The organism is Pseudomonas sp. ADAK7 (assembly GCF_012935675.1).
Lineage (GTDB): Bacteria > Pseudomonadota > Gammaproteobacteria > Pseudomonadales > Pseudomonadaceae > Aquipseudomonas.
Genome location: NZ_CP052861.1, coordinates 5,035,644 through 5,093,314, shown reverse-complemented (window position 1 = coordinate 5,093,314; position 57,671 = coordinate 5,035,644). Strand labels below are relative to the sequence as shown.

General features: G+C 60.4%; 47 protein-coding genes and 1 pseudogene (2 of these 48 cut by a window edge). 19 read left to right on the top strand and 29 right to left on the bottom strand.

Annotated elements, in window-relative coordinates; genetic code table 11:
* The 5 genes from HKK53_RS23345 to HKK53_RS23325 form a co-directional block, all read left to right on the top strand.
* Nucleotides 1-470 carry the 3' end of a FecR domain-containing protein gene (locus tag HKK53_RS23345; protein WP_169372773.1) on the top strand. Its footprint begins 502 nt before the window's first position, so only the last 470 of its 972 coding nucleotides appear in the window; its start codon lies beyond the left edge, outside the window; its stop codon occupies nt 468-470.
* A 221-nt stretch (nt 471-691) separates the two neighbouring features.
* Nucleotides 692-3,121: a TonB-dependent siderophore receptor gene (locus tag HKK53_RS23340; protein WP_169372772.1), complete on the top strand. Its 2,430-nt coding sequence runs from the start codon at nt 692-694 to the stop codon at nt 3,119-3,121.
* A gap of 73 nt (nt 3,122-3,194) precedes the next feature.
* Complete coding sequence (locus HKK53_RS23335; RefSeq protein ID WP_169372771.1) at nt 3,195-4,325, top strand: PepSY-associated TM helix domain-containing protein; 1,131 nt, start codon at nt 3,195-3,197, stop codon at nt 4,323-4,325.
* The gene (locus HKK53_RS23330; RefSeq protein ID WP_169372770.1) at nt 4,322-4,501 is read left to right on the top strand and encodes a hypothetical protein; all 180 of its coding nucleotides are present in this window, start codon (nt 4,322-4,324) and stop codon (nt 4,499-4,501) included. The genes HKK53_RS23335 and HKK53_RS23330 overlap by 4 nt, the downstream gene beginning before the upstream one ends.
* A gap of 72 nt (nt 4,502-4,573) precedes the next feature.
* On the top strand, nt 4,574-5,203 hold the full coding sequence (locus HKK53_RS23325; protein WP_169372769.1) for a glutathione S-transferase: 630 nt from the start codon (nt 4,574-4,576) through the stop codon (nt 5,201-5,203).
* Nucleotides 5,204-5,383: 180 nt separating this feature from the next.
* Here HKK53_RS23325 and creD read toward each other — a convergent pair whose 3' ends face one another.
* Nucleotides 5,384-6,754 (bottom strand): cell envelope integrity protein CreD, encoded by a 1,371-nt coding sequence (gene creD / locus HKK53_RS23320; RefSeq protein WP_169372768.1) that lies wholly within the window; start codon nt 6,752-6,754, stop codon nt 5,384-5,386.
* Between the two features lie 235 nt (nt 6,755-6,989).
* Between creD and HKK53_RS23315 the strand changes: the two genes are divergently transcribed.
* Nucleotides 6,990-8,000: an acyltransferase family protein gene (locus HKK53_RS23315; protein WP_169372767.1), complete on the top strand. Its 1,011-nt coding sequence runs from the start codon at nt 6,990-6,992 to the stop codon at nt 7,998-8,000.
* A gap of 5 nt (nt 8,001-8,005) precedes the next feature.
* Here HKK53_RS23315 and creC read toward each other — a convergent pair whose 3' ends face one another.
* Genes creC through rloA2 form a run of 3 tightly spaced genes read right to left on the bottom strand, consistent with a single transcriptional unit; the run spans nt 8,006 to nt 10,679 of the window.
* Nucleotides 8,006-9,433 (bottom strand): two-component system sensor histidine kinase CreC, encoded by a 1,428-nt coding sequence (gene creC, locus HKK53_RS23310; RefSeq protein ID WP_169372766.1) that lies wholly within the window; start codon nt 9,431-9,433, stop codon nt 8,006-8,008.
* Complete coding sequence (gene creB / locus HKK53_RS23305; protein ID WP_169372765.1) at nt 9,433-10,113, bottom strand: two-component system response regulator CreB; 681 nt, start codon at nt 10,111-10,113, stop codon at nt 9,433-9,435. The genes creC and creB overlap by 1 nt, the downstream gene beginning before the upstream one ends.
* 59 nt (nt 10,114-10,172) lie before the next feature.
* The gene (gene rloA2, locus HKK53_RS23300) at nt 10,173-10,679 is read right to left on the bottom strand and encodes a retropepsin-like aspartic peptidase RloA2 (RefSeq protein ID WP_169372764.1); all 507 of its coding nucleotides are present in this window, start codon (nt 10,677-10,679) and stop codon (nt 10,173-10,175) included.
* A gap of 286 nt (nt 10,680-10,965) precedes the next feature.
* Between rloA2 and HKK53_RS23295 the strand changes: the two genes are divergently transcribed.
* Nucleotides 10,966-11,853, top strand: a complete 888-nt coding sequence (locus HKK53_RS23295; RefSeq protein ID WP_169372763.1) for an acyltransferase — start codon at nt 10,966-10,968, stop codon at nt 11,851-11,853.
* A 1-nt stretch (nt 11,854) separates the two neighbouring features.
* On the opposite strand, the gene HKK53_RS23290 is transcribed toward HKK53_RS23295, so the two are convergent.
* The 9 genes from HKK53_RS23290 to HKK53_RS23250 all read right to left on the bottom strand — a co-directional run bounded on the left by HKK53_RS23290 (nt 11,855) and on the right by HKK53_RS23250 (nt 22,483).
* A complete protein-coding gene (locus tag HKK53_RS23290; protein ID WP_169372762.1) occupies nt 11,855-12,409 on the bottom strand; it encodes a DUF2780 domain-containing protein in 555 nt (184 codons plus the stop codon).
* Nucleotides 12,410-12,697: 288 nt separating this feature from the next.
* Nucleotides 12,698-13,897, bottom strand: coding sequence for a formaldehyde dehydrogenase, glutathione-independent (fdhA, locus tag HKK53_RS23285; protein WP_007947729.1), 1,200 nt, complete (start codon nt 13,895-13,897; stop codon nt 12,698-12,700).
* A 135-nt stretch (nt 13,898-14,032) separates the two neighbouring features.
* The gene (gene purU / locus HKK53_RS23280; protein ID WP_169372761.1) at nt 14,033-14,890 is read right to left on the bottom strand and encodes a formyltetrahydrofolate deformylase; all 858 of its coding nucleotides are present in this window, start codon (nt 14,888-14,890) and stop codon (nt 14,033-14,035) included.
* A 125-nt stretch (nt 14,891-15,015) separates the two neighbouring features.
* Nucleotides 15,016-15,648 carry a sarcosine oxidase subunit gamma gene (locus HKK53_RS23275; protein ID WP_169372760.1) on the bottom strand — a complete coding sequence of 211 codons (633 nt, stop codon included), beginning with the start codon at nt 15,646-15,648 and terminating at the stop codon, nt 15,016-15,018.
* 62 nt (nt 15,649-15,710) lie between these two features.
* On the bottom strand, nt 15,711-18,728 hold the full coding sequence (locus HKK53_RS23270; RefSeq protein ID WP_169372759.1) for a sarcosine oxidase subunit alpha: 3,018 nt from the start codon (nt 18,726-18,728) through the stop codon (nt 15,711-15,713).
* Nucleotides 18,725-19,054 carry a sarcosine oxidase subunit delta gene (locus HKK53_RS23265; protein WP_045059910.1) on the bottom strand — a complete coding sequence of 110 codons (330 nt, stop codon included), beginning with the start codon at nt 19,052-19,054 and terminating at the stop codon, nt 18,725-18,727. The genes HKK53_RS23270 and HKK53_RS23265 overlap by 4 nt, the downstream gene beginning before the upstream one ends.
* Before the next feature lie 14 nt (nt 19,055-19,068).
* Nucleotides 19,069-20,319, bottom strand: coding sequence for a sarcosine oxidase subunit beta (locus tag HKK53_RS23260; protein ID WP_123410388.1), 1,251 nt, complete (start codon nt 20,317-20,319; stop codon nt 19,069-19,071).
* A 23-nt stretch (nt 20,320-20,342) separates the two neighbouring features.
* Nucleotides 20,343-21,596: a serine hydroxymethyltransferase gene (gene glyA, locus HKK53_RS23255; protein ID WP_149659736.1), complete on the bottom strand. Its 1,254-nt coding sequence runs from the start codon at nt 21,594-21,596 to the stop codon at nt 20,343-20,345.
* Between the two features lie 170 nt (nt 21,597-21,766).
* Nucleotides 21,767-22,483: a TraX family protein gene (locus tag HKK53_RS23250; RefSeq protein ID WP_169372758.1), complete on the bottom strand. Its 717-nt coding sequence runs from the start codon at nt 22,481-22,483 to the stop codon at nt 21,767-21,769.
* A gap of 131 nt (nt 22,484-22,614) precedes the next feature.
* On the opposite strand from HKK53_RS23250, the gene HKK53_RS23245 reads away from it, so the two are divergent.
* Complete coding sequence (locus tag HKK53_RS23245) at nt 22,615-23,655, top strand: threonine aldolase family protein (protein ID WP_092277088.1); 1,041 nt, start codon at nt 22,615-22,617, stop codon at nt 23,653-23,655.
* A 168-nt stretch (nt 23,656-23,823) separates the two neighbouring features.
* Here HKK53_RS23245 and HKK53_RS23240 read toward each other — a convergent pair whose 3' ends face one another.
* Nucleotides 23,824-24,357, bottom strand: a complete 534-nt coding sequence (locus HKK53_RS23240) for an REP-associated tyrosine transposase (protein ID WP_169372757.1) — start codon at nt 24,355-24,357, stop codon at nt 23,824-23,826.
* 295 nt (nt 24,358-24,652) lie between these two features.
* On the opposite strand from HKK53_RS23240, the gene HKK53_RS23235 reads away from it, so the two are divergent.
* Nucleotides 24,653-25,477, top strand: coding sequence for an SDR family oxidoreductase (locus HKK53_RS23235; protein WP_169372756.1), 825 nt, complete (start codon nt 24,653-24,655; stop codon nt 25,475-25,477).
* Nucleotides 25,478-25,601: 124 nt separating this feature from the next.
* Here the strand turns inward: HKK53_RS23235 and gbcB are convergent, their stop codons facing one another.
* Nucleotides 25,602-26,702: a glycine-betaine demethylase subunit GbcB gene (gbcB, locus tag HKK53_RS23230; protein WP_169372755.1), complete on the bottom strand. Its 1,101-nt coding sequence runs from the start codon at nt 26,700-26,702 to the stop codon at nt 25,602-25,604.
* Between the two features lie 284 nt (nt 26,703-26,986).
* Between gbcB and gbcA the strand changes: the two genes are divergently transcribed.
* Nucleotides 26,987-28,282 carry a glycine-betaine demethylase subunit GbcA gene (gene gbcA / locus HKK53_RS23225; protein ID WP_169372754.1) on the top strand — a complete coding sequence of 432 codons (1,296 nt, stop codon included), beginning with the start codon at nt 26,987-26,989 and terminating at the stop codon, nt 28,280-28,282.
* 60 nt (nt 28,283-28,342) lie between these two features.
* On the opposite strand, the gene HKK53_RS23220 is transcribed toward gbcA, so the two are convergent.
* From HKK53_RS23220 to HKK53_RS23170, 11 genes are all read right to left on the bottom strand, one after another.
* A complete protein-coding gene (locus tag HKK53_RS23220) occupies nt 28,343-29,995 on the bottom strand; it encodes a hypothetical protein (RefSeq protein WP_169372753.1) in 1,653 nt (550 codons plus the stop codon).
* A gap of 167 nt (nt 29,996-30,162) precedes the next feature.
* On the bottom strand, nt 30,163-31,407 hold the full coding sequence (locus HKK53_RS23215; RefSeq protein WP_169372752.1) for a metallophosphoesterase family protein: 1,245 nt from the start codon (nt 31,405-31,407) through the stop codon (nt 30,163-30,165).
* Between the two features lie 27 nt (nt 31,408-31,434).
* Nucleotides 31,435-33,294 carry a hypothetical protein gene (locus HKK53_RS23210; RefSeq protein ID WP_169372751.1) on the bottom strand — a complete coding sequence of 620 codons (1,860 nt, stop codon included), beginning with the start codon at nt 33,292-33,294 and terminating at the stop codon, nt 31,435-31,437.
* Nucleotides 33,295-33,414: 120 nt separating this feature from the next.
* Entirely contained in the window at nt 33,415-36,870 is a 3,456-nt protein-coding gene (locus HKK53_RS23205) for a GMC family oxidoreductase N-terminal domain-containing protein (RefSeq protein ID WP_169372750.1), read from the bottom strand.
* A gap of 1,095 nt (nt 36,871-37,965) precedes the next feature.
* On the bottom strand, nt 37,966-38,532 hold the full coding sequence (locus tag HKK53_RS23200) for a GNAT family N-acetyltransferase (RefSeq protein ID WP_169372749.1): 567 nt from the start codon (nt 38,530-38,532) through the stop codon (nt 37,966-37,968).
* A gap of 110 nt (nt 38,533-38,642) precedes the next feature.
* Nucleotides 38,643-39,413 carry an electron transfer flavoprotein subunit beta gene (gene etfB, locus HKK53_RS23195; protein ID WP_054044216.1) on the bottom strand — a complete coding sequence of 257 codons (771 nt, stop codon included), beginning with the start codon at nt 39,411-39,413 and terminating at the stop codon, nt 38,643-38,645.
* A 15-nt stretch (nt 39,414-39,428) separates the two neighbouring features.
* Nucleotides 39,429-40,649 (bottom strand): electron transfer flavoprotein subunit alpha, encoded by a 1,221-nt coding sequence (gene etfA, locus HKK53_RS23190; protein ID WP_169372748.1) that lies wholly within the window; start codon nt 40,647-40,649, stop codon nt 39,429-39,431.
* The gene (dgcB, locus tag HKK53_RS23185) at nt 40,649-42,598 is read right to left on the bottom strand and encodes a dimethylglycine demethylation protein DgcB (protein ID WP_169372747.1); all 1,950 of its coding nucleotides are present in this window, start codon (nt 42,596-42,598) and stop codon (nt 40,649-40,651) included. The genes etfA and dgcB overlap by 1 nt, the downstream gene beginning before the upstream one ends.
* Nucleotides 42,599-42,742: 144 nt before the next feature.
* Entirely contained in the window at nt 42,743-44,803 is a 2,061-nt protein-coding gene (gene dgcA, locus HKK53_RS23180; protein ID WP_169372746.1) for a dimethylglycine demethylation protein DgcA, read from the bottom strand.
* Between the two features lie 15 nt (nt 44,804-44,818).
* Nucleotides 44,819-45,349: a DUF5943 domain-containing protein gene (locus HKK53_RS23175; protein ID WP_005792152.1), complete on the bottom strand. Its 531-nt coding sequence runs from the start codon at nt 45,347-45,349 to the stop codon at nt 44,819-44,821.
* Between the two features lie 163 nt (nt 45,350-45,512).
* Entirely contained in the window at nt 45,513-46,490 is a 978-nt protein-coding gene (locus tag HKK53_RS23170; protein WP_008033250.1) for a dipeptidase, read from the bottom strand.
* Nucleotides 46,491-46,721: 231 nt separating this feature from the next.
* Here HKK53_RS23170 and HKK53_RS23165 point away from each other — a divergent pair, with 231 nt between their 5' ends.
* The 3 genes and pseudogenes from HKK53_RS23165 to HKK53_RS23155 all read left to right on the top strand — a co-directional run bounded on the left by HKK53_RS23165 (nt 46,722) and on the right by HKK53_RS23155 (nt 47,811).
* Nucleotides 46,722-47,123, top strand: a complete 402-nt coding sequence (locus HKK53_RS23165) for a lysozyme inhibitor LprI family protein (RefSeq protein WP_169372745.1) — start codon at nt 46,722-46,724, stop codon at nt 47,121-47,123.
* Nucleotides 47,124-47,133: 10 nt separating this feature from the next.
* Nucleotides 47,134-47,361: pseudogene (locus tag HKK53_RS23160) on the top strand (helix-turn-helix domain-containing protein); the annotation flags it as partial.
* A gap of 33 nt (nt 47,362-47,394) precedes the next feature.
* Entirely contained in the window at nt 47,395-47,811 is a 417-nt protein-coding gene (locus HKK53_RS23155; RefSeq protein WP_169372743.1) for a DUF3010 family protein, read from the top strand.
* A gap of 121 nt (nt 47,812-47,932) precedes the next feature.
* Here the strand turns inward: HKK53_RS23155 and HKK53_RS23150 are convergent, their stop codons facing one another.
* Nucleotides 47,933-48,877: a GlxA family transcriptional regulator gene (locus HKK53_RS23150; RefSeq protein ID WP_169372742.1), complete on the bottom strand. Its 945-nt coding sequence runs from the start codon at nt 48,875-48,877 to the stop codon at nt 47,933-47,935.
* A gap of 210 nt (nt 48,878-49,087) precedes the next feature.
* Here HKK53_RS23150 and choX point away from each other — a divergent pair, with 210 nt between their 5' ends.
* The 6 genes from choX (at nt 49,088) to HKK53_RS23120 (ending at nt 54,526) form a co-directional block, all read left to right on the top strand.
* Nucleotides 49,088-50,032 carry a choline ABC transporter substrate-binding protein gene (choX, locus tag HKK53_RS23145; RefSeq protein ID WP_169372741.1) on the top strand — a complete coding sequence of 315 codons (945 nt, stop codon included), beginning with the start codon at nt 49,088-49,090 and terminating at the stop codon, nt 50,030-50,032.
* Nucleotides 50,033-50,107: 75 nt separating this feature from the next.
* Nucleotides 50,108-50,995, top strand: a complete 888-nt coding sequence (locus HKK53_RS23140) for a 3-keto-5-aminohexanoate cleavage protein (protein WP_169372740.1) — start codon at nt 50,108-50,110, stop codon at nt 50,993-50,995.
* Between the two features lie 140 nt (nt 50,996-51,135).
* Nucleotides 51,136-52,101: an L-carnitine dehydrogenase gene (locus HKK53_RS23135; RefSeq protein WP_133835668.1), complete on the top strand. Its 966-nt coding sequence runs from the start codon at nt 51,136-51,138 to the stop codon at nt 52,099-52,101.
* Between the two features lie 143 nt (nt 52,102-52,244).
* Entirely contained in the window at nt 52,245-52,721 is a 477-nt protein-coding gene (locus HKK53_RS23130) for a thioesterase family protein (protein ID WP_169372739.1), read from the top strand.
* A gap of 13 nt (nt 52,722-52,734) precedes the next feature.
* Nucleotides 52,735-53,898, top strand: coding sequence for a gamma-butyrobetaine dioxygenase (locus tag HKK53_RS23125; RefSeq protein WP_169372738.1), 1,164 nt, complete (start codon nt 52,735-52,737; stop codon nt 53,896-53,898).
* A gap of 370 nt (nt 53,899-54,268) precedes the next feature.
* Nucleotides 54,269-54,526: a hypothetical protein gene (locus tag HKK53_RS23120; protein ID WP_169372737.1), complete on the top strand. Its 258-nt coding sequence runs from the start codon at nt 54,269-54,271 to the stop codon at nt 54,524-54,526.
* Between the two features lie 143 nt (nt 54,527-54,669).
* Here the strand turns inward: HKK53_RS23120 and HKK53_RS23115 are convergent, their stop codons facing one another.
* Both HKK53_RS23115 and HKK53_RS23110 read right to left on the bottom strand, forming a co-directional pair.
* Nucleotides 54,670-55,773: a GlxA family transcriptional regulator gene (locus HKK53_RS23115; protein ID WP_123513212.1), complete on the bottom strand. Its 1,104-nt coding sequence runs from the start codon at nt 55,771-55,773 to the stop codon at nt 54,670-54,672.
* A gap of 615 nt (nt 55,774-56,388) precedes the next feature.
* Nucleotides 56,389-57,671, bottom strand: partial view of an L-serine ammonia-lyase gene (locus HKK53_RS23110; protein WP_133835664.1) — the 3' portion only. The gene runs 94 nt beyond the window's last position; the window shows 1,283 of its 1,377 coding nt (coding positions 95-1,377); the start codon falls outside the window, past its right edge; the stop codon is at nt 56,389-56,391.

The following is a 57,671-nucleotide window of genomic DNA, read 5'->3' as shown; positions in this document are numbered from 1 at the left end:
CCCGGCCGTTTATCGTCGAAACCCGCGAAGGCAGCATGCGTGCCTTGGGCACGCGGTTCCTGGTCAAGCGCGAAGAGGAAGGCACGCGCCTGAGCGTTTTGAAGTCGGCAGTGGCGGCCCATCCCGAGTCGAGCCCCGAAGAACAGATTTTGCGCGAAGGCCAGCAAGTGTTGATGCGCAGTAATGGCCTGGGCCCGATCGCCGCGCTCAACCTCGGCGCCGATGCCTGGACCCGCGGCATGCTGGTCGTCGACAACGCGCGCCTGGAAGACCTGGTGCATGAACTCGGTCGCTACCGCCGCGGGCATCTGGGCGTGGCGCCGGAGATTGCCGACCTGCGCATCACCGGCAGCTTCCCGTTGCACGACACCGACAAGGCCTTGAGCGCGCTGCTGCCGACACTTCCGGTGCAAATTGAACAGCACACGGCGTGGTGGGTGACGGTGGCGAAGGCTGACGTTAAACCCTGAAGTCACTGATCGTTCCCACGCTCTGCGTGGGAATGCCTCACTGGACGCTCCGCGTCCGCTTCGGCATGTGACGCGGAGCCGTCACGGGCTGCATTCCCACACGGAGCGCGGGAACGATCATCTGTTACTGAATCGAAATTATTTTCATCCAGCCCTATCACTTTTGCAGTCTCGTTCGGCACCTAGGCAATTGAGAAATATTTCCATTCAGGAGCCGCTGTATGTCCCGTTCGCTCGACACCTTGTTGCGCCCCAGTTTGCTGGCGGCCGCCATTGCCCTTTGTGCCCCCCTGGCCAGCAGCCAACTGATCGCCGCTGAACAGGCGTCCAGCGTTCGCGCCTACAACCTGCCGGCCGCGCCATTGGCCAGCACCCTGAACCAGATCGCCAGCCAGGCCGGCCTGGCGTTGTCGCTGAATCCATCGTTGGCAGCGGGCAAGACCTCGGCGCCGGTCAAAGGCCAGTTCGACGCGACCGCCGCCCTGCGTGAAGCCTTGCGCGGCACCGGTCTGCAACTGGAACAGAGCAGCACCGGCACCTACAGCCTGGTGGCCGTGCCCGAGGGCGTGATGGCCTTGCCTGAAACTTCCGTTATTGGTGTGGAGAATGCTGAAAGTGCCTGGGGCCCGGCGACCGGCTACCTCGCCACCCGCACCGCCGCTGGCACCAAGACCGACACCGCTCTGGTCGAAGCGCCGCGTTCGATTTCGGTCGCCACCCGCGAGCAAATGGACGACCGCAACGTACAGAACATCGATGATGCCGTGCGCTACATGCCCGGCATTGTCGCCAGCAGCTACGGCAGCGACACGCGTGCCGACTGGCTGCGGGTACGCGGTTTCGAGCCGACCCAATTCCTCGACGGCTTGCCGCTGCCAAATGGGGTGTACGCCAACCCGAAACAGGAAACCTGGAACCTCGATCGCCTGGCCCTGCTGCGTGGCCCAGCCTCGTCCGTGTATGGCCAGACCCCACCGGGCGGCCTGATCGATATGGTCAGTCGTCGCCCCAGCGCCGAAGCCAGCCACGAGATCGAACTGCAATACGGCAGCGATAACCATCGCCAGATCAACTTCGCCAGCACCGGCAAAATCGATGATGAAGGCCAGTTTCTCTATAGCGTCAGCGGCGTCGTACGCGACAGCGGCACGCAGGTCGATCACGTCGATAACAAGCGTTACAACATCGCGCCCAGCCTCACCTGGAACATCGACCCGGACACCAAGTTCACCCTGCTGACGCAATTCACCCGCGACGATACCGGCATCACCAGCCAGTTCCTGCCGGTGCAAGGCACCAAGATCCGTTCGCCGCTTGGCGACATTTCCCATCACAAAAACCTGGGCGACCCGGACTGGGAATACTACGACCGCACCTACTACGCACTGGGCTATGCCTTCGAACATCGCTTGAACGATGTCTGGCAGTTCAAGCAGAACCTGCGCTACACCAAGTCGGACCTGTCCTTCCAGGCCCTGACCCCGGGCGCGTATCCGTTCACCCAGGTCGACGCCGATGGCAATGTGGGTCGTTCGAGCACCAGTACCGACGAAGACATCAGCCAGTTCGCCGTAGACAACAACTTCCAGGGCGATTTCGCAACTGGCGACATTCGCCACACCCTGTTGATCGGCCTCGATCACCAGCGCACCAACACCAACTACACCTCGATCTTCGGCGACGGCCTGACCACCAACGTCAACAACCCGATCTACGGCCAGCCCATCGTGCGTCCAGCCCGCTCGACCGCGTTCTACGACTACGACCAGAAGACTTACCAGACCGGCATCTACGTTCAGGACCAGATGGCCCTCGACCAATGGCGCCTGACACTGGGCGGGCGCGAGGATTGGGTTCACACCGGCACCACGTTCTTCAACAAGGGCGATGCCACTAACACCGAACGGGACAAGAAATTCAGCGGCAACGCGGCGATCAGCTATGTGTTCGACTCGGGTTTCGTGCCCTACCTGTCCTATGCCGAGTCGTTCCAGCCCACCAGCAAAGCCACCGCCTCGCCGACCGAGTCGTTCAAACCGACGGAAGGCAAACAGTGGGAACTGGGCATCAAGTACCAGCCTCCAGGCAGCAGCACCCTGCTGACCGCCGCGGTCTACGACCTGACCCAGAAAAACGTCTCCGTCACCACGACCAACTCGGACAACGTGTCGATCACCAGCCAGACCGGTGAAGTGAAAGTCAAAGGCCTTGAGCTGGAAGCCGTTTCCGACGTGACCGACAACCTGAAAATCATCGCCGCGTACACCTTGGCCAAGTCCGAAGTGCAAAAAGGTAATTTCAAGGGTAATCGCCTGCAACTGATCCCTAACCAGCAAGCCTCGCTGTGGACCGATTACACCTGGCACGCCGGCGTGCTGGATGGCCTCGGCATCGGTGCCGGCGTTCGCTACACCGGCAACACCTACGGCGACCAGGCCAACACCTGGCTGGGCAAGGCGGACGCCTATACGGTGTTCGACGCCTCGGTTCATTATGATCTCGGCCGTTTGGACAATAGCCTCAAAGGTGTATCAGTCGCGGTCAAAGCCACCAACCTGTTCGACAAGGACTACATCTCCACCTGTGACAGTTTCTACTGCTACTACGGCGACCAACGCAGCGTCGTCGCCAGTGCTTCTTACAAGTGGTAATTGCCTGAGCTGATACGCTCCAAGACCCAAGCCGTCCTTCGAGGACGGCTTTGGTATTTCTGAAGGCCATGAAATGAAAAGTAAAACAATTCGCCGCTGGTCCTGCATCCACACCTGGACCAGCCTGATCTGCACGGTGTTCCTGCTGATGTTGGCACTGACCGGCCTGCCGCTGATCTTCCATCACGAGATCGACCATCTGCTGGGCGATGCCGCCGAGCTGAAAGTCATGCCGGCCGATACGCCACAGCTGAATTTGCAGCAGTTGGTGGCGGCGGCTGAAAAGCATCGGCCGGGCGAGGTCATGCAGTATTTCGGCTACGACGATGAAGACCCCAACGGCGTGATCGCGATCATGGCGAAAACTGCCGGCACCGAACCGAACTCGTCGCATACCTTCATGCTCGACGCCCGCACCGGCGAAGCGCTGGAGATGCCGTCGGCCAACGGCGGGTTGATGATGGTCATGTTGCGCCTGCACGTAGACATGTTCGCCGGGCTGCCGGGCAAATTGTTGCTGGCGTTCATGGGGATCATGTTCGTGGCGGCCATCGTGTCCGGCACGGTGCTGTACCTGCCGTTCATGCGTCGCCTGAAATTCGCCACCGTGCGCCAGAACAAATCCACCCGCCTGCGCTGGCTCGACCTGCACAACCTGATTGGCGTGGTGACCCTGACCTGGGCCTTGGTGGTTGGCGTGACCGGTGTAATCAGCGCTTGCGCCGACCTGCTGATCGCCGCGTGGCGTAATGACAGCCTGAGCGCGATGGTCGCGCCCTATCGCGATGCGCCGCCGCTGACCCGACTGGCACCGGCCACCCGGCTGCTCGACATTGCCCAGGAAGTCGCGCCGGGCATGCAACCGGACTTCATCGCCTTCCCCGGCACGCGCTTTTCCAGCGAACACCATTACGCGGTGTTCATGAAAGGCAGCACGCACCTGACTTCGCACCTGCTGACCCCGGTGCTGATCGACGCCAGCACCCTGCAAGTCACCGCCGTGGCCGAGCGTCCGTGGTACATGGACGCCATGGGCATGTCGCAGCCGCTGCACTTCGGTGATTACGGCGGCATGCCGATGAAAATCCTCTGGGCAACCCTGGATGTGCTGACCATCATCGTGCTCGGCAGCGGGGTGTATTTGTGGGTGGTGCGGCGCAAAGCGGCGAAACCGCTGCTCGACAAAGCGGAGCGCCCGGCATGAAGCCCAGACAGTCGAACTTCTGGAAAGTCTTCGCCACGCCGACAGTGATTGCATTGCTCAGCGCTGCCGGGTTGTTTTCCGCGCTGCTGGGGGATGGCGTATGGGATGCGTTGAGCTGGCTGGGGCTGGGCATTCCTGCGGCCCTGGCCCTGCGCGGATTGCTGAAACGGCACTAAAACCCTTGTCATCTTGAGCTATCGGAGTAACACGCTATGCTGCCCGGCACTGCCACCGATCGAGACGCTGCCATGTCCGCCCCGAGCATGACCCTGTTCCACAACCCCGCTTCGCCCTTCGTTCGCAAAGTCACGGTGCTGCTGCACGAGACTGGCCAGACCGACCGCGTGGCCTTGCAAGCCAGCCAACTGACGCCGGTCAGCCCGGACCTGGCGCTGTGCGAAGACAACCCGCTGGGCAAGATCCCGGCCCTGCGCCTGGCCGATGGCAACGTCATCCATGACAGCCGGGTAATCCTTGATTACCTCGATCACCAGCACGTCGGCAACCCATTGATTCCGCGTGACGGCCCGGCCCGCTGGCGGCGCCTGACCCTGGCCTCCCTGGCCGACGGGATCATGGACGCTGCGGTGATGATTCGCTACGAACAAGCGCTGCGAGCCCCGGAGAAACATTGGGACGAGTGGCTCGATGGCCAGCGCGAGAAGATTCGCCGCGCCTTGGCGTTGCTGGAAGCGGATGCGATTGCCGAGCTGACCAGTCATTTCGATGTGGCGGCGATCAGCGTGGCGTGTGCCTTGGGTTACCTCGACCTGCGCCATCCCGATCTGGAATGGCGCACGGCGAATCCGAAGCTGGCCGAGTGGTTTTTTCAGGTGAGCCAGCGGCCTTCGATGTTGGCGACGATGCCTAAGGCCTGATCTTTGCGGTGACTGATCTGCCGTCATCGCGGGCAAGCCTTGCTCCTACAGACCGCGTGTTCCTGTAGGAGCACGGCTTGCCCGCGATGGCATCACCTCGCTCTAACGGAAACAACCCGAAAATCAGCGTCGCCAACACTTCCCCTTCCCGCTGATCCTCCCGCAACCCCAACGACCGGCTCATTCCACCGCTCCCCTATCAAATTCCAACGGTTTGGCGGTCTTCGCGCCGATGCCGTACCAGTCCAGCTTGCGGGTCAGTACCATGAACACGCCCAGCAGCCCGAACAGCAACAGCGAGCCCATCAACAGCGCGTAATCCTCGGCACTCAACAAGCCATAAAGCAAACCGTACAACGCCGCCAGCCCTGCGGAAAAACTCAGGCCGTGGCGCACGCTGCGCAACACGTGGCAGACATAGAAGCCGATCAGCAACACGCAGCTACTGGCCGACAGCAGATACGCCAGGGCAAAGCCGATGTGCTCGGACAGCGACAGCAGCAACAGATAGAAGAACGCCAGGGCCACGCCGACCAGCGCGTATTGCACCGGGTGCACCGCCAGGCTTTTCAGCACTTCGAAGAGGAAGAAGCCGGCGAAGGTCAGGACGATAAACAACAGCGCATATTTGATCGCCCGGTCGCTTTTCAGGTACTGGTCCACCGGGTCGATAAAGCTCACGCCGAAGCTGCGACCGTTGAACGCTTCACAGCCTGCGCCGGATGCGCAACTGCTCAACGCTTCTTGCAGGTTGGTGGAGAAAAACGAGGTCTGCCAATTGGCGGTGAAGCCCTGGTCGCTGACTTCGCGCTGGGTCGGCAGGTAGTTGCCGATAAAGCTTGGATGCGGCCAGTTGGCGGCGAACGAAACTTTGCTGGTCTTGCCCACCGGCAGTACTTGCAACTGACCGGTGCCTTGCAGGCGCAGGTCGAAACCGAAGGCCAACTCCGTGGCCTGCTTCGCATCCAATATTGGAAGCATGACGTGCACGCCCTCCCCCAAAAAGCCCACCTGGCTGCCCGGGACGAAGTTCAGGCGCTGGCCATCGAGCTCCAGTTTCAGGGCATTCTCGATGCCACGAATGTCGCTGATACCGACGGCCAGGAATGGCTGTTCGAATTGGTAATCCGCAAAATCTTCCTTGATGCCCAGTTGTTCCGGGATCGAGAAATGCCCGCTGATGCGATTATCGGCGTGGAACAGTCGCGCTTCGTAAATACCGCGCGAGCGCAGTTCGGTTTGCACCTGGCCATCCAGTTCGAAGCGTTCCGGGAGAAAGTACAACCGCCCGCGCTCTTCACCGACTTCCTGATAACGCTCGTTGGTTTTTTCGTTGAGCTTCCAGCTACGTACCACTTTGCGATACGGCACCACCATCAGCGGCCCGCTCAATTGCTGACTGAAGCTGGAACTGCGGGCGATGTCTTCCAGTACACCGTCGCGCAATTGCTGACGGTCCTGGATCACGCCGTTGATCATCAGCAATGGGATCAGCAATAACAGAATCAGTAGGGCAATCGCCCCGAGTTTTATGGCCAGGTTGCGGTTCATGGGTTCTCTCCCTGTTCGAATGAGGGAGAGTCTGGGATCGATGTGTGGGGGTTTTGTGGGGGGAATGTGGAGAGTGTGTGGAAACACCTGTAAAAGCCGTTTCCACCTTGGCACACTGCCGGGCTTTAGGTCGACTCCAGGTATTTAAACCCTTTCTGGAATCATTGCCCGCCACATACAACTTGGAATGGTGGTCGCAGGTTTGTTCCAAACCAGGCCAGACAAGGAGCGCTGCATGCGAAACAATTCATTTGATCTGATCAGGCACCTTGCCGCCCTTATGGTCCTGGTCAGCCACCACTATGTGCTGGCCGGCATGAACGAGCCCGCCATCGAGGGTTACCACTCACTGGGCGGTATAGCGGTTCTTTGCTTTTTTGCGATTTCCGGGCTGCTGATCACGCTCAGTTACTTGAATGCCACCAGCGTTCAAAACTACCTGGTAAAACGCGTCGCACGGATCTTTCCTGCACTCATCGCTTGCTCATTCGTCATGACTTATGTGGCCGGGGCATTTTTTTCCAGCGACTATGTTTCGGGCAAAGGCGCCTTCATCGACTTTCTGCGGATTTCAGCATTCGGGCGAGCAACGATTGATGAAGTCACCCATGACTTCATATTCAGCGAATCCTTCAACGGAAGCCTCTGGACGCTGAAGATCGAATTTGCTTTTTATATTCTGCTGGCGCTTGCCCTCACCCTTTATCGCAGCGCCTTGATGCCTTGGGCACTGCTCTCGCTGTTTTGCGTGGCGACCTATGTCCTGGACAGCTTCCCCGTGCATGCACTGGCACAAAAGTTTCTTGTCTATTGCGCCACCGGTATCGCGTTCTTCGCCGGATCGTTGATCGCTTTTTACAAGCACCGCTTCAACAGTGCGCGCACCAAGATCGGCGTCTTGGTGGGTGCCTGTCTTCTGGTGTTTTCATCCCTGGGCACTTCGGCGGCCTGGGTCCTGGCGTCATTGGGCATAAGCCTGGCGACAATCAGCCTGGGTTTGCTGTACGTCGATAAAACCATCAGGGGACGATTCGATATCTCCTATGGCATCTACCTGTACGCCTTTCCCGTCCAGCAATTGATCATCAATAAGACGCAGCTGGCCTTTTTCCCTTCCATGGCCGTTTCAGCTGTCATCGTCATTGGCCTGGCAACACTGTCGTGGCTGATTATCGAACAGCCGGCGCTGGCCCTGGCCCACCGGAACACGCTTCGAAAATCGGCGCCTGTGCCGGTGGCACCCTGAGCCCATCAAGCACCTTGAGGCACGCTCACCCGTGCTTCAACGCCATCCTCCACATTGCCGACCCACAGCTGACCGCCATGCAACTTAACCACCTCTTCAACGAAGTTAAGCCCCAACCCGGTGCTTTTTCGCCCGCTGTCCGGTCGCGGTAGCGAGTAAAAACGCTCACTCAACCGCGGTAATGCGTAATCGGGAATCGCCTCAGCCTGGTTGAACAGCTTGAACGCTATCTGCTCGCCAACGCGCTCGGCGCTGAAGCGCAGCACGCCCTGAGCCGGTGTGAAGTCCAGAGCATTTTCCAGCAGATTACCCAACGCCTGACGCAACAGGAACGGCTCACCGACCAACGCCAGATCAGGGGCAATCGTCTGCTCAACGCGTAACTGTTTGCCCTCGATTCGCGCAGCCTGAGCGTCCAGCAATTCATCTATCAAAGCGGCCAATGGCACTTCAATCCGCTCCTCCAACCCTTGTCGCTGCTCAACCTGCGCCAGATTCAACAACCGTTCGATCAACTGCTGCATCCGCGCACTTTCGCTGTCGATGTTGCTGACGAAACGCTGCTGCTGGGCCAAAGGCATCTCGCCTTGCAGCAGTTCCGCCGCGCCGCGAATCGCCGCCAGCGGGCTTTTCAATTCATGGGTCAGGGTGTGCACGTAGCGCTCGACGTAAGCCTTGCCTTCCAGTTGCGTACGCATCTGCTCCACCGCCGTTGCCAGTTGCTCGAGTTCGCCGCCGCGGTAATGCGGCACCTCGACCCGTCGCCCTTCGCTGACGGCCTGCGCGTAAGCGGTCAACCGCCGCAGCGCCGCGCTCAACCACCAGGACAGCACGGCGCCAAACAGCAAGCCGAGGCCGATCAACCCGGCGCCATAGGCGAACAAGCGTCGCTCGGTCCGGTCAACGTAGGGCTGCAATGAGCTGTTGGGTTTGGCCACCGTGACCACGCCGATGATCTGGCCGTTGTCGCGGATCGGCGCGCCGACGTGCATCGCCGAGGTGCTGGCGTCATTGGGATCGCTGCGGGTCGAGCGGGCGCCGTACTCACCACGCAGGGTCAGGTAAACGTCGTTCCAGCGCGAGTAGTCCTGGCCCACGGCGGCGCCGCTGGAATCGAGCACCACGATGCCTTTGGCGTCAGTGACGTAGATGCGGTGGTTGACCTGATTCTTCGGCAGGCCCCAGATGCTCGCTTTCGGCTGCCGTTCGCCGTAGGCCTTGAGCAATTGCGGCCAGTGATTCTGGTTGAGGGTGCCGGCCTTGAAGTCATCGCGCAGGATTTCGGCCAGCAGGTTGGCGGTGTCCACCAGGGTTTCTTCGGTGGATTGGCGCACGCCGGGGCGGATTTCCTGCATCACGGTGTTGAGCACGAAATAACCGGTCAGGCCGATGAACAGCAAGTAGACCAGGAAAATCCGGATCGCCAGTGACATCAGCTGTGCCCCGGGCTGTAGCTGTAGCCGAGGCCGCGATGGGTCTGGATCGGTTCGGCGTCGGCCCGTACCAGGCGCAGTTTGGCGCGCACGCTCTTGATGTGGCTGTCGATGCTGCGCTCGTACCCGGCATCGGCGGACACGCCCAAGGCATCGAGCAGTTGTTCGCGACTGAAGACCCGTTCCGGTTGCTCCAGCAAGCATTGCAATAGACGAAATTCATGGCGGGTCAGGCTCAGGGACTGGCCGCGATAGCTGATCTGCACCCGTTCGCTGTCGATGCGAAACAACGTCGAGGCCACTTCGGCTGAAGCACGCGGGGCCATGCGCTTGAGGATCGCCCGGACCCGCGCCGCGACTTCCCGCGGGCTGAATGGCTTGACCACGTAATCGTCGGCACCGATCTCCAGGCCCACTACGCGGTCGATTTCCGCATCACGGGCGCTCAGGAAGATCACCGGCACGTCGCTGAAACGCCGCAGTTGCTTGCAGGTCTCGAAGCCGCTGATGTCCGGCAAGCCGATGTCGAGAATGATCAGGTCGGCCGGGGTCTGGCGCTGATGCTCAAGCGCGGCCGCGCCGAGGCTCAACCAGGTCGTGGTAAAGCCTTCGCCCTGCAAGGCAAAAATCAACGTGTCGGCAATGGCCGCTTCGTCTTCGACAATCAGGATATGAGGCATGGCGTCCGAGCACGGCAGTTAAGTTGCGCAACGGTGGCCCAAGCCTCACATCTCGTCAATCAGCAGTCGGGTTTATCCGCGGTAAAGCGTCGGGCCGGGTTCACCGCGGCGCCGAATTCACGCAAGGCCTTGGCGCCGATAAGCAACGGGTAATTGAAGCTGCTGCGGTCGGTGAGGTTGACCTCGACCGTGCGCTTGACGTTGCCCAGGCACAGCTCCAGATCGACCACTGGACGCTTGGTGGGTGCGGCCTCGTCCTTCTCATCTTCGTCTTCTTCGGAGCGGGTCTTGATCTTGCTGATCCGTGCGATCTTGTGTTCGTAGACCTTGTTGCTCGCGTCCTTGGTGGCGAGGCGGAAGCGCACCCAGTCGTCGCCGTCGCGGGTGAACATTTCGATGTCCTTGGCCGACAGCGACGCGGTCAGGGCGCCGGTGTCCATCTTGGCCTTGAGGACTTCACCGCCGATTTCCGGCAGCGCGATGTATTCGTAACGCCCGTACAGGGTCGGCTCGGCGGCCATGACCGGCAGGGCCACGAGGGTCAGCAGTGCAAGGAGGGATTTCACGTAATGGGCATCCATAAGGAGTGGGCAGCGGGATTTTAGACCTTTATCGGTTAGATCGTTCCCACGCTCTGCGTGGGAATGCCGCCATGGACGCTCTGCGTCCGCTTTGGGACGCGGAGCGTCCCGGGATGCATTCCCACGCAGAGCGTGGGAACGATCAGCCGCGCGGGGAAAGATCGGTGGGAGGAGATTAGCGGTTCAAAGGTGAAACATTCGTCACCACCGATTTGGCCTGCCGCCCGAAGCTGCTTATCATGGCGCGCCCAAATGCTTTCAAGAGTTACTTATGCGCCGCCTGCTCACCGGCTGTTTCGTTACCCTGCTGCTGTTGCTCAACACCCTGGTCCTGTTCGGGCCGCTGATGGTGTTTGCCCTGCTCAAACTGGTCCTGCCCGGCCGTTATCGCGATTACGCCTCGTGGGCGGTGATGTGGATCGCCGAGACCTGGGCCGAAATCGACAAACTGATCTTCCGCCTGTGCATCCCCACTCAATGGGACATTCGCGGCGGCGATGACCTGCGCGGGGATACCTCGTACCTGGTGATCAGCAACCACCAATCCTGGGTCGATATCCCTGCGCTGATCCAGACCCTGAACCGGCGCACGCCGTTCTTCAAATTCTTCCTCAAGAAAGAACTGATCTGGGTGCCGTTCCTGGGTCTTGCCTGGTGGGCGCTGGATTACCCGTTCATGAAGCGCTACACCAAGGCGTTCCTGGCGAAAAACCCTGAATTGGCCGGGCATGATCTGGAGATCACCAAAGCGGCATGCGAGCTGTACAAACGCCAGCCAGTGACGGTGGTCAATTACCTGGAAGGCACCCGGTTCACTGCGGCGAAAAGTACCCAGCAGCAATCACCGTTCACGCACCTGCTCAAACCCAAGGCGGGCGGCGTGGCGTTTGTGCTGGCGGCTATGGGCGAACAGCTGGACGCGATTCTGGATGTGACGGTGGTGTATCCGCAGCAGGCGATTCCGGGGTTCTGGGATTTGATCAGCGGCAACGTGCCAAAGGTCATCATCGACATCCAGACCCGCGAGCTGGACCCGGCGTTGTGGCAAGGGGATTACGAGAACGATCCGCTGTTTCGCGAAACCGTCCAGAACTGGGTCAACCAGCTCTGGATCGAGAAGGACCGGCGCATCGACGCGTTGCGCGCCGAGCGCTGCTGAATCAGCTACCGGAACCGGCGCCCCAAATCCCGCCGAGGCTTTCCAGCAATGGACCGCCAACGCCCTGGCCGCCGAGGTACTGGAGAATCACCGGGGCAAACTGGCCGACCATCCCACTGTCCATGCCCAGGGCGCTGAATGCGCTGTTCAGGTCATTGGTGTTCTTCACGTTGCCCAAGGCGTTTTCCAGACCTGCCGATTTACCGGACGAACCGAGCAAGCCGCTGAGGGCGCCCAGTTCACCGCCACCCGACAGTTTGTCGATCCCCGGTACGCTTTTGGCCAGCTCTGAGTAATCCGTCGAACTCAATTTATTTTTGGCCAGACCGAGCATCGCACCAGTGCCGCCTACGGCTTGTTGCGGGGTCACGTTCAATTGGCTGAGCGCACTCAGAAGGCCGGCCGTCTGTGAGGTTGGCGCGGTCGCTGCGGCGGCGTTATCGCCCTTCATGCCCGAGATGGCATTGGCCGCATCGTTCAGGCTGAACTGAGCAAAGACCGGGCTGGCCGCCAGGGTCATCAGCGAAGCCAGTGCAAAACCGCGTGAAATCTTCATCGAGACAACCTCTTTAGGCATAAACCGCCCACCCATGGGCGGCGAAAAACTGTGCGTTGGACTGGTGGCCCTGAGGATTGTTCCCAAGCCCCAGGGAACGCGCTGTTGTGTTTTTAAATGATCGTTCCCACGCTCCGCGTGGTAACGCCTCCTGTGACGCTCTGCGTCACGCTTTGGGACGCAGAGCGTCCCGGGCTGCATTCCCATGCGGAGCGTGGGAACGATCATCTGTGTTCCTTCCAATAAAAACGGCGACCCTGAGGTCGCCGTTTTGCATTGCGGGAAGCCTTACGCCGCGCTGAACAACTTGTGCGGATCGATCACAAATTTCTTCGGCACACCCGCATCGAACTCGCCATAACCACGTGGCGCGTCATCCAGGCTGATGACTTCCACGCCCACGATGTCGGCAATATGGATACGGTCCCACATGATCGCCTGCATCAGCTGGCGGTTGTACTTCATCACTGGCGTCTGGCCAGTGTGGAAGCTGTGGGACTTGGCCCAGCCCAGACCGAAGCGAATGCTCAGGCTGCCCATTTTCGCGGCAGCGTCCACAGCACCCGGATCTTCCGTCACGTACAGGCCTGGAATACCGATCTTGCCTGCCACGCGAACTACGCCCATCAGCGAGTTGAGCACGGTGGCCGGCGCTTCGTGTTTCACGCCGTCATGGCCGTGGCCGCGTGCTTCGAAGCCCACGGCGTCGACGGCGCAATCCACTTCCGGCTCGCCCAGCAGTGCGGCGATTTGTTCGTGCAACGGCGTGTCGAGGGACAGGTCAGCGATTTCAAAACCCTGAGCTTTGGCGTGGGCCAGGCGCACAGTGTTGACGTCACCGATGATCACCACCGCTGCACCCAGCAGACGCGCGGAAGCGGCAGCGGCCAGGCCGACTGGACCGGCACCGGCGATGTACACGGTGCTGCCCGGGCCAACGCCCGCCGTCACGGCGCCGTGGTAACCGGTCGGCAGGATGTCTGAGAGGCAGGTCAGGTCGCGGATTTTTTCCATCGCGCGATCGCGATCCGGCAGTTTCAGCAGGTTGAAGTCGGCGTACGGCACCATTGCGTATTCAGCCTGACCGCCGGTCCAGTCGCCCATGTCGACATAACCATAAGCACCGCCGGGACGGGCCGGATTGACGCTCAGGCAAACGCCGGTGTGCATCTCTTTGCAGGAACGGCAGCGCCCGCAAGCGACGTTGAACGGAACGGACACCAGGTCGCCGATCTGCAGGTTCTCGACGTCGCTGCCCTTCTCGATCACTTCACCGGTGATTTCGTGACCCAGTACCAGGCCGGTTTGAGCGGTGGTACGACCGCGCACCATGTGCTGATCGGAACCACAGATGTTGGTGGACACTACGCGCAGGATGACAGCGTGATTAATCTTCCTGCCGCGCGGGTCCTGCATTTTGGGATAGTCGATTTTCTGTATTTCGACCTTGCCGTTGCCGAGATACACGACACCACGATTACCAGACATGCTTTCACCTCGCTGTTGTTTTTATGTAGCGGTCGCGTCGCCATGGAGCGGCGGCGCGTTGTTTGCTCTGGTTGTTGCCTGTGTGTCTTGTGTTGTCCTTTAAGGCCTAATCGCGGGCAAGCCCGCGATGGCGATCTAAAGAACGACGGTTCTGTTCGCGTTGAGAAAGACTCTTCTCTCTATGTGATAGCCCACGGCGCGAGCCAGGGTCAGCCCTTCGATATCCCGCCCCTTGGCGATCAAATCTTCCGGGTAGTGACTGTGGTCCACCACCTCCACGCCTTGGGCGATGATCGGGCCTTCGTCCAGGTCGTTGTTGATGTAGTGCGCCGTGGCGCCGACCAGTTTCACGCCCTTGTTGTAGGCCTGGTGATACGGCTTGGCGCCCTTGAAACCCGGCAGCAGCGAGTGGTGAATATTGATCGCCTTGCCGTCGAGTTTGCGGCACAGCTCCGGCGACAGGACTTGCATGTAACGGGCAAGGATCACCAGCTCAGCGCCGGACTCTTCAATCACTTGCAACACCTGACGCTCCTGCGACGGCTTGTCGTTGGGGTCGAGAGGGAAGTGGTAGTACGGAATCTGATGCCAGTCGGCCAACGGCTTGAGGTCCGGGTGGTTGGAAATCACGGCGGCGACGTCCATCGACAACTGGCCGATGCGCTGGCGGTAGAGCAAGTCGTTGAGGCAGTGATCGGCCTTGGAAACCATGATCACCACTTTTGGCCGGTAGTTCGGCGCGGTCAGTTCGAAGATCATGCCGAAATGCGCACCGCGTTCTTCGAGACCAGCGCGGAAGGCTTGTTCGTCGAAGCCGTCGGGCTGGCGGAATTCCACGCGAATGAAGAAACGACCCGAGAGCCGGTCATCGAAGGAATGGTGCTCGGTGACGTAGCAGCCCTGCTCGAACAGAAAGCGGGTCACCGCATCCACGGTGCCGAGGACGCTTGGGCAGTCGGCGGTCAGAATCCATGTGTCTGGGGCGCGGCTCATAGTCGTGTCTCTCCTCTGATCGTTCCCACGTTCTGCGTGGGAATGCCGCCATGGACGCTCTGCGTCCGCCTTTGGGACGCGGAGCGTCCCGGGATGCATTCCCACGCAGAGCGTGGGAACGAACATTACGCCTGGACGCTAAGGCCGAATTCGGCGGACGCATCCTGCAACCACAACCACCAGTAATCCGAGAAGCTGCGACGGATCAGCAGTTCCCAGGTGTCTTCGGCGGTGTGGCGGATTACCAATTGCGACTTGGCGAACACCGTGCCGACAGCCTTGCCCACCGGGAAGCTGTTCGGGTGTACGTCGTAGCTGGTGGATTTCATCAGTACCTGGCGCACGTTCGGGCCGCTCAGTTCGAGAATCTGCTGGCCGCCGCTGACGTTGACGATCTGGATATGCAAATCGCCCAGCGCTTCACGCAGCTTTTGCTCGGCAGCGAACTCTTCGCCGGTCGGCACGATCAGCAGCCATTCATCCGGGCCCATCCATTGCAGGCTGGTTTCGCCTTTGACGATGACGCTCAACGCGCCCGGCAATTCGATACCGAGGGCCTTGTGCACGCCAGCGCTGAACGCGGCATCGTGGCCATCACCACGGATGGTCAGGTGGCCGAGGAGTTTTTTCTCACGCACGATCACGCCGGCGTTTTTGCGGCCCTTGCCCACCAGGCTGACGAGGTCGGCGTGATGCAGCGACGACTCGGCTTTGGCCCCGGTGGTTGGGCGTTGTTGGTAAACATTGGCTGCGGTCATAAAGCACCTGTTCCTGAATTCTGTTTTGATCGTTCCCACGCAAAGCGTGGGAACGATCAGTGTCAGATGTTCTGGCGATCACCCTTCGGATCGAAGAACACCGAAGAAACAATCTCCGCCTCAATTACGCTGCCATCCGCCAGCGGTGCGAACACCCGCTCACCGATGCGCTTCAACCCACCCTTGACCACGCCCATGGCAAACGAATAACCAAGGGAGTTGTGCAAGTAGCTGGAGGTCACGTGGCCGACCATGGTCATCGGAATGGTTTGCTTGGTGTTGAACACCAGTTGCGCCCCTTCCGGCAGCCATTTGGTCGGATCGATCGGCTTCAGGCCCACCAACTGCTTACGTTGATCACGCACGCAGTCTTCGCGGTTCATGCCGCGCTGGCCGATCCACGAGAACGGTTTGGTGCGACCGACACACCAACCCATGTTCAGGTCGTCCGGGGTCATCGAGCCGTCGGTGTCCTGGCCGACGATGATGAAACCCTTCTCGGCCCGCAGGATGTGCATGGTCTCGGTGCCGTACGGGGTCAGGTTGTACTGCTTGCCGGCCTCGGCGATTTTTTCCAGAACGCCCATGGCGTAATCGGCCTGCACGTTGACTTCGTACGACAGCTCACCGGTAAACGAAATCCGGAACACCCGCGCCGGCACGCCGCCGACCAGGCCTTCTTTCCAGGTCATGAACGGGAAGGCTTCGTTGGTCAGATCAATGTCGGTGACTTCGCTGAGCAGCTTGCGGCTGTTCGGCCCGGACAGGGTCATGGTTGCCCAGTGATCCGTCACGGAGGTGAAGTACACCTTCAGGTCTGGCCATTCGGTCTGTTGGTAGATTTCCAGCCATTGCAGTACGCGTGCAGCGCCGCCGGTGGTGGTGGTCATCACGAAATGGTTGTCGGCGAGACAAGCCGTTACGCCGTCGTCGAAGACCATGCCGTCTTCTTTGCACATCAGACCGTAGCGCGCCTTGCCCACGTCTAGCTTGGTCCAGGCGTTGGTGTAGATGCGGTTCAGGAACTCGCGCGCATCCGGGCCTTGAATGTCGATCTTGCCCAGGGTCGAAGCGTCCAGCAGGCCGACGCTGTCGCGCACGGCTTTGCATTCGCGTTTGACTGCGGCGTGCAGGTCTTCGCCGTTTTTCGGGAAGTACCACGGACGCTTCCACTGACCGACGTCTTCGAATTCAGCACCGTTTTTCACGTGCCAGTGATGCAGCGCGGTGAAACGAACCGGCTCAAAGATGTGCCCACAGTGACGACCGGCCACGGCACCGAAAGTTACCGGCGTGTAGTTCGGGCGGAACATGGTGGTGCCCATCTGCGGGATTGTCACGTTCAGCGAACGGGCGGCAATTGCCAGGCCGTTAACGTTGCCGAGCTTGCCCTGATCGGTGCCGAAGCCCAGCGCGGTGTAGCGTTTGACGTGCTCGACCGACTCGAAACCTTCGCGGGTCGCCAGTTCAATGGCGGCGGCGGTGACGTCGTTTTGCAGGTCGACGAATTGCTTCGGCGCCCGTGCGGTGTTCTTTTCGTGCGGCACCTGGAACAGCGCCAGGGTCGCCTCTTCGAGACGGCTCAGGGCTTTCGGCAAGGTGCCTTCGACCACACTGAAACCGGCTTCGCTGGCGGCGCGAGCGCCGCCTTCAAAACCATCGGCCAGGGAATCGCCGAGACCGTAGACCCCATTGATGCCACCGACGCACACGCGTTTCTGCGGTGCTTCGCCCGGTACGAAACCGAGGATGTCTTCACGCCAGGTCGGCTTGCCGCCCAAGTGCGAAGCCAGGTGAACCACCGGGCTGTAACCGCCGGAAGTGGCAACGAGGTCGCAATCGAGCCATTCACCAGGACTGGTCACGGTGTGGCCTTTGACATCAATCGCGGCGATGCGCGCAGCGGTCACGCGCTTGGTGCCACGAGCCTCGATCACGGCGCTGCCGGTGAGGATGCGGATGCCTTTGGCACGCGCTTCTTCCACCAATGCACCGCGCGGGTTGCTGCGGGCGTCAGCGATAGCAACGACTTGCAGACTGGCGTCGAGCCAATCCAGAGCCACGCGGTAGGCATGGTCGTTGTTGGTCGACAGCACCAGTTTCTTGCCCGGTGCCACGCCGTAACGGCGCACGTAAGTCGACACAGCGCCGGCGAGCATGTTGCCCGGCACGTCGTTGTTGCCGTAGACCAGTGGACGCTCGCAAGCGCCGGTCGCCAGGACTACACGCTTGGCGCGAACCCGGTGGATGCGCTGACGGACCTGGCCAATCGGTGCGCGGTCGCCGAGGTGATCGGTGAGGCGCTCGTGAATGGTCAGGAAGTTATGGTCGTGGTAACCGTTGACCGTGGCGCGCGGCAACAGCAGCACGTCCGGGGTGTCTTTCAATTCGGCGATAACGCTGGCGACCCACTCGGTGGCCGGTTTGCCGTCGAGGCTTTCGCGGGAGTCGAGCAGGCTGCCGCCGAACTCTTCCTGCTCATCGGCCAGGATCACGCGGGCACCGCTGCGCGCAGCGGCCAATGCTGCGGCGAGGCCAGCAGGGCCGGCGCCGACGATCAGCACGTCGCAGTGCTGGTTCATGTAGTCGTAGGTGTCCGGATCGTTCTCGGTCGGCGAACGGCCAAGACCGGCGGCCTTACGAATGTACTTCTCGTAAGTCATCCAGAACGATTGCGGGTACATGAACGTTTTGTAGTAGAAACCCGGCGGCATCAGCTTGCCGCCGACCTTGCCGAGAATCCCCATCATGTCGTTGTTCACGCTCGGCCAGCCGTTGGTGCTGGTGGCGACCAAACCTTGGTACAGCGCTTGTTGCGTGGCGCGCACGTTCGGAATCTGCGTGGCTTCAGTGGCGCCAATCTGCAGCACCGCGTTCGGCTCTTCGGCACCGGCGGCGAAGATGCCGCGCGGACGGGAATACTTGAAGCTGCGACCGATGATGTCGACGCCGTTGGCCAGCAAGGCAGCGGCCAGCGAGTCGCCTTCAAAGCCTTTGTAGACCTGGCCGTTGAAGGTGAAGCTCAGCACTTTGTTGCGGTCGATCCGTCCGCCGTTGGACAGGCGATTAGTCTGGCTCATACCTTCTCTCCCAGAGCCGTGGCGGCCGCTTTCGGGCTGTCGGTCTTGTCGGTGAATTGTGGCTTGGTGCCGATCTTGTAAGTTTCGAGAATCTCGTAGGTCACGGTGTCACGGGTCGCGTTGAAGTACTGACGGCAACCGGCGGCGTGGATCCACAGTTCGTGGTGCAGACCGCGCGGGTTATCGCGGAAGAACATGTAGTCGCCCCACTCCTCGTCGGTGCAGGAAGTCGGGTCCAGTGGACGCGGGATGTGCGCCTGGCCGGATGCGTGGAATTCCTCTTCAGAGCGCAGCTCGCCGCAGTGAGGACAGAAGATATGCAACATGGGGATTTCTCCTGTTAGTGGGCAACCGCAGCAGCGCCGTGTTCATCGATCAACGCACCGTTGTGGAAACGGTCGATGGAGAAAGGTGCGGCCAATGGGTGCATTTCGCCCTTGGCCAGGCTCGCGGCAAATACGTTGCCCGAGCCAGGTGTCGCCTTGAAGCCACCGGTGCCCCAACCGCAGTTGAAGAACATGTTCGGCACCGGGGTTTTCGAGATGATCGGGCACGCATCCGGCGTGGTGTCGACGATGCCGCCCCACTGCCGGTTCATGCGTACGCGGGACAACACCGGGAACATCTCGACGATGGCCTGGATGGTGTGCTCGATCACCGGGTACGAACCGCGCTGGCCGTAGCCGTTGTAGCCGTCAATGCCGGCACCGATTACCAGGTCGCCCTTGTCGGACTGGCTGATGTAACCGTGCACGGCGTTGGACATGATCACGCTGTCGATAATTGGCTTGATCGGCTCGGACACCAGCGCTTGCAGCGGGTGGGATTCGATCGGCAGGCGGAAACCGGCGAGTTTGGCCATGTGTCCGGAGTTACCGGCAGTGACCACGCCAACACGCTTGGCGCCGATGAAGCCCTTGTTGGTTTCAACACCGATGCACACACCGTTTTCCTTGCGGAAACCGATCACTTCGGTCTGTTGAATCAGGTCAACGCCCAAGGCGTCGGCGGCACGGGCAAAGCCCCAGGCCACGGCATCGTGACGAGCCACGCCGCCGCGACGCTGAACGGTGGCGCCCAGCACCGGGTAGCGGGTGTTCTTCGAGCAGTCGAGGTACGGAATCTCGTCGGCCACTTGCTTGGCATCCAGCAATTCGCCGTCCACGCCGTTGAGGCGGTTGGCGCTGACCCGACGCTCGGAATCACGGATGTCTTGCAGGGTGTGGCACAGGTTGTAAACGCCGCGCTGGGAGAACATCACGTTGTAGTTCAGGTCCTGGGACAGGCCTTCCCACAATTTCATCGCGTGTTCGTACAGGTGCGCCGACTCGTCCCACAGGTAGTTGGAGCGAACGATGGTGGTGTTGCGCGCGGTGTTACCGCCGCCCAGCCAGCCTTTCTCGACCACGGCCACGTTGGTGATCCCGTGTTCTTTGGCGAGGTAGTAAGCCGTGGCGAGACCATGCCCGCCACCGCCGACAATGACCACGTCATAGACCTTTTTCGGGGTCGGCGTGCGCCACATTTTCTGCCAGTTTTCGTGATGGCTGAGGGAGTGTTTGAAGAGGCCGAAGCCCGAATAGCGTTGCATAGTCATTTACTCCAAAACCGCGCTCAGCGATAAACCGGGAAGTCCGCGCACAGGGCTGCCACTTGCTGCGCCACATTCGCTTCAACATCGGCATCGCCGAGGTTGTCGAGGATGTCGCAGATCCAGCCGGCCAGCGTCACACACTGGGTCACCTTGAAGCCGCGCGTGGTCACCGCCGGGGTGCCGATGCGCAAGCCCGAGGTCACGAACGGCGACTGTGGATCGTTTGGCACAGCGTTCTTGTTCACGGTGATGTGGGCGCGACCGAGGGCGGCGTCCGCGTCTTTACCGGTGAGGCCCTGACGGATCAGGCTGACCAGGAACAGGTGGTTGTCAGTACCGCCGGACACTACATCGTAGCCGCGTTTGATAAACACGCCGGCCATGGCCTGGGCGTTGTCGATCACTTGTTGTTGATAGGCCTTGAAACCTGGCTCCAGCGCTTCCTTGAAGCACACCGCTTTACCGGCGATCACGTGCATCAGCGGGCCGCCCTGTGCGCCAGGGAATACGGCGGAGTTGAGCTTTTTCTCGATCTCTTCGTTGGCCTTGCACAGGATCAGGCCGCCACGTGGACCGCGCAGGGTCTTGTGGGTGGTGGTGGTGACCACGTCGGCGTACGGCAGCGGGTTCGGATACAGACCGGCGGCAACCAGACCGGCCACGTGGGCCATGTCGACGAACAGCAGCGCACCGACCTTGTCGGCAATCTGGCGGAAGCGCGGGAAGTCGAGGGTCTTGGAGTAAGCGGAGAACCCGGCGACGATCATTTTCGGCTTGCACTCGACGGCCAGGCGTTCGACTTCGTCGTAGTCGATCAAGCCGGTCTTGGTGTCGATGCCGTACTGCACGGCGTTGTAGAGCTTGCCCGAGGACGACACTTTGGCGCCGTGGGTCAGGTGGCCGCCGTGGGCCAGGCTCATGCCCAGAATGGTGTCGCCCGGCTGGATCAGGGCCAGATAAACGGCGCTGTTGGCGGAAGAACCGGAGTGCGGCTGGACGTTGGCGTAATCGGCGCCGAACAGTTGCTTGGCGCGTTCGATGGCCAGGGCTTCAACCTTGTCCACGTGCTCGCAGCCACCGTAGTAGCGCTTGCCCGGATAACCTTCGGCGTATTTGTTGGTCAGGCCACTGCCCTGCGCTTCCATGACGCGTTTGCTGGTGTAGTTCTCTGACGCGATCAGTTCGATGTGATCTTCCTGGCGTTGCTCCTCGGCATTCATCGCCGCCAGCAGTGCATCGTCATAGCCCTTGATCTGGTCTTGCTTGCTGAACATCGCGTCTCTCCCAGCGGCGGCTTGTGCGCCTTTCGTCTCGGTGAGGCACGTACCTTTCGGCAGTGCCCTTTGGATGCGATGGTATGACCGGCGCAGACAGGTCAAATGCCTATGGACGCCACGCAAAGGTGCGTTTACGACATGGGCTGAAATGGCAGCTTCTACGGGGGTTACGCGAGAACCTGTCGTAGGGCCAAAAGCGCGAGGAAGTGCGCGGGATAGAGCGCATACGCCCAGCGACGCATGGGCGGTGGCTTGAGGCGACTGGCGTGTCGCAACAGCAACAGCCCGAGCAATGGCGCGATCAGACAAGCGGCAATGCCGAAGATCGCCGCGCCATTCCCCAGCCGCGCCGCGCCATACAGCACCTGCCATTGATTGGCCGCCAGGCACACCAGCCCCGGCAGCAGGCTGAAATACCAGGGCCGGCGGATCACCAGCAGCATCGCCAACGGCAACAGCACGCCGAAGCAACCGAACATCAGTCGCTCCGGGAACATCACCGCGAACAAAACGGCGCCGACCGCCAACAGTCGCGATTGCAGCGTCGGCTGCTGCCAGCCGCGCGCCACCAGCAGACCGAGTACCAACGTAGGCATCACGTTAAACGTGTCGGGATCTGGAATGTAGATTCGATAGGGGATTTCGCTGATGGCACTAAACACCATCAACCACCCCAGATAACGCCACTGAGCACTTGTTGCGGCTGCACGTGTCCGAGACAGATTCGCCGCCATCGCCAGGCAGAACCAGGGAAATGCCAACCGCCCCGGCACATACAGGAAATCGACGGAGTAACCGACATATCGGAGGTGATCGAGCACCATGCTCAGCAGCGCCAGCCACTTGAGCAGATCGAGCGCGCCGTCCCTTTGCGTCATGTGCATAATTGCCCGTCAATTGTGTAATTTTCTGACAGCATCATCGCGTGTGCTCCCCGGACGATCTTCGGTAAAGTGCGCACCATCATTGACCACAAAACTCTTCACCATAAGGGTTTTGAACACGGAATCAGGCCATGACCGATAAGAGCCAACAATTTGCCAGCGACAACTATTCCGGTATCTGCCCTGAAGCCTGGGCGGCCATGGAACAGGCCAACCACGGCCACCAGCGCGCTTACGGCGACGATGAATGGACTGCACGGGCGTCAGACGATTTCCGCAAACTGTTTGAAACCGACTGCGAAGTGTTCTTCGCCTTCAACGGCACCGCGGCCAACTCGTTGGCCCTGTCGTCGCTGTGTCAGAGTTACCACAGCGTCATCTGCTCGGAAACCGCTCACGTCGAAACCGACGAATGCGGCGCGCCGGAATTCTTCTCCAACGGCTCGAAACTGCTGGTTGCGCGCACCGAGAACGGCAAGCTGACCCCGGAATCAATCCGCGAAGTCGCCCTCAAGCGCCAGGACATCCACTACCCGAAACCTCGCGTAGTCACCCTGACCCAAGCCACTGAAGTCGGCAGCGTCTACACCCCCGAAGAAATCCGCGCCATCAGCGTCACTTGCAAAGAGCTGGGCCTGAACCTGCACATGGACGGCGCGCGCTTCTCCAACGCCTGCGCATTCCTCGGCTGCACCCCGGCGGACCTGACCTGGAAGGCCGGCGTCGACGTGTTGTGCTTCGGCGGCACGAAAAACGGCATGGCGGTGGGCGAGGCGATCCTGTTCTTCAACCACAAACTGGCCGAAGACTTCGACTACCGCTGCAAACAGGCCGGGCAACTGGCCTCGAAGATGCGCTTCCTCTCGGCCCCTTGGGTCGGCATCCTGGAAAACGACGCCTGGCTCAAATACGCCAAACACGCCAACCGCTGCGCGCAATTGCTGGCAGAACTGGTGAGCGATATTCAAGGCGTGGAACTGATGTTCCCGGTACAGGCCAACGGCGTGTTCCTGCAACTCTCGGAACCGGCCATCGCCGCCCTGACCGCCAAGGGCTGGCGCTTCTACACCTTCATCGGCAACGGCGGCGCCCGCTTCATGTGCTCGTGGGACACCGAAGAAGAACGCGTGCGCGAGTTGGCGGCAGATATCCGCGAAGTCATGTCCCGCTAACCCTCTGCCACTGATCGACTGATCGTTCCCACGCTCCGCGTGGGAATGCAGCCCGTGACGCTCTGCGTCACAACGGTGGTCGACTCTTCATCGGAGGTGAGGCTGGAACGCGGAGCGTCCCTGGAGGCATTCCCACGCGGAGCGTGGGAACGATCAACGATCACTGTCTCAGTACCACCGTTGTATTTCGATCAGTCCTTCCTGACCTGCGTAATCACGCGCGCTTGAGTACCTCCAATGCTCCGGCAAATCCACATACCCACGCTTCACCGGGTTGTAATGGATGTAATCCAGCTTCTGACGCATCACTATTTCGCTGTACACCATCTCTGCGTGTGAACCTTCCTGCCAAAGCTGATAAACGCGATCCTTTTTGTGCGCTCGTTTACTGAACCGCAGGCGTTGTAATGCACGCTCAGCCCCTCTGCTTTGCAGATCGCCGATGATTTGTCGAGCCGTGAAGGATTTGAACTGGCGCAGGCATCTGCTCAGGTCTGGAGCTTGCGCGACGAAGTGCAGATGGTTTTCCAGAACGACATACCCGTAAAGCCGCAGCCCCTGATGTGTTTGTTGATAACGCCAGCAATTGAGCAGGTGATCAACGATGTAAGGCCGGATGAACAGCGGGAGCCATTCCAGGAGAGTACAGGTGAGAAAGTGGGGTTTGTCCGGTTCTGTGATGGCGTAACGGCTTCGGCCCATAAGTGCATTCCTTTGCGAGGGAATGATAAGGGTGAGCGGGGATATGACTTAAGGCTAGAGGACAGTGCTGCGGAGCGCGTGAGAAATTACGACGCGCCTCCACTGATCGTTCCCACGCTCCGCGTGGGAATGCCTCCAGGGACGCTCCGCGTTCCGGCTTCACCGCCGATTCAAAGCCGACCACCGTTGTGACGCGGAGCGTCACGGGCTGCATTCCCACGCGGAGCGTGGGAACGATCAGTGACCGCTGGTTGGTCTACCATTCGCTCAGACAATAACAATCAGGAGCGCACGCATGTCCCTACAAGGCAAAACCCTGTTCATCACCGGCGCCAGCCGTGGCATCGGGCGCGAGATTGCGCTGCGGGCTGCGCGGGATGGGGCCAATATTGTGATTGCGGCCAAGAGCGCCGAGCCGCACGCCAAGCTGCCGGGGACGATTTTCAGCGTGGCCGAGGAAGTTGAAGCGGCGGGCGGCAAGGCGTTGGCGTTGCAAGTGGACGTGCGCGATGAAGTCGCTGTGCGTGAGGCGTTGGCCCGGGCCAATGAACATTTCGGCGGGATTGATGCATTGGTCAATAACGCTGGGGCGATCAAGTTGACCGGCGTGCAGCACATCGAGCTCAAGCGCTTTGACTTGATGCACCAGATCAACACCCGTGCCGTGTTGCTCTGTAGCCAGGCTGCCCTGCCCTATCTGAAAAAATCCAACGGCCACATCCTTAACCTGTCGCCACCGCTGAACCTGGCGACCAAATGGTTCGCCCAATACAGCCCCTACACCGTGACCAAGTACGGCATGAGCATGCTGACGCTGGGGATGAGCGAGGAGTTCAAGAATTACGGCATCAGCGTCAATTCATTGTGGCCGCAGACCATGATCGCCACCGCAGCCATCGAATTTCAGCTGGGCTCGCGGGAATCCTTCAAACATGCACGAACGCCGGCGATCATGGCGGATGCAGCACATGTGATTCTGGATAGCAGCGGCCGCAGCATTACCGGGCGGTTGCTGATTGATGAGGAGATTCTGGGGGAGTACGGGGTGACGGACTTCGAGGGGTATCGGTTCGAACCGGACTCCACCGACAAACTGATGCCGGATCTGTTTGTTGACTGAAATACCCACACCCCTTGTAGGAGCTGTCGAGTGAAACGAGGCTGCGATCTTTTGATCTTGTTTTTAAGATCAGGATCAAAAGATCGCAGCCTTCGGCAGCTCCTTGCGGGAGATTCGGCGCGTGTTAGAAATCGATCCGCACGTCGCCCTTCGGCACGCTGCAGCACGACAGGATGAATCCTTCCGCTTCGTCTTCCTCGGTAATCCCGCCGTTGTGGTCCATTTCGACCTCGCCCCCCAGCTTCATCACCTTGCACGTCCCGCAAATCCCCATCCCGCAAGCCTTCGGAATCAGCAGACCGAGCTTGGCCGCCGCCGCATGCACGGTTTCACCCGGGGCCACCCGAATGCTCTTGCCGGACGAGATAAATTCGACTTGGTGCAAGTCCGCCAGATCGACTTCCGGCGCATCCGCAGCGATTTCCGCCTGTTCCACCGCATCGGCACGGGCTTCCGGTGGCGTGGCGCCGAAGGATTCCTCGTGATAACGGGACATGTCGAAGCCAACCGCTTCGAGCATGCGCTTGACCGCGTTCATGTACGGCGTCGGACCGCAGCAGAAAACCTCGCGTTCGAGGAAGTCCGGGGCCATCAATTCCAGCATTTTGTGGTTCAGGTAACCGCGATAACCGGCCCAGGGCTCGCCCAAACCGTGCTTCTCGCAGATCAGGTGCAGGCTGAAGTTGTCGATCCGCGACGCCATGTGCTCCAGCTCGCGGTGGTAAATGATGTCTTTGGGCGAACGGGCGCTGTGGATAAACACCATGTCGACGTTGCCGTTGGTGTCGTAGAACCAGCGCGCCATGGACATCACCGGTGTAATACCGACACCACCGCTGAGGTACAAAACCTTGGGCGCGGTGAAGTCCATGGCGTTGAACAGCCCGACCGGCCCGTGCACCGCCAGCTCCTGGCCTTCGTGCAAGGTGTCGTGCAACCAGTTGGAGACCTTGCCCCCCGGTACACGTTTGATCGTCACCGAAAAGCTGTACGGCACCGACGGCGAGCTGGAAATGGTGTAGGAGCGCATGATCGGCACGCCGTCGATTTCCAGCTCCAGGGTCACGAACTGCCCGGGCTTGAAGAAGAACAGGATTGGCTGATCGGCCATAAAGCAGAAGGTGCGCACGTCCCAGGTTTCCTGGATGACTTTGACGCAACGGACGATGTGTCGACCATTGGCCCAGGTCTGGGTGGTTACCGGATTCAGGAAGCTGTTGGACATGCTGTTCTCCACCGCCGATGGTCGGCCTTATGTTGGCGATTCTGCGTATAGCGCGAGCCACCCATTTACCTATCTGCGACATTCACATACTTATCGCGACCAGCCCCCAACTACCGGGGGTTGCGCGTCGGGAACAGATTGGGCCATGTCGCCCATGGATAAGGTTCTGGGCAGCGCCGGGCCCACACTCGCCCCACACAACGACAGATTCTTTACACCTTGCGTAGCAAACCGTATCAGCCACTTTTCGCCGGCCTCACAGAAAGGCCTTGAGGATCAAATCGATGGACGTCACCGCAAAAATCAGCCTGGGCGATCCGCTGGAACCCGCACGCAAGGCCACTGCGCAGATGCTGCAAGAGCGCGAGCGCACTTTCTCGCTGCCGCAGCCGTTTTACTCTGACGAGCGGCTGTTTGATATCGACATGCAGGAGATCTTCCAGAAAGAGTGGTTGATCGCCGGCATGACCTGCGAAATACCGGCCAAGGGCAACTACCTGACCCTGCAAGTCGGCAAGAACCCGATCATCGTGATTCGCGGCGCCGACGGCGTGGTGCACGCGTTCCACAACGTTTGCCGCCACCGTGGTTCTCGGCTGTGCACCAGCGAAAAAGGCAAAGTCGCCAAGCTGGTCTGCCACTACCACCAGTGGACGTACGAGCTGGACGGTCGTCTGCTGTTCGCCGGCACCGAAATGGGCGCCGACTTCGACATGAAGCAGTACGGCCTCAAACCGGTGAGCGTGAAAACCGCTGGCGGTTACATTTTCATCAGCCTGTCGGAGAACCCGCCGGCGATTGATGACTTCCTGTCGACGCTGAACCATTACATGGAACCGTACGACATGGAAAACACCAAGGTGGCGATCCAGACCACCTTGTTCGAAAAGGCCAACTGGAAACTGGTGCTGGAAAACAATCGCGAGTGCTACCACTGCAACGCGTCGCACCCGGAACTGCTGAAAACCCTGCTGGAATGGGATGACGTGACCGACCCGCGCGCCGATCAGGCGTTCAAGGACCACGTCGCCGCCTCCGCCGCTGCCTGGGAAGCCGAGAAGATTCCTTACGCTCACGCCAGTTTCGGCCTGCGTAACCGTATCGTGCGCATGCCGCTGCTCAAGGGCACCGTGTCGATGACCCTCGACGGCAAACAGGGCTGCGCCAAACTCATGGGCCGGATCAAGAACCCGGACCTCGGTTCGATGCGCATCCTGCACCTGCCGCACTCGTGGAACCACTGCATGGGCGACCACATCATCGTCTTCACCGTGTGGCCGATCAGCGCTCAGGAAACCATGGTCACCACCAAGTGGATCGTGCACAAGGATGCCGTCGAAGGCGTGGATTACGACGTCGAGCGCATGCGTAAGGTCTGGGACGCAACCAACGACCAGGATCGTCGCCTGGCCGAAGAGAACCAGCGCGGGATCAACTCCACGGCTTATCAGCCAGGGCCTTACTCCCAGACTTATGAGTTTGGCGTGGTGAATTTTGTGGATTGGTACAGCGAGCGGTTGTTGAACAACCTGGGGGCTGAGCCGGCGGCTTACCTCAAGGGCGTGCCGGTTCAGGGCTGAATCGTCTGACAAACCCCCGTCGATCATTACGATCCACGGGGGTTTGTTTTTTGCGTTGGTTTAAGGCTGTTGCACTCTCATGCTCGATACCTTGCCATCCAGTTGACTGGAAGAGCCGCCGCGGGTAATCCGCCACGAGCCACCGTCATAGTTGCGTTCGAAACTTCCCACCACCACGGGCTGAGTAATGTCACGCAGGACATCCACTCGCGCATACCCCTGGTTCCGATTCTGGTCCCAATTGCCGTAGACACTGAAACTGGTGCCCGCCTTGGCCCGCAGAATTCTGGCGGATTTGGCTTCGTCATTTTTGCAGGCATTGCCCGATTTGAAGTTGAAGTTGGCGCTGTGAGCCAGGCTTACCGTGCAGACAATGTTCTGACCGGCGCCGTTGCCTTCATACAACACGACACTGGCATCGGAAAAATCGGCCGGTGTCTTGCCTACCGAAATCCGCGACACTTTGCCATCCAGGCCGTTATTGCGGACATAGGTCAATTTGAAATCAGCGTCCTCGTATTGGGTTTCAAACGTTCCTACCACCACCGACTCGTGCAAACCGATATCACGTTTAACATCGATAAAGGCGTGGTCATCTTTCGGATCACCGCTGGACGAATCATAAACGGCAATGCGTGTCCCCTTAGCCACCCCACGCAATTTCAAGGACCTGGCTTCATCATTTTCACAGCCGTGTGCCGGCAGGCTGAAGTTATAGTCTTTGCCCGCCGGAATAACGCAGGTCGTATCACCGGCCGAGTTGGCCTGATTCTGTTCGTAGAAGTAGTAACCCCCCTGGGTCAGCGCGGCCGCATAGGGAAACGTGTCGCCGCGATGGTTGTAATCGATGGCAAGGAAGTTCGGCGCCGTGCGTTTGCCAAACACGGCGGCACAATGGCTGTCGACGCGTCGCTCCAGGTAAGTCAGGTTGTTATCCACATCGCCAGCGTGTGCGGCATTTTTTTCGAAGCTATGAAACTGATTCATGACGAACAATCGCGGCCACGGGGAGAAACCGTTCACCGCTACCGTCGGGGTGTAAGAGTTCCAGCGCGACGGACAACTCCAATCATGCTTGAGGGTGGTTGCACCCAGGTCCCAGTAATTCTGGTTCTCCCATTGACTGTCCTTGAGCAGGTTGATCGTTTTGCCGTTGCTGACGTACTCGCCCGGATGACCATCGGTCAGCATGATCAGGCGCTTGCCGCTGCCGATGATCTGCTGAAGGGTTGGCCAGGACCGCGAGCCGGAATAGGCCCGTGGGTCAAACATCATGTCCGCCAGGCCCGGCACGGCATCGAATGCCCTGTTGAGGACATCCCTGCCGACGTAATTTTCGAGTGTCACAGTGACCACGGCATTGGGATTACTTCGCAAGAACGGCAGGAATACAGTGTTCAATGCGTCAGCGAACTTCATGTCCGTTCTCGTAGAACACTTCCAGGTGTCCAGGGTATGACACAAATAAGCGGTTGGGGTGCTATCCAAATTGCCCAGATGCAAGTCCAGCATAAAACCCCGAACACCTCGATTAAGTTGTTCACGCATTTCATCCAGAAAACCGTTATGCGCCATCACCCAAGTGTATTCGTTAAAGGGTTTGGTAAAGTCCGTAATACCCGGTGCTGTTTCTGCCGCCGACACGGAGTGCGAAGCGAGCACAGGCGCAGCGAGAATGGCGGACAGCAACGCCAGTTTTTTAAAGTTAAGCATTATTAATCTTCCATGATAATGAGCCCGGCAACTAATATTGAATCCAAGACCGGGACGCCATTAACTGAAAAACTAACTTTTTAGAAAACCATTAATAATTATCCAAATATATCACCCATAAAAAATGCGCTCAAAAAGAGCGCATTTTATTCAAGCCAACGACTGAGTCAGTTCGAACTCCATCGAACTTTTCCGTTCTCCCCGATAAAGGTTTCGATAATATTTTCGCCGACAAGCTGCACTTTCACATAACCATTCAACACCCGATCCGGATACGCCTCATCTCCGGCATTCTCGGTTTCCGACCACAACACCCGCGAATGCCCGTTCAGTTCGCTCGCGTTGCCATATGGAATCGCCCCATGCCCGGCGCAGCGCGCATGCAGCCCGCCCTGAGCGGCGTAGCAGATGCCGTTGTGCAAATGCCCCCAGTACCAATAATCCGGCTCACGCCCCAAGGCGTCGCACACCGTTTGATACAGAGCGGTCTTGTTGTGCCCGGAAATATCGAAGCCCTGGTGATGGCTGAGCACCATGATCTTCTTGCGCTGGGGCAGCTCTTTCATCCAGGCGATCTGCTCTTTGTTGAGCGTGCCGTCCATGTACAGGTTGATCGCGTCCGAGGCGTACGCGCTGTCGAGCCCGACCACCAGCCAGTCATCGTTGTACAACGCGAAATAACTGGTGCCCTGCTGCGTCGGGAAGCGCTTGGCCAGTTCCTTGTAATAGCCATGGGCGCCGCTGTACATCTCGTGATTGGAGTTGAGGGTGAACGAGCCGTGCTTGCCCATCGGCCAACCGACCATGTCGACGTCTTCCTGGGAGTGGGTGCCGGCGTAATACACATCGCCCAGGTGAATGGTGAAATCGGCCTGGGCCAGTTGCATCTGATTGGCCACCGCCACCGCCGGGGCATGGCTGTCGAACGGCCCGGTGCCCCAGTCGCCGGCAATCGCCAGGATCACGTCGCTGTCCATTTTCATCAGCGCCGGGGTGGTGGCGAATGGCGCGTGATGGCGCAGGTTTTCGATCCACTTCAGCAGCGCTTCGCTCCACAGCAAATCCAGCAGTTCCCATTTGCGACAGCCGAGCAAACTGCCGTCCTTGAGCACCCGGGTTTGCAACTCGTCCACCGATTGCGGCAAGGGCGTGGCGTTGCCGATGTGCAGAATCGACAAGCCGTGGGACAACTCCCACGGCACGCTCGGTTCATCGTCCGGCAGATCGCCGTGCTTGAGCACGTATTGCGCCTGGTCGTGACCGCGTTGCAGCAACGCGACAATGGCTTCGAATTCCTCCGGTTCAAGCTCGCTGACGAGTTTCTTCCACGACATTTCCAGCCGCGTGAACAACCCGTGCAGGCGCAGCTTGACCTTGTCGTACTCATGTTCCCAATGACTGACTAATGACATGTTGGCCTTCCTCCATCCGTAGTGGGATCACAGGGTTTTCATGAATTCGATGAGCGCCCGTTTATCGATGTCCGACAGTTGCGTGCCATACAGGTGGCCGCTGTTGTGGTTGCCCTCAAGCCGGGTGTCGTATTTGAAACCGCCCGGGATTTGGGTGGTGGTGACGAAGCCGACTTTCTGTTGGTCGTAGACGTCGGAGCCGGTGAAGAACACCGGCGGCCGCTGTTCCGGTGGTTGCAGCAAATCCCACAGCGTCGGCACCGAACCGTTGTGCAGGTAGGGCGCGCGCATCCAGATGCCGTCGGTGGGGGTGTTGCTGTAGCTCTGGGTCTTGCGATACGCGTTGAAGTCGAACGGCGGTTTCTTGAAGCCGTGGAATGCGGTCACCAGACCGGTGGTGAACGAGTCCAGGCGATGGGGATCGGTGCCCAGTTCTTCAATGTTGGTGGTGACCTGCCCGGTGTCGGTGCGGCCGAACTCATGGCAACCGGCGCAGTTCTTGTCCCACACCGGTTTGCCCTGGGCGACCTTGGCCTGATCCAGCGCCCACGGCCACGCCGGCGGTTTGGTACCGAGCAGCCAATTGGTCACGCGATTGAAGCTTTCCGGCAATACCGACTCCGGCGTCGCGCCCACGGCCATGGCCGCCGCGTAGTTGCGTTCGTGGATGTCGTTATTGTTGCCGTCCCAGTGCAGGTACAGCGATTCCCGGGGCTTCTGGTTCCAGACTTGCGGCAAGTCGACGGTGCCGATGGTCGAGTCATCCGGGAAGCCGAACACCACCATTTTGGTCGGGTTGAAGGTGTCGGTGCGGCCCGGCCCTTGGGGAGGACGCAGCTTCTGCCAGGCGTAGGCCTGTTTCTGTTTCAACAGCGCGCTCTTGGCCATCGGGATGATCAGGTAGCGGTTGTAAATCCGCTCGAAAAAGCCGAGCTGGAACTTGCTGTTGATCGCCGTCATCACCGCGTCGGTGGTGAATTTCGGGTCGCTGGCGCAATCGTAGGCAAACCATTGGAACGCTTGCAGTTGCAGGGTGTTGGCCGGTGCCGTGGCCACTGTTTTGGCGACATCGCTGGCATTGGCGCGGTAGGAACCGGTGTGGCACAAGGCACAGTTCGGCTCGACGGTCGGGTAGCCGATCTGTCGCTTGGCCATGCCGACGGGCAGGTCCTTGCCGTTTTCGAAGAGGAAACCGAAGACTTCATAGCCACCGGGTTTCGGCAGTTTCTCCGGGCACATCTGCGGCAGTACGGCGAACAGGTAATAGGGGATGCGCGCTTCGATGCCCAGGCCGATGGCGGCGTATTTGTAGTGGTCTTCGTCGGAGGCATATTTCTCCGCCGGCACCACTCGCAGCATTTGGTACCAGGTTTCGTAGCCGATAAACCCGAGCAGCAACACCACGATCAGTGTTCCGACCTTGAAGCCGTGGCTTTGCCAGCGCAGCGCCCAACCCGCGCGCCATTCCCGCCAGCCGTCGCACAGCAGCGCCAACGGCCGCGTGGCCGGCGTAGTGCCGAGGTACAGCAGGATCCCGAGGATCAGGAACATGCTCAGGTCGCCGAGGAACATCGGCACGAACACCGTGGCCTGGTTGCTGGTATTGATCAGGTAGATCCAGAACGCCACGGCGATCAGCCGCGACAGCACGCACAACCAGGAATGCACCACGAACCGTGGCGCGTTGAAGCCCGACGGCATGTAGAACACGCTGATGCCCACCAGCAACATGCCGGCGTTTTCCAGCCAGGGATCGGAGAGTTGTGGCGGCAGGCCGAGCATCGACGTCAGCAGCGCCGGGGCAAACAGTGCCGGCAGCGCGAAGAACATATTCATCACGATGCCTAGCCAGATGAAGCGTTGAAACCAGCGGATGTAACTGTCCATTTTTTATCCCCAGATCGTTCCCACGCTCTGCGTGGGAATGCCGCCATGGACGCTCCGCGTCCGCTCTTGTGACGCAGAGCGTCACGGGATGCATTCCCACGCGGAGCGTGGGAACGATCATTACTGGCCGATGGCTGTTTTCTCCAGGTGTTGCAGGATGATCGGGTACACATCGACCACCGCGTCCTTGCCGAACATGCAGTCGATGTGGCCGTAGCCCGGCACCACGTGCCGGCTGTAGCGCTCCGGCCCGTGGACCTTGCACACCCGCTCGTAGGTCTTGAGCGTGCTTTCCGGCAAGTAGCACTGGTTGTCGGCGCCGCTGATGAAACAGATCGGCATGCTCAGCCGGTCGAAGTGCGACATGTAGACATCTTCACCCTTGAAGTTCACCAGATGCCCTTTGCGCACGATCAGCGCCAGGTGCTCGAAGGTCTGCATGTTCGACTCGCCGAACAGTTCGTGCAGGTTGTCGTGCAGGGTTTCGTTGAGGGTGTCGTGGCGATACAGCGAGGCGTACATGAAGGTGATGCGGTGGCACACCGGGTTGGTGCAGTAGCCCTGGGCCTCGATCCGCGCATAGCCGTTGAGGGCTTTGTCGTAGAGCTTGTTGAACCAGTTTTCCTTGTTGTCGGCGTAGGCGGTGAGGGATTTGATCCCGATGGCATCGAGCATCCCCGGCAAGTGCAAACCGGCTTTCAGGCCCGTCGCCGTGGCTACTACGGTGTCCGCCGCAATCTGCGAACAGACCACCGAACGCACGCCTTGCAACCCGGCCAGTAGCGACATGAAGAAGATCGTCGCGCCGTAGCAATGCACCACGCACTGCACGTCTTTCGCTTGGGTCGCTTGCTGGATTTGCGCGATGGCGGCCTTGAAGTCGTACTCGGCGATCTGGTCGCCGTTCCATTCCTTCTTGCTCGCCGGCAGCAGGATGCTCACCCGCAAGTCCAGCAGCCAGACGTCGTACTCGTGCTTGCACAGGAATTCCAGGAGGTTGGTCTGGATGGTGTCGGTGGAGAAGATATTCGAGCCCACACCCAACCCATGCACCAGCATCACCGGGCCTTTGCTGCCGCCCTGATAACGGGTCAGGCGCAACTCAACGTTGTCCTCGGTCTGGAAGAAATGCACGCTCGGTGGCGGCGCATCCAGCGGCCGTTTCAGCCGTGGCGGCGCGTCCGGGTTGAAGTAGATATCACCGGCGAACACCCCGCCGTAACTCTCCCAGAGGATGCCTGCGAAGAACTTGCCGAACCGCGCCAGCCCTTCGATGCGCTCGCGCTCGTTACGCGCATTAAGCACTTTCATGGTGGTCATTTGCTTGGCGAAGTCGGTCGGGTGGATGTGCATCACCCCGGAGCCGAGCACCGCGCCCGTCTTGTCCGGGCCGTTATACAGCGTGACGTAGAGGGTGCTGGTGTCGGGCCAGATATTCAGCACGCCGTTGTCTTCGGGCACGGTTTTGAAGGCGCTGAAGAAATAGTCGTGACCGTCTTCGGCGGTCAGTTTCATGTCGTATTTCATGTGGCGTACGCCGACCTGTTCCTCGAACTGCTCGAACAGGTTGAACACGCCATTGCTGGCGGTCAGCGGTTGCGGCGACAGGCCCGGCGCATTCAATGTGCCGACCAGGGTGGCTGCGTGTTCCGGCTCCTTGATCATGCGATTGAGGTCGTTGGCGGTGATGGTCAGGGTGAACTCGATGGGTGAGTTTTCCGCTTCGCCACGGGTGGCCGCTGCTTCATACAGCTTGAGGTCGGTGCCTTGGGCCTGGGTGAAGTCCTTGGAGAAGTAGCCCTTCATGGTTTCGGTGAACTGCACGCCGAGGGTCGGTGGCGCTACTTGTTTGCGCGGTGCCGACGGTAGCGTGTAGTCGATCTGCCAGCCGCGATCAGCCGCCAGCAGGCCCATGTTGCGTTCGCTGACCGCTGAGATGGTCAGCAGCGGATTGACCGCCAGGGACGTCGGGATCACTGCGCCGTCAGTCACGTACAACCCGGCATACACGTCGGTGCCACTGGCACCGCTGAACACCTGACCCTTGTGGTTGACCACGCCCTGCCCCGCGTCTTCGCCCATCACGCAGCCGCCCAACGGATGGACCGAAACGATGCTGTGCTTGAGCAGCTTGGTCCAGATCGGGTTCTCGACCCAGATCCCGCCCAGCGCCTTGGTGCTCAGGTGCAGGCGCTCGTTGCCGAGTTTGACGTTCTCCTGCTCGCCGACGCCCGGCCAGTCGATGCGCAACTGATCCTTGCTGTCGAGCACCATGCGGCCTTTGCCGTCGTCGTGGCTCATGATCAGGTACGTCTGCATGTTGTGCAGCGCGCCGTAGTACGGGCCCCGAAGGAAGCTTTCGGCTTCGCGCTCCTTGTATTTCAACCTGCCAGTGAAGCTGTCGTCGGTGGCCTTGCCGATCAGCTCGGCGAACCCGGCCATGCTCGGCACCATCGGCCGGCCGAGGGCGCCGGGGATCGAGCCTTCTTCGATGACCATGCGGCTGCGCCAGTCGCCTTCGGTGCGCATGTCGATGATTGAGGTGATGCACGGGCCCACCGGGCTGAGTTCCTTGGCCGGATGCGCGCCGAAACCGATGCCGTTGATCGCTTGTTCGCAGTTGTGGCCGAAGCCGAGGATGTCGCCGTTGCCGCTCATGTTTTCGCCGAGCTGGTTGGAGGTCGACAGGCCTTTGTCCCGGGAGCGCAGGAGGATTTCGGTGGAGCCCAGGGTGCCGGCGGACACCACCACGATGTCGGCTTTGACGAACAGCGTCGGCGCCGAGAACTTTTCACGCCCGCTATCGAGATATTGGAAGTGCACGATCCAGCCATCGCCGTCGCGCTCCAGGTGCCGCACTTCGGCCTGGCAGAAAATCTCCGCGCCGTGGTTCCAGGCGTCCGGCAGGTAATTCATCAGCGTGGTGTTCTTGGCCTTGTTGTTACAGCCCGAGACGCAATCACCGCAGTGGTTGCACGGCAGTTGCTCGACGCCGACGTGGTTGAGGTTGTTCGGCAGTTTGTCGAAGGTCACGTTGATCGGCGGCCGGTAGAAGTGCGCGCCTTGCTTGAGGTAATCCGCCGACTTCTTGTTGGCTTCGAGTTTCGGCAGCACCGGCGAAGTGCTGGGGTACGGCATCGGTTTGAGCATTTCCCGGGCCCGGGCGTAACCGTCCTTGAGCAAGGTGTCGCGATGCTCACGCACCGCCAGCGGCCAGCGCGGATCGTCGAACACGCCGGGCTCCGGCTCCAGGGCAACGTTGGCATTGATCAGCGACGTACCGCCCAGACCGCAACCGACCACCACGTTCTGCTGGGCGTTGACGTGCAAGTCGAACAACCCGGTGCGCGAGCCGATGTGGCCGTCCGGGTCGTGCACCTGCAATTCCTCGGTGGCCGCGATCATGGTGTTGGGGTATTCGCCGGGTTGCATCTCCCGCCCGCGCTCCAGCAGGCACACCCGCTTGCCAGCCCGGGACAGCCGCGAAGCCGCAATCCCGCCGCCATAGCCGGAGCCGATGACGATCACGTCGTAGTGTTCCTTGATGTCGCTGATGGGCGTAGCGATCCGGGTCATGGTTCTTTTCCTTTCAGGCTAATGGGGCAACTCTGCGGTTGCCTGCAATCAATGGACGAACGAACACCTAGCCACCGGGCGAACCCGGCGGCAGCAAGCTGTGTCAGTGCAAAGGTCTGGCGCTATAGACGCGCACGCTGATTGGCGGCCCGGCGATGAATTCGCTTGCGCAGCGAGGTCGCGGCGGCCGGGACGCAGGTCGTGCAGGGAATGGGGTGCGAGCGGTGTGGCTGGCTATCCATCACGCGTTCTCCCTGAACCAGATGTGGATAAGTGGCGGCTGTCCTTTTGTAACTGGTTAGTGAAGACACGCGACAGTTTGAAGTCAAGGCAGTGCCTTAGACCTGTATGAAATCTGATCTATCGCGTTCGGGCCTATACGGGACGTGGCTTGCAAGGTTTAGCGAACAAGTTATCCACATCTCCACCCACAGCTAATGGGGACAAGTCTGGGTTTGGCAGAAATTCTCTTGATAAATAACGAAGAAAAACCGTGACTTATCCAGAAGCAGGGTTTGCGACCGTGATTGGGTGTTTTTTGAACAGCCGCTTGAAAGGCACGGTTTATAAGGCCTGTAGGGGATGGCAAACACCTTATCCACAGAAGCGCCAACAGACTTTGGGGGCAACTTTGGCGGTTCTGTGGAAAACCTGCGCAACGCTTGATAAATCGGGGTTTACGAGAAGTTTTTTGTCTTAAAACGGTGATTTGGTTGTTATTTGATCAGGTGCCTGACAGGGCCGGTTTATATGGCCTGTAGCGGACAGCGAACATCTTATCCACAGAAGCGCCAACAGAGATTGGGTACAAGTATTGGCGCACTCACGAAATTATCCGCGTGAAAAAGCTCGAAAAAACCGTGGGTTACGCTGGTTGTTTTTTGTACGAAGGCTTGCAGGGCTTGATTTGTATGGGGTGTAGCGAGGGGTGAACATCTTATCCACAGAAGCGCTAACAGGGATTGTGCATAAATCTAGAAAATCCCCTGTAGGAGCGAAGCTTGCTCGCGAAAGCGGTGGATCAGGCGACATTGATGTTGGATGTGACGGCCTCTTCGCGAGCAAGCTTCGCTCCTACAGGGGGTTGGCTTGGGCTCATGGGCGATACATCAGATAGGCCTCCCCCGTCACCCGAATCATCGGATGCGGCGTGATTTGGCAGGTATCGACAATCCGAAACCCATGCCGCTCATAAAACCGCCGGGCGCCGGTGTTCACCGCGTAATCGATCAAGCTCAAGCCGTTGAGCCCCAGCTGATTGGCGCGGTCGTAAGCGTAGGCAAGGAACTGTTGCCCCAAACCTTGATTGCGCCAACTTTCGTGCAGCGCCAGGCTCGAGATGTAGAGGGTGTCGGGGATTTCCATCGTCGCGTAGGGCGCCAGGACGGGATCGGTAACCGGCGTGGCCAGCGGGTCGTGACGCATCACGTAGCTGTGCAGCATGCCGATGACCTCGCCCTCGGCTTGCGCGATCAGGCAGTTCTGGTAGGAGAAATCGACATCTTCGCGGGCATAACGACTGGCGCCGACGTCCAATAGATCCTGGCCAGGCTGCGCCAGTTGACTCCAGATGTAATCCGCCGCGCCTTCCGATGAAATCTGAAACAAGCGAGCAATCTCCCGCGCATCCGCGCGCAGGGCCGAACGAAACTCAACGGGCATTACATTCTCCGACAGGATGATGGCGAGCGTGCTTACGCTCTGTGTTTCAGGCAGTCGAGGAGGGACGCGGAGCGTCCCGGGCGGCATTTCCACGCAGAGCGTGGGAACGATCAGCGGACGACGCCTTCTTCGATCAACAGTTTGAGGATGGCTTCTGCGCCGGCCTGCGCCGTCACGCCCTTAAGCACTTGCCCACCGCCACCGCTGGCCTTGGCCGTCGCGGCTTTCATGCGGTCGGCGCCGCTTTTGGCTTTGATCACTTTGAGGCGTTTAGGCCGTGGTTTGGCCGGTTGCAGGGTGGCGACCGCCAGCAGTTCGTCGTCGATGACTTCGACCTCGTCCGCTTGCAATACCCCACGCCGGGCTGGGCCGTAGGCGCTCTGCCGAGGTTTCGGCGCGGCGTTATCCACAGTCGCCAGGAACGGCAGCCGCACTTTCAAGCGACGACGCTGGCCACGGGGCAAGGCTTGCAACACCAGGGCCGAGTTGCCGTCGATGGATTCGACCTGAGCCAGCCCCACTACCAGCGGCCAGCCGAGGCTTTCGGCCAGCAGGAACGGCAACATGCCCGAGCCTTCGCCGGTTTCCGCCTGGCTGCCGGTCAGCACCACTTGGGCCCCGGCGTCACGCAGATAAGCGGTTAGCGCCGGCAGCGCATCGGCGCCTTCCGGCTGTTCCAAGACGTGCAGTTGTTCGAGGCCCATGCCCAAATAGGCCCGCAACGCCGGTTCCGCGACGTCGCCGGCATGCAGCACTTGCAAGTTATCCCCAGCCAGTTGCAGACCCAGTTCCACGGCCCGCGCGTCCTGTTCAGCGCGACGTGGCCGGCCGGAGGTCGGGTGGGCACCGATGGACACCAGGCTGATGACGTTCGTACTCATGACCTTTTCCTTCCCTTAAGCCGCATCGCGCTTGGCGTCGTTGCGATAAGCCGCTATCGCCTCGATCAAGGCTTGAAGAATCTCGGCGCTCTCGCCGATCACCGACAGGTCGGCCCGTTTGATCATGTCGCAGCCCGGATCGAGGTTGATCGCTACCACCTTGTCGCAGGCACCAATGCCTTGCAGGTGCTGGATCGCCCCGGAAATCCCCACGGCCACATAGACCCGCGCGGTGACCCAAGTGCCGGACGCGCCAACCTGACGGTCGCGAGCCATGAAGCCATCGTCCACCGCCACCCGCGACGCACCCTCGGTCGCCCCCAGTGCTTCGGCGGTCCTGTGGAAAAGTCCCCAGTCCTTGACCCCGTTGCCGCCGGAGAAGATGAACTCGGCTTCGGCCATCGGAATCGCCGCCGGGTCCACCGCCACCGCGCCCAGATCTTCGATGCGCGACAGGCTGCGCACCACGGCTGTGGATAACTCCACCGGCAACGCTTCATGACGGGTTTCGCTGACCGGCTCGGCGCATTCGACGGCGGCCAGAATCAAGCGTGCCACTGGCCGGGCAAGGTCTTGCAGGCCTGCACCCGCGCGGCCGATGCACTCCTGATCCTTGACCTGCCAGACTCGCGTGGCCGGGCGTTCGCCCAATGCCGCGGCAAAGCGTCGACCGAGTTCACCACCACCGCTGCGGCTGTCCGGTAGCAACCAATGACGCGGATTGAACTGGTTATCCACAGCCCGCAGACCCTGGACTCGTTGTTCCGGTGCATAACCGTTGAATTCTTCGCCATCGAGCACCAGCAAGCGATCGACGCCTGCGGTGGCGAAAGCGTTTTCCTTGTGTTCGCCGAAGACCACGGCCAACACTGCGCCGTCCTTGCCGGCCAGTTGATGGGCGAGGCCAAGCAAGTCGCGGTCGTGGCTGCTCAAGCGGCCACCGACCATGTCCGGCACCACGCTGATGTAGAACGCCGGTGCCGGCACTTGATGCAGCGGCAATCGCACTTCAACAGCGGCTGAACGTTTAGTCGCCCCGCCCTGCTGCGCGCCACTGCGGTCGATGCGTTTGATGCCATTGGGGCCGATAAACCCGATGCCATGCAGGTTCTTGCGGATGACGCCGTTGGGCCCCATCCAGCTGTGTTGCGCCGGTTGCATCGCCGCGTGCAGCGGGTGCAGACGGTTACGGGCAATCCATTCGGCGCGGGGGTCGCGGCGGATAATGTCGCTCATCAGTGGGCCTCCGCAGGTTCACGTTTGGCCGGAGTGTTTGGCTTGCTCGGTGCTGCGTCTTCGAGCAATGCGTCGGCCACCAGTTCGGCGATGTCCTTGATCAACGGACGGGGTTCGACCACGCCTTCGAGCATCGCCGTGCATTGTGGGCAACCCACGGCCACCAGTTCGGCGCCGGTTTCGCGGATGTCGTCCATGCGCATGTCGGGGATCCGTTGCTTGCCCGGAATGTCAGTGATCGGCGCCCCGCCACCGCCGCCGCAGCAGCGCGAGCGGAAACCGGAGCGTTGCATTTCCTTCACCTCAATCCCGAGGGCGCGCAACACTTCACGCGGCGCCTCGTATTCGCCGTTGTAACGACCGAGGTAGCACGGGTCGTGATAAGTCACGCTGCTGCCTTTGTGCTGGCCGAGGTTCAGCGCACCGGCGCCGATGATCTCGGCCATGTAGGTGCTGTGGTGCTGCACCAGGTAGTTGCCGTCGAAGGCGCCGTATTCGTTTTTCAGCACGTGGAAGCTGTGCGGATCGCAGGTGACGATGCGGTTGAAGCTGTACTTGGCCAGGGTCTGGATGTTGCGCTTGGCCAACAACTGGAACGTCGCTTCGTCGCCCAGGCGTCGGGCCACGTCACCGCTGTCGCGCTCCTCAAGACCGAGTACCGCGAAGTCGACCTTGGCCGCTTTCAGCACTTTGACGAAGGCGCGCAAGGTGCGCTGGTTGCGCATGTCGAAGGCGCCGTCGCCGACCCAGAACAGCACGTCGACTGACTTCTTCTCGCTCATCAGATTCAGGTTCAGATCCGCCGCCCAGTTCATCCGCCCGCCCGGCGCGAAACCGCCCGGGTTGTCGGTGGCGATCAGGTTTTCCAGGACTTCGGCGCCCTTGTTCGGGGTCGCGCCTCGCTCCAGAGTCAGATGGCGGCGCATGTCGACGATGGCATCGACGTGCTCGATCATCATCGGGCACTCCTCGACGCAGGCGCGGCAGGTGGTGCAGGACCACAGAGTTTCCGCGTCTACCAGACCGTTGACGATGGGTTGATGTGGATTGCCGGCGTGTTCGCCAATCGCTTTGCCTGGGTACGGACTGCCGGCGAACTTGGCGTCGGTGCCGCCAGCGAGGCCGACCACCATGTCTTGAATCAGTTTTTTCGGGTTCAGCGGCTGGCCGGCGGCGAACGCAGGGCACGCGGCTTCGCATTTACCGCACTGTACGCAGGCGTCGAAGCCGAGCAGTTGGTTCCAGGTGAAATCCTTGGGTTTTTCCACGCCCAGCGGCGCGGTCGGGTCGTTGAGGTCCAGGGGTTTCAAACCGGTGGAACGGCCGCCACCAAAGCGTTCGGCGCGACGGTGCCAGGCCAGGTGCAACGCACCGGCGAAGGCGTGCTTCATCGGCCCGCCCCAGGTCATGCCGAAGAACAGTTCGCTAACGCCCCACAACACGCCAACGCCGAGAATCGCCGCCACTACCCAGCCGCCGAAGTTTTCCGGGAGGATGCCAGCGACCGGCAGGGTCAACAGGAAGAAGCTCGCCGAGAACGCCAACAGGCTTTTCGGCAACCGCATCCACGGCCCTTTGGACAGGCGAGCCGGTGGGTTGCGACGACGCAGGAACATGAAAATCGCCCCGACGAACATCACCGCCGAGGCGATCAACAGGGCGAAACCGAGAATGCGACTCTGCAGGCCAAAACCGTGGACCAGGATCGCCAGCACAATCGACGCTACCGCACCGCCGGCCGTGGCTACGTGGGTGTTGGCGATGTATTTGTCCCGCGCGACGACGTGGTGCAAATCGACCATGTAGCGCTTGGGCATGGCGAGCAGGCCGCCGATCAGGTCGACCTTCGAGGCCCGGCCCCGGCGCCACATATTCATCCGCCGCAACGCGCCGAGGACAGCCAGGCCCAGGGCAGCGAACAGCAGGATTGGAAGAAGGGTGTTCAACATGTGGAGCTCCCACGGGACTCATTGATCGTTCCCACGCTCTGCGTGGGAATGCCTCACCGGACGCTCTGCGTCCGCTTGCGAATGTGACGCGGAGCGTCACGGCTGCATTCCCACGCGGAGCGTGGGAACGATCAGCTCAGCGACTTAGAAATCCTTGCACAACCGCAGCGCGTCGTAGATCGCCGCGTGGGTGTTGCGCTGGGCCACGCAGTCGCCGATGCGGAACAGCAAGTAGCCGTCACCCGCCTGGCTCAGCGATGGCTGCGGCTTGATCGCGAACAGGGCTTCGATGTCCATCTGGCCCTTGTTGCGCGACGCTTCCTTCAGCGCGTAATAGATTTCTTCGTCCGGACGCACGCCGTTTTCGACGACGACCTGGTCCACCACCCGCTCCTCTTTGGCGCCGGTGTATTCGTTCTCCAGCACCGCGATCAGCTTGTCGCCTTCGCGGTAGACCTTCTCCAGCATCATGTCGCCGGTCATGATCACTTCTTTCGGGTACATGCTGCGGTAGTAGGTCGGGAACGACGTGCCGCCAATCGCTACGCCTGGCTTGATGTCGTCGGTGACGATCTCGACCTGGCTGCCCTTGTCGGCGAGGAAGTCGGCGGCCGACATCCCGGTGAACTCGCAAATGGTGTCGTAGACCAGCACGTTCTTGCCCGGCGCTACTTTGCCGTCGAGGATGTCCCAGCTGCTGACCACCAGGCCTTCCGCCGCGCCCCAGTGTTCGTTCTGCTCCAGGAATGGATGACCGCCAACCGCGAGCACCACCACATCCGGACGCAGGTCGAGAATGGTTGCCGCATCGGCCGCCACGCCCAGGCGCAGGTCGACTTTCAGACGCGCCAGCTCCAGTTGGAACCAGCGCGTGATACCGGCGATCTGGTCCCGTTGCGGGGCTTTCGACGCGGTGGTGATCTGCCCGCCGATAAATTCTTTCTTCTCGAACAGGGTTACGTCGTGGCCCCGCTCAGCGGAGACGCGCGCCGCTTCCATCCCCGCAGGGCCAGCACCGACCACCACAACTTTGCGCTTCACACCGGTCGATTTCTCGATGATGTGCGGCACGCCCATGTATTCACGGGAGGTCGCGGCGTTCTGGATGCACAAAACGTCCAGCCCCTGGTACTGACGGTCGATGCAGTAGTTGGCGCCGACGCATTGTTTGATCTGGTCCACCTGGCCCATTTTGATCTTGGCGATCAGGTGCGGGTCGGCGATGTGGGCGCGGGTCATGCCGACCATGTCGACGTAGCCGCCTTCCAGAATACGGGTGGCCTGATTCGGGTCCTTGATGTTCTGCGCGTGCAGGACCGGGGCCTTGACCACTTCCTTGATACCAGCGGCCAAGTGCAGAAATGGCTCCGGTGGATAACTCATGTTGGGGATAACGTTGGCCAGGGTGTTGTGGGTGTCGCACCCCGAACCCACGACGCCGATGAAGTCGATCATGCCGGTGTCGTCGTAGTACTTGGCGATCTGCTTCATGTCCTCATGGGACAAGCCATCCGGGTGGAATTCATCACCGCACAGACGGATGCCGACGCAGAAATCCGGGCCGACTTCTTTGCGAACAGCTTTAAGGACTTCCAGGCCGAAACGCATGCGGTTTTCGAAGCTGCCGCCCCATTCGTCGGTACGTTTGTTAACCCGTGGGCTCCAGAACTGGTCGATCATGTGCTGGTGCACCGCCGACAGCTCGATACCGTCCAGGCCACCGGCCTTGGCCCGCGCTGCGGCGCTGGCGTAGTTGCCAATCACCCGCCAGATTTCTTCCGGTTCGATGGTTTTGCAGGTCGCGCGGTGCACCGGTTCACGAATGCCCGACGGCGACAGCAGGGTTGGCCAATGCTCGCCGTCCCAGCGGGAACGACGGCCCATGTGGGTAATCTGGATCATGATCTTGGCGCCATGCTTGTGCATGGCATCGGCCAGGTTCTGGAAGTGCGGAATGATCCGGTCGTCAGCCAGGTTGACCGACTTCCACCAGCCTTGCGGGCTGTCGATGGCCACGCTGGAAGAACCGCCGCAAATCGCCAGGCCGATCCCGCCCTTGGCTTTCTCTTCGTAATACTTGACGTACCGGTCGGTGGTCATGCCGCCGTCGGTGGCATAGACCTCGGCGTGCGCGGTGCTGAGCACGCGGTTGCGGATGGTCAGTTTGCCGATCTGGATCGGCTGGAACATTGCTTCGAAAGCCATGGCGGGTTCCTCGACTTACAACGGCTTGACGGTGAACAGGCCGTCGTCGTGGCCTTCTTCGGAGCCACCGTAGACTTGCTCGGCAACGGTGCGGATCTTGCTGCCGCGGGCTTCCAGGATCTGATCCATGGCGCCGGCAAACCAACCGGTAAACATGTAGTCGACCTTGCGCCCGACCTTGCCGTACACGTAGACGAACGCCGAGTGTTCGAGCTTGACGCTGGCGGTGCCTTTGTCGAGGTCGATGTCCTGGATCTTGAACAAGCCCCAGCCGCGCTGCGACAGGCGTTTCATGTAGTGCTCGAACACCGCGACGCCTTCCAGGCCGTGGCATTCGGCTTCTTTTTCACACCAGTGCCAGGCGGATTTGTAGCCGGCCTTGTAGAGGATTTCGGCGTAGGCGTCAGCGCCCAGCACTTCCTCGATGCCCATGTGGTTGTTGACGAAGAAGTGACGCGGCACGTACAGCATCGGCAGGGCGTCGGAGGTCCAGACACCGGTTTCGCTGTCGACTTCGATTGGCAATTGCGGGGCGATCTTGGCCATGGAAACTTAACTCCAGAAAAATTCGTTGTGTGTTTTGCGTAGCCGCTGCCGAGGTACGAGGCTGCGTTGGGCTGCGAAGCGGCCCCCGAGAGCGGTCCTGCGGACCGCAACGCAGCCTCGTACCTCGGCAGCTGCTACAACAGGAATCGTTTTTAGCCTGGGTTTACTCGCCCCAGACGTCTTTCAAGACGTTGACCCAGTTCTCGCCCATGATCTTGCGCACCACGCGCTCGGAATGGCCGCGCTTGAGCAGGGTTTCGGTCAGGTTCGGGAACTCGCCGACGGTGCGGATGCCCAGCGGGTTGATGATCTTGCCGAAGCTGGTCAGGCGGCGGGCGTAGCCCTTGTCATGGGTCAGGTATTCGAAGAAGTCCTGGCCATGGCCCTGGGTGAAGTCGGTGCCGATGCCGATGGCGTCTTCGCCGACGATGTTCATGGTGTATTCGATGGCTTCGGCGTAGTCGTCGATGGTCGAATCGATGCCCTTGGCCAGGAACGGCGCGAACATGGTCACGCCGACGAAACCGCCGTGATCGGCGATGAACTTCAGTTCTTCATCGGATTTGTTGCGCGGGTGGATTTTCAGACCCGACGGCAGGCAGTGGGAGTAGCAGACCGGCTTCTTGGATTCGAGAATGACTTCTTCGGAGGTCTTGGAGCCGACGTGGGACAGGTCGCACATGACGCCAACACGGTTCATCTCGGCAACGATTTCACGACCGAAGCCCGACAGGCCGCCATCGCGCTCGTAGCAACCGGTGCCCACCAGGTTCTGGGTGTTGTAGCACATCTGCACGATACCGACGCCGAGCTGCTTGAACACCTCGACATAGCCGATCTGGTCTTCAAACGCATGGGCATTCTGGAAGCCGAAGAGGATGCCGGTCTTGCCCTGCTCCTTGGCCTTGCGGATATCAGCGGTGGTGCGCACTGGAATCACCAGGTCGCTGTTCTCGCGGATCAGCTTCTGGCTGGCGGCGATGTTATTGACGGTGGCCTGGAAGCCCTCCCACACCGACACGGTGCAGTTGGCCGCAGTCAGACCGCCCTTGCGCATGTCTTCAAACAGCTCGCGGTTCCACTTGGCGATAATCAGCCCGTCGATAACGATGCTGTCGGCGTGCAATTCGGCTGGGCTCATCAGGCTGTCCCCTATTAGCGATTCATGCGCCGAATCGTGTGCCGGCGCTTTGGGGCCAGCATATGCCTGAGGACCGGGGCAGCCGGGTGCAAAAACGACAGGGGGTTTGCCGAAAGCGTCAATCCGCGACAAAGGGTCGTCGCCGGGAGTGATCGCGCACCTGTTCAAGGGCCTGCGCATGGGCCAGAATTCGACGCATCACTGGATGCTTACTGGATTTAGGGCGACGCAATGAAATCGATCTTCCTGGCTTTGGCACTGATAGCAACCGGCGTACAGGCGGCTGAAGAGTCCGACAACAACCCCTGCGACTCAGTCGAAAACGACGTCCAGACCCTGGAATGCTCGGCCTACAGCAGAACCACTGCCGAAGATCTGCTCAAAGAAAACTACCAGGGCCTGAACGAACGCCTGCAGTCGGTTTACGCCAAGAACAAGGCGCAACTGAGCGACATCACTGAAAAGCTCAAGGTCGCCCAGCAGCAGTGGCTGAAGACTCGCGATGCCGATTGCGCGGTGGAAGCGTTCCCGGCGACGAGTGGTAGCAAGGCATTCACCATTGCGCAGAATGATTGCGTGGCGCGGATGAGTGATGAGCGGTCGGAGTTTTTGGAGTCGATTTCGCAGGAGTGAGGCAGTAATGGAAAACAATATGATTCCCCACGATGTGGTCACCCGCATCGTCGATGGCACCCTCCCTGTTCAGGCCTGGCGCGAACACCTGAACCTTACTCAGGATGAAGTTGCCGAACGCATGGGTGTTTCACAATCGGCCTTTGCCGAGCTAGAAAGCGTTTCGAAGCCCCGCAAGCAAACCCGCGAAAAAATCGCCGCCGCATTTGGCATCAACGCCGCTCAGCTTGAGTTGTAAGCTGTCCGCCATCAGCTCGTTAAGGAATATCCAATGAACATCTGCGGCATCGAAATCAAAGGCAGCGAAGCGATCATCGCCGTGGCCTCTCTCGACGGTCAGGCCTTGAGCCACGTTGCCCTGGCCACCAAGAAAATCGCCCTGGACGATGATGACGAGGCCGCGAACGTGAAAGTCTTCGCCGCTCAGGTCGCGTCGTTTGTGCGGGAGAATTCCATTGACCGGATTGCAATCAAGAAGCGCAGCAAGAAGGGTGAGTTTGCCGGTGGGCCGACGACGTTCAAGATCGAGGGGATTTTTCAGTTGCTGGAGAGTTGCGAGGTGACGTTGTTGTCGCCGCAGACGATCAATGCCCAGGCCAAAAAGCACAACTTCGAACTGCCGGGGACGCTGAACAAGTATCAGCATGAGGCTTATAAAGCGGCATGTTCGGCGCTGATGAAGAAGTAAACCCATCCACTGATCGTTCCCACGCTCTGCGTGGGAATGCATCCCGTGACGCTCTGCGTCACATCCCGAAGCGGAACGCGGAGCGTCCCTGGCGGCATTCCCACGCAGAGCGTGGGAACGATCATGCCTTGGCGGTACGCCGGTCCTCCCGCGGACACCGCTCAAACCGCGCCCGATAACTGCGAGTGAAATACGACGGTGATTCAAACCCGCAAGCGATGCTTACCTCCAGCACGCTCATATCGGTTTGCCGCAGTAATTGCCGAGCCTTCTCCAGCCGTAACCGCAGGTAGAAATTACTCGGCGTATCGTTCAGGTGCAGGCGAAACAACCGCTCCAACTGTCGCCGCGTCACTTTGATCGATTCCGCCAACTCCAGCGTGCTAAGCGGCGGTTCGCTGTGTTGCTCCATCTCGCCAATCACCTGCACCAGCTTCTTGTTGCTGATGCCATAACGCGTGGCGACTTCCATACGCTGGTGATCCTTGCGCGGGCGGATGCGCCCGAGCACGAACTGCTCGCTGACCTGAATCGCCAGTTCCGGGCCGTGGGCCTGGCCGATAAGGTCGAGCATCAGGTCGATGGAGGCGGTGCCACCGGCGGAAGTGATGCGGCGGCGGTCGATCTCGAACAGTTCCTGGGTGACGCTGAGCTGTGGATAGGACTCCTTGAACGCGTCGATGGCTTCCCAGTGCAGGGTCAGGCGATGGCCGTCGAGTAGGCCGGCTTCGGCGAGGACGAAGCTGCCGGTGTCGATGGCGCCGAGGGTCACGCCTTCGTTGTCCAGTCGGCGCAACCAGTGCTCCAGCGCGGGAGTGGCGAATTTCAGTGGTTCGAAACCGGCGACGACTAATAGCGTCGCGCCTTTCTTCAGCGGTTCCAGTGCCGCATCGGCGTTGACCGACATGCCGTTACTGGCCAGAACCGCGCCGCCATCGGCACTTAATACATGCCAGCGATACAGCTCGCCACGAAAGCGGTTAGCGACCCGTAGCGGCTCGATGGCCGAGATAAAACCGATGGCCGAGAAACCCGGCATCAGCATGAAGTAGAAATCCTGGGACATGGAGCGCACTCGACTGGCAGGTAACGAAAGGTCGGGAAGCGTGTGGACGTTGATACGCCAGTTGTCGCCAGCATTCAAGAGCGCAGGTCGCTGCAGTGCAAGAGCTGGTCGCCGTAGTGCGCTTGGACAGGGGCTTAGCTGCGTAACTTGGTCATCACCGGCGCACGAAGATGCCGGGACCCACAATAACGACCTGCCGAGGAACCCACCATGAAACGACTGATCAGCAGCTGTGTTCTTGCACTCAGCGGTACCGCTTTCTTGAGCGCCAGTGTCATGGCCGCCGACCCCGCCGCGTGCCAGAACGTGCGCATGGGCGTAGTGAACTGGACCGATGTGATTGCCACCAGCGCCATGACTCAGGTATTGCTCGATGGCCTCGGCTACAACACCAAACAAACCAGTGCGTCCCAGCAAATCATCTTCGCCGGGATCCGCGACCAGCGCCTGGACTTGTTCCTGGGCTACTGGAACCCGCTGATGACCCAGACCATCACCCCGTTCGTCCAGGCCAACCAGGTCAAGGTACTGCAAGCGCCAAGCCTCAAAGATGCCCGCGCCACCCTCGCCGTCCCGACTTACCTCGCCGACAAGGGCCTGAAAACCTTCGCCGACATCGCCAAGTTCGAAAAAGAACTGGGCGGCAAGATCTACGGCATCGAGCCTGGCTCGGGTGCCAATACCCAGATCAAGGCGATGATCGCCAAGTATCAGTTTGGCCTCGGCAAGTTCCAACTGGTCGAGTCCAGCGAGGCCGGCATGCTCGCCGCCGTGGACCGCGCCGTGCGCCGCAAGGAAGCCGTGGTGTTCTTCGGCTGGGCGCCGCACCCGATGAACGTCAACGTGCAGATGACTTACCTCACCGGCAGCGAAGACGCCCTGGGGCCGAACGAAGGCATGGCCACGGTCTGGACCGTCACCGCGCCGAACTACGCCCAGCAATGCCCGAACGTCAGCCGTTTGCTGAGCAACCTGACCTACACCGCCGAAGACGAGAGCCGGATGATGCAGCCGCTGCTGGATCACAAGGACGCCTTCGAATCGGCCAAGCAATGGCTCAAAGATCACCCGCAAGACAAGCAACGCTGGCTCGAAGGTGTGACGACTTTCGATGGCAAACCAGCAGCTGAAAACCTGTCATTGACCAGTAAATAAAACCGCACTGAATCGCCGATACGCAGCCCGTAAAGGGCTGCGTCCGGACTCATCACGCCTGTAAGGAATCGCTAAATGAACCACGACGTCATCATCACCTGCGCACTCACCGGTGCTGGCGACACGACCGCCAGAAGCCCACATGTGCCGGTCACCCCGAAACAAATCGCGGCCGCCGCCGTAGAAGCCGCCAAGGCTGGCGCCACCGTGGTCCACTGCCACGTTCGCGACCCCGAAACCGGCAAATTCAGCCGTGACGTGGCGCTGTACCGCGAAGTGATGGAGCGCATCCGCGAGGCGGACGTCGACATTATCGTCAACCTCACCGCCGGCATGGGCGGCGACCTGGAAATCGGCGGCGGCGAGAACCCGATGGAGTTCGGCCCGAACACCGACCTGGTCGGCCCGCTGACCCGTCTAGCCCACGTTGAAGCACTGCTGCCGGAAATCTGCACCCTCGATTGCGGCACCCTGAACTTCGGCGATGGCGACACGATTTACGTTTCGACTCCGGCGCAGCTGCGGGCTGGCGCCAAACGCATTCAAGAGCTGGGCGTGAAGGCCGAGCTGGAAATCTTCGACACCGGTCACCTGTGGTTCGCCAAGCAGATGATCAAGGAAGGCTTGCTCGACAACCCGCTGTTCCAGCTGTGCCTGGGCATCCCGTGGGGCGCGCCGGCCGACACCACCACCATGAAAGCCATGGTCGACAACCTGCCGGCCGACGCGGTCTGGGCCGGGTTCGGCATCGGCCGCATGCAGATGCCGATGGCCGCACAAGCGGTGCTGCTGGGCGGCAACGTGCGGGTCGGGCTGGAAGACAACTTGTGGCTGGATAAAGGCGTATTGGCGACCAACGGCCAACTGGTCGAACGCGCCAGCGAAATCCTCAGCCGCCTCGGCGCCCGGGTCATGACGCCGGCGGAAGGCCGGGTAAAAATGGGCCTGACCAAGCGCGGTTAACCCCCCCACACACAACCTGTAGGAGCGAGGCTTGCCCGCGAAGGCGGCATTCCTGCCGGAAGAGATCCGTCGGATGTACCGGCCTCTTCGCGGGCAAGCCTCGCTCCTACAGGGATCACCAAAATTCTTAGGAAGTCGCCATGAGCTTTATCACCGAAATCAAAACCTTCGCCGCGCTGGGCAGCGGTGTCATCGGCAGCGGATGGGTTTCCCGCGCCCTCGCCCACGGCCTCGACGTGGTGGCCTGGGACCCGGCGCCCGGTGCCGAAGCGGCGCTGCGCAAGCGGGTCGCCAATGCCTGGGGCGCGCTGGAGAAACAAGGCCTGGCCCCCGGCGCTTCACAAGATCGCCTGCGCTTTGTCGCGACCATTGAAGAATGCGTGCGCGATGCGGATTTCATTCAGGAAAGTGCCCCGGAACGTCTCGAACTGAAACTGGAACTGCACGGCAAAATCAGCGCGGCGGCCAAGCCTAATGCCCTGATCGGTTCCAGCACCTCGGGGCTGTTGCCGAGCGAGTTCTACGAAGGGTCGACCCACCCGGAACGCTGCGTGGTCGGGCATCCGTTCAACCCGGTTTATCTGTTGCCGTTGGTGGAAGTGGTGGGCGGCAAAAACACCGCGCCCGAAGCCATTCAAGCGGCAATCAAAGTCTACGAATCCTTGGGCATGCGTCCGCTGCATGTACGCAAGGAAGTGCCGGGCTTCATTGCCGACCGCTTGCTCGAAGCGCTGTGGCGTGAGGCGCTGCACCTGGTGAATGACGGCGTGGCGACTACCGGTGAAATCGACGATGCGATTCGTTTTGGCGCGGGCCTGCGTTGGTCGTTCATGGGGACATTCCTGACGTACACCCTGGCGGGCGGCGATGCCGGGATGCGGCACTTCATGGCGCAGTTCGGCCCGGCGTTGCAGTTGCCATGGACGTATCTGCCGGCGCCGGAGCTGACTGACAAGTTGATTGATGATGTGGTCGACGGCACCAGCGATCAGTTGGGCACGCACAGCATCTCGGCGCTGGAGCGCTATCGTGATGATTGCCTGCTGGCGGTGCTGGAGGCGGTGAAGACCACCAAAGAGAAGCATGGGATGGCGTTTGCCGACTAAAACTGCGCACTGATCGTTCCCACGCTCCGCGTGGGAATGAATCCTGTGACGCTCTGCGTCACGTCGTCTGGGACGCAGAGCGTCCCGGGCTGCGTTCCTTTGCTGCGCGTGGGAACGATCATCCACCTGCCGGAACCCCAACCATGCCCGCTCTAACCACCTACCAAACCAAAATCATCCCCGACTGGGTCGACTACAACGGGCACTTGCGCGATGCCTTCTACCTGCTGATCTTCAGCTACGCCACCGACGCGCTGATGGATCGCCTGGGCATGGACAGCAACAATCGCGAAGCCAGCGGCAACTCGTTGTTCACCCTCGAACTGCACCTCAACTACCTGCACGAAGTGAAGCTCGACGCCGATGTCGAAGTGCACACGCAAATCATCGCCCACGACAGCAAGCGCCTGCACCTCTACCACAGCCTGCACCTGGTCGGCGGTGACAAGGAACTGGCCGGCAACGAACAAATGCTGCTGCACGTCGACCTCGCCGGGCCGCGTTCCGCGCCGTTCAGCGAAGAGACCCTAGGCAAGCTGCAAGCCATCGTCGCCGAACAAACCGACCTGCCAACCCCTGACTACGTCGGCCGAGTGATCGCACTACCGCCCAAAAAATAACAAGGAGATCGCCATGAACACCGCCGCCGCTTTTGCCGACTTCCGCAGCTACCCGTTGATCAGCGCCTTGTCCGCCGTGCACACCCTGACGGACCGGGTTCAAGTGACCTGGGCCGATGGCCGCGTCAGCCCCTTTCATCACCAATGGCTGCGGGATAACTGCCCGTGCCCGCTGTGTGTCTACAGCGTGACCCGCGAACAGGTGCTGGAAATCGTCGATGTCGCTGAAGACCTGGTACCCAGTGCCGCGCATCTCGAAGCCGATGGTTGCCTGCGTGTTGACTGGCAGGACGGCCACCTCAGCCGCTTCGATCCGGGCTGGTTGCGGGCCCATGCCTACGACGACGAATCCCGCGCCGAACGGCGGGCCGGCAAGCCCAAATCCAAGCTGTGGAACAGCGATCTGCGGTTGCCGGTGTTCGACTATCAGGCACTGATGAACGACAACGATGCCCTGCTGCAATGGCTGCTGGCGGTACGGGATATCGGCCTGACCCAGGTCCGCGGCGTGCCCACCGAACCCGGCTCGCTAAAGCTGATCGCCCAGCGCATTTCCTTTATCCGCGAGAGCAATTTCGGCGTGTTGTTCAACGTGCAATCCAAAGCCGATGCCGACAGCAACGCCTACACCGCTTTCAACCTGCCGCTGCACAGCGACTTGCCGACCCGGGAGCTGCAACCGGGGCTGCAATTCCTGCATTGCCTGGTGAATGACGCCGAGGGTGGCGAGAGTATTTTCGTCGATGGTTTTGCCATTGCCCACGCCTTGCGCGAGGAAGATCCCGAGTCGTTCAAGGCCCTGTGTGAAATCCCCGTGGAATTCCGCAACAAGGACCGCCATAGCGACTACCGCTGCCTGGCGCCGATCATCGCGCTGGATGCGTTGGGCCAGGTGTCGGAGATCCGCTTGGCCAACTTCCTGCGCGGGCCATTCGATGCTTCGATCGACGACATGCCCAAGCTATATCGGGCGTATCGACGGTTTATTGCCATGACCCGCGAGGCGCGGTTTCGCCTGATGCAGCGGCTCAATCCCGGTGAGTTGTGGTGCTTCGACAATCGCCGCACCCTCCACGCCCGCAACGCCTTCGACCCCGCCACCGGCGCCCGGCATTTCCAGGGCTGTTATGTGGATCGGGATGAGTTGTTGTCGCGGATATTGGTGTTGCAACGCTAGACCGCGTCATCGTTCTTCGCGGGCAAGCCTCGCTCCTACAGGGGATCGCCTATCCCTGTGGGAGCGAGGCTTGCCCGCGAAGGCGTCAGCCCAAACAACACATCCCCACCTGATTCCCAGACAAAAAAAAGCCCCGATCAAGCCGTGACAGGATCGGGGCACAAGGTACTGTTGAGGAGCCGTTGCGCGAGGGTGACCAAACCTTCGTGAAGCCAGCTGAATCCAGTGTGCCTACTCCCCCTCTTCGCAAGTTAGCCGAAAACGACCTGTTCATAGGTATCGCGGCCATTGCGACAAATCGTCCTTGCCGATGCACGACACCCCTACCAGAATCGAGCCACGACACCGTTCCCTGAAGAAGGATTGCGTCATGATGTACGCCGATTTGATTGACCAGGAAGACCTGCTGGGCCAGCTGAAATCGTTGGGTTTTCCAGTGCCGAACGGCGCTACCGCCGAGCAGGCATGCGAGTGTGCGGTGCGAGGCTTGAACGATGAGCGGGCGATCGTGCTGCGCACTATGGTCAAGCAGATGTACACCAGCAGCGCGACCATCCTGCCGGCGGTGCGCCAGGCGATTGATAAGCAGCTACTGCCCGCTCTGGCGGAGTATCAGCAGAAGGCGTAGCGCCTGACTCGTGGCGAGGGGGCTTCCAGTGATCGTTCCCACGCTCCGCGTGGGAATGCAGCCCGGGACGCTCCGCGTCCCAAAAGGCCGAACGCGGAGCGTCCGTTGAGGCATTCCCGCGCAGAGCGAGGGAACGATCTGTGTCAGAGCCTTACGCTGGCAAACGTCGACTCATTGCGCGCCTGACTCAACGCCGACAACGGCCCGGACAACGGCGACAGCACCAGCGCTTGCGGTAGCGGCATCATCGCCACCTGTTGCGTGGTATTCGACCCTACACGCTCGTCACGCGGCGGAATGCCGAAGTATTCGCGGTAGCACTTGGAGAAATGCGGCGTTGAAACAAACCCGCACACCGATGCCACTTCGATGATCGACATCGGCGTCTGCTTGAGCAACTGCCGGGCGCGGATCAGGCGCAGTTTCAGGTAGTAGCGCGACGGCGAGCAGTGCAGGTATTTCTGGAACAACCGCTCGAGCTGACGACGGGAAACGGCGACGTACACCGCCAGTTCGTCGAGGTCGATCGGCTCTTCCAGGTTGGCTTCCATCAGCGCAACGATTTCCTGCAACTTCGGCTGGTTGGTGCCGAGCATGTGCTTGAGCGGCACGCGCTGGTGATCCTGTTCGTTGCGGATGCGTTCGTAGACAAACATCTCCGAAATCGCCGCCGACAGTTCACGGCCGTGATCGCGGCTGATCAGGTGCAGCATCATGTCCAGCGGCGCGGTGCCGCCGGAGCTGGTGAAGCGGTTACGGTCGAGGGTGAACAAGCGGGTGCTCATGGCCACACGTGGAAACGCTTCCTGCATAGCGGCCAGGCATTCCCAGTGCACGCTGCAATCGAAGCCGTCCAGCAGACCGGCGCAGGCCAAGGCCCAACTGCCGGTGCACACGGCGCCGAGGCGCTTGGACTGACGCGCCTGGCTTTGCAGCCATGACACGTGTTCGCGGGTAACGGTGCGCTGGATGCCGATACCGCCGCAGACAATGATGGTGTCCATGGACGGCGCTTTGTGCATGGAGCAATCGGGGGTGATTTGCAGACCGTCACTGGCCCAGACCTGGCCCCCGTCGACGGTGAGTGTGGTCCAGCGATACAACTCGCGGCCGGACAATTGGTTGGCCATGCGCAGGGGTTCTACTGCGGAGGCCAGAGAAATCAGCGTGAAATTGTCCAGCAGCAGAAAGCCGATGGATTGAGGCGCACGGTTCTGGGGTTGAGCCCCGGAGTTGAACGTCGTCATCGCGGTATCTCCTCACACAAAGCGGGTGATGGCCTCAGGCGGAGGCTCTTGTTATTGCCATCGTTCTCGCGTGGGAGACGGGCTTTGTAATGACAGAGCAATTGCCATGCCTAAAATTGAATGGGCGTTCAATAACTCCTGAAAACGACGTCGCGGCGTGTCTATATAAGCCGTGCGCAGAGTGGGGGTTATAAGTGCCATCAAGGCGGGCAAATGCGCTGTGTTGCGGGGTGTGAGCAAATCGGTAGCACTTGTGGGAACAAGGGCTGCGAGGTGCTGGAGCAGAGTGTCACCACAAGCACAGGTGACAGGCGGTAATGGCCAACTTGGATCCTGGATCTCGGATAGTGCGCTTGTCTGTAAGCGACGCGCTAAAAGGTGGCGCGTTTTTGGGGCGGTGTTCAATTAGCGCGCAGTTTTGACTGGTCTGCCAAGGTAAACACTTCTTTCTGTGGCGAGGGAGCTTGCTCCCGCTGGGGCGCGAAGCGGCCCTGAAAACCTGCAACCGCTACCCTCCAAATAGACCTTATTTGCTGATTTTGCGGCTGCTGCGCAGCCGAGCGGGAGCAAGCTCCCTCGCCACAAGTACTCTTTTCACCAGAGAGTTGAGCGGTCTCAACACTCCACCGCACTCACCGCCAACCCGCCGCGCGATGTCTCTTTGTATTTGTCATGCATGTCCGCGCCGGTATCACGCATGGTGCGGATCACCCGATCCAGCGAGATAAAGTGCTGACCATCGCCACGCAACGCCATCTGCGCGGCATTGATCGCTTTCACCGCGGCAATCGCATTGCGCTCGATGCACGGCACCTGCACCAGCCCACCGACCGGGTCGCAGGTCAGGCCGAGGTTGTGTTCCAGGCCGATTTCCGCCGCGTTGCACAACTGCTCGGGCGTGGCGCCGAGAATCTCCGCCAACCCCGCCGCCGCCATGGCACACGCCGAGCCGACTTCGCCCTGGCAACCGACTTCGGCACCGGAGATCGACGCGTTCTTCTTGCACAGGATCCCCACCGCTGCCGCACTGAGGAAATAGTCGACCACGTTGGCCTCGGTCACCACTTCGCTGAACTTCATGAAGTAGTGCAACACCGCCGGAATGATCCCCGCCGCGCCGTTGGTCGGCGCCGTGACCATGCGCCCACCGGCTGCGTTTTCTTCGTTGACCGCCAGGGCGAACAGGTTGACCCATTCCATCGCGCTCAAGGTCGAGCCGATCACGTTGGGCTTACCCAGCTCTTGCAGGCTGCGGTGCAACTTGGCGGCACGCCGGCGCACATTCAGCCCGCCGGGCAGGATGCCTTCGTGTTTGAGGCCCTGGTCGACGCAATCCTGCATGGCACGCCAGAGTTTCATCAGGCCGGCGCGGATTTCGTCCTCGCTGCGCCAGACCTTCTCGTTGGCCAGCATCAGCTCGGCCACGCGCAGATTGTGCTTCTGGCACAGCTCAAGCAGTTCAACCGCACTGGAGAAGTCATACGGCAAAACGGTGCGATCCAGATCCACAACGCCACTGGACGCTTGCGCCTCATCGACGACAAAACCGCCGCCAATCGAATAGTAGGTATCGCGGTGCAGCTCCCCGTGATCGCCTTCTACAATTAATGTCATGGCATTCGGGTGAAATGGCAGGTTCTCGTCGATCAGGCGCATGTCGCGAGCCCAGATGAACGGCACCGACAAGCGACCGTCGAGTAACAAGGTGTGGGTTTCGCGCAGGGTTTCGATATGCAGGCCGATCTTCGACGGATCGATCGCGTCCGGCCACTCGCCCATCAGGCCCATGATCACGGCGTTATCGCTGCCGTGACCGATGCCGGTGGCCGATAACGACCCGTAAAGCTGAACTTCGACACGCCTTACTTGTTCCAAAAGACCCTGCTCACGCAAACCTT

What these genes read in the sequence shown, in the direction of transcription:
- purU (WP_169372761.1), bottom strand. Translation starts at nt 14,890, where the DNA reads ATGAGCCGCGCCCCAGACACATGGATTCTGACCGCCGACTGCCCAAGC.
- HKK53_RS23170 (WP_008033250.1), bottom strand. Translation starts at nt 46,490, where the DNA reads ATGAGCCCAGCCGAATTGCACGCCGACAGCATCGTTATCGACGGGCTG.
- HKK53_RS23295 (WP_169372763.1), top strand. Translation starts at nt 10,966, where the DNA reads ATGCGCCGCCTGCTCACCGGCTGTTTCGTTACCCTGCTGCTGTTGCTC.
- HKK53_RS23240 (WP_169372757.1), bottom strand. Translation starts at nt 24,357, where the DNA reads ATGGGCCGAAGCCGTTACGCCATCACAGAACCGGACAAACCCCACTTT.
- creB (WP_169372765.1), bottom strand. Translation starts at nt 10,113, where the DNA reads ATGCCTCATATCCTGATTGTCGAAGACGAAGCGGCCATTGCCGACACG.
- creD (WP_169372768.1), bottom strand. Translation starts at nt 6,754, where the DNA reads ATGAACCGCAACCTGGCCATAAAACTCGGGGCGATTGCCCTACTGATT.
- HKK53_RS23155 (WP_169372743.1), top strand. Translation starts at nt 47,395, where the DNA reads ATGAACATCTGCGGCATCGAAATCAAAGGCAGCGAAGCGATCATCGCC.
- HKK53_RS23135 (WP_133835668.1), top strand. Translation starts at nt 51,136, where the DNA reads ATGAGCTTTATCACCGAAATCAAAACCTTCGCCGCGCTGGGCAGCGGT.
- fdhA (WP_007947729.1), bottom strand. Translation starts at nt 13,897, where the DNA reads ATGTCTGGTAATCGTGGTGTCGTGTATCTCGGCAACGGCAAGGTCGAA.
- HKK53_RS23245 (WP_092277088.1), top strand. Translation starts at nt 22,615, where the DNA reads ATGACCGATAAGAGCCAACAATTTGCCAGCGACAACTATTCCGGTATC.
- HKK53_RS23270 (WP_169372759.1), bottom strand. Translation starts at nt 18,728, where the DNA reads ATGAGCCAGACTAATCGCCTGTCCAACGGCGGACGGATCGACCGCAAC.
- HKK53_RS23175 (WP_005792152.1), bottom strand. Translation starts at nt 45,349, where the DNA reads ATGGCCAAGATCGCCCCGCAATTGCCAATCGAAGTCGACAGCGAAACC.
- HKK53_RS23275 (WP_169372760.1), bottom strand. Translation starts at nt 15,648, where the DNA reads ATGACCGCAGCCAATGTTTACCAACAACGCCCAACCACCGGGGCCAAA.
- HKK53_RS23220 (WP_169372753.1), bottom strand. Translation starts at nt 29,995, where the DNA reads ATGCTTAACTTTAAAAAACTGGCGTTGCTGTCCGCCATTCTCGCTGCG.
- HKK53_RS23260 (WP_123410388.1), bottom strand. Translation starts at nt 20,319, where the DNA reads ATGCAACGCTATTCGGGCTTCGGCCTCTTCAAACACTCCCTCAGCCAT.
- HKK53_RS23265 (WP_045059910.1), bottom strand. Translation starts at nt 19,054, where the DNA reads ATGTTGCATATCTTCTGTCCTCACTGCGGCGAGCTGCGCTCTGAAGAG.
- HKK53_RS23150 (WP_169372742.1), bottom strand. Translation starts at nt 48,877, where the DNA reads ATGTCCCAGGATTTCTACTTCATGCTGATGCCGGGTTTCTCGGCCATC.
- HKK53_RS23115 (WP_123513212.1), bottom strand. Translation starts at nt 55,773, where the DNA reads ATGACGACGTTCAACTCCGGGGCTCAACCCCAGAACCGTGCGCCTCAA.
- HKK53_RS23250 (WP_169372758.1), bottom strand. Translation starts at nt 22,483, where the DNA reads ATGCACATGACGCAAAGGGACGGCGCGCTCGATCTGCTCAAGTGGCTG.
- etfA (WP_169372748.1), bottom strand. Translation starts at nt 40,649, where the DNA reads ATGAGCGACATTATCCGCCGCGACCCCCGCGCCGAATGGATTGCCCGT.
- dgcB (WP_169372747.1), bottom strand. Translation starts at nt 42,598, where the DNA reads ATGTTGAACACCCTTCTTCCAATCCTGCTGTTCGCTGCCCTGGGCCTG.
- HKK53_RS23235 (WP_169372756.1), top strand. Translation starts at nt 24,653, where the DNA reads ATGTCCCTACAAGGCAAAACCCTGTTCATCACCGGCGCCAGCCGTGGC.
- HKK53_RS23210 (WP_169372751.1), bottom strand. Translation starts at nt 33,294, where the DNA reads ATGGACAGTTACATCCGCTGGTTTCAACGCTTCATCTGGCTAGGCATC.
- creC (WP_169372766.1), bottom strand. Translation starts at nt 9,433, where the DNA reads ATGTCACTGGCGATCCGGATTTTCCTGGTCTACTTGCTGTTCATCGGC.
- gbcA (WP_169372754.1), top strand. Translation starts at nt 26,987, where the DNA reads ATGGACGTCACCGCAAAAATCAGCCTGGGCGATCCGCTGGAACCCGCA.
- HKK53_RS23330 (WP_169372770.1), top strand. Translation starts at nt 4,322, where the DNA reads ATGAAGCCCAGACAGTCGAACTTCTGGAAAGTCTTCGCCACGCCGACA.
- HKK53_RS23215 (WP_169372752.1), bottom strand. Translation starts at nt 31,407, where the DNA reads ATGTCATTAGTCAGTCATTGGGAACATGAGTACGACAAGGTCAAGCTG.
- gbcB (WP_169372755.1), bottom strand. Translation starts at nt 26,702, where the DNA reads ATGTCCAACAGCTTCCTGAATCCGGTAACCACCCAGACCTGGGCCAAT.
- glyA (WP_149659736.1), bottom strand. Translation starts at nt 21,596, where the DNA reads ATGTTCAGCAAGCAAGACCAGATCAAGGGCTATGACGATGCACTGCTG.
- HKK53_RS23325 (WP_169372769.1), top strand. Translation starts at nt 4,574, where the DNA reads ATGTCCGCCCCGAGCATGACCCTGTTCCACAACCCCGCTTCGCCCTTC.
- dgcA (WP_169372746.1), bottom strand. Translation starts at nt 44,803, where the DNA reads ATGGCTTTCGAAGCAATGTTCCAGCCGATCCAGATCGGCAAACTGACC.
- HKK53_RS23315 (WP_169372767.1), top strand. Translation starts at nt 6,990, where the DNA reads ATGCGAAACAATTCATTTGATCTGATCAGGCACCTTGCCGCCCTTATG.
- HKK53_RS23120 (WP_169372737.1), top strand. Translation starts at nt 54,269, where the DNA reads ATGATGTACGCCGATTTGATTGACCAGGAAGACCTGCTGGGCCAGCTG.
- HKK53_RS23165 (WP_169372745.1), top strand. Translation starts at nt 46,722, where the DNA reads ATGAAATCGATCTTCCTGGCTTTGGCACTGATAGCAACCGGCGTACAG.
- HKK53_RS23335 (WP_169372771.1), top strand. Translation starts at nt 3,195, where the DNA reads ATGAAAAGTAAAACAATTCGCCGCTGGTCCTGCATCCACACCTGGACC.
- HKK53_RS23205 (WP_169372750.1), bottom strand. Translation starts at nt 36,870, where the DNA reads ATGACCCGGATCGCTACGCCCATCAGCGACATCAAGGAACACTACGAC.
- HKK53_RS23290 (WP_169372762.1), bottom strand. Translation starts at nt 12,409, where the DNA reads ATGAAGATTTCACGCGGTTTTGCACTGGCTTCGCTGATGACCCTGGCG.
- etfB (WP_054044216.1), bottom strand. Translation starts at nt 39,413, where the DNA reads ATGAGTACGAACGTCATCAGCCTGGTGTCCATCGGTGCCCACCCGACC.
- HKK53_RS23340 (WP_169372772.1), top strand. Translation starts at nt 692, where the DNA reads ATGTCCCGTTCGCTCGACACCTTGTTGCGCCCCAGTTTGCTGGCGGCC.
- HKK53_RS23140 (WP_169372740.1), top strand. Translation starts at nt 50,108, where the DNA reads ATGAACCACGACGTCATCATCACCTGCGCACTCACCGGTGCTGGCGAC.
- HKK53_RS23200 (WP_169372749.1), bottom strand. Translation starts at nt 38,532, where the DNA reads ATGCCCGTTGAGTTTCGTTCGGCCCTGCGCGCGGATGCGCGGGAGATT.
- HKK53_RS23125 (WP_169372738.1), top strand. Translation starts at nt 52,735, where the DNA reads ATGAACACCGCCGCCGCTTTTGCCGACTTCCGCAGCTACCCGTTGATC.
- choX (WP_169372741.1), top strand. Translation starts at nt 49,088, where the DNA reads ATGAAACGACTGATCAGCAGCTGTGTTCTTGCACTCAGCGGTACCGCT.
- HKK53_RS23130 (WP_169372739.1), top strand. Translation starts at nt 52,245, where the DNA reads ATGCCCGCTCTAACCACCTACCAAACCAAAATCATCCCCGACTGGGTC.